At 42.7% G+C, this 57,671-nt stretch carries 34 protein-coding genes and 2 pseudogenes (1 of these 36 running past the window's edge); 30 read left to right on the top strand and 6 right to left on the bottom strand.

The features are described 5' to 3' along the window. From ACOYVE_RS11385 to ACOYVE_RS11255, 27 genes and pseudogenes are all read left to right on the top strand, one after another. Positions 1-1,677, top strand: partial view of a glycoside hydrolase gene (locus tag ACOYVE_RS11385; RefSeq protein WP_422882022.1) — the 3' portion only. It extends 141 nt beyond the left edge of the window; the window shows 1,677 of its 1,818 coding nt (coding positions 142-1,818); its start codon lies off the left edge, out of view; the stop codon is at positions 1,675-1,677. Positions 1,678-1,700: 23 nt separating this feature from the next. Continuing rightward, positions 1,701-3,233 (top strand): annotated as a pseudogene (locus tag ACOYVE_RS11380) (alpha-N-arabinofuranosidase); the annotation flags it as partial. 45 nt (positions 3,234-3,278) lie between these two features. Beyond that, a complete protein-coding gene (locus ACOYVE_RS11375) occupies positions 3,279-3,707 on the top strand; it encodes a PA14 domain-containing protein (protein WP_408606242.1) in 429 nt (142 codons plus the stop codon). A 16-nt stretch (positions 3,708-3,723) separates the two neighbouring features. Then, complete coding sequence (locus ACOYVE_RS11370) at positions 3,724-5,055, top strand: BNR repeat-containing protein (protein ID WP_422882161.1); 1,332 nt, start codon at positions 3,724-3,726, stop codon at positions 5,053-5,055. A gap of 230 nt (positions 5,056-5,285) precedes the next feature. Further along, positions 5,286-7,721: a glycoside hydrolase family 2 TIM barrel-domain containing protein gene (locus tag ACOYVE_RS11365; protein ID WP_422882021.1), complete on the top strand. Its 2,436-nt coding sequence runs from the start codon at positions 5,286-5,288 to the stop codon at positions 7,719-7,721. A 14-nt stretch (positions 7,722-7,735) separates the two neighbouring features. Then, positions 7,736-10,117: a glycoside hydrolase family 88 protein gene (locus tag ACOYVE_RS11360; RefSeq protein ID WP_422882019.1), complete on the top strand. Its 2,382-nt coding sequence runs from the start codon at positions 7,736-7,738 to the stop codon at positions 10,115-10,117. A gap of 75 nt (positions 10,118-10,192) precedes the next feature. Continuing rightward, positions 10,193-11,488, top strand: a complete 1,296-nt coding sequence (locus tag ACOYVE_RS11355; protein ID WP_014855653.1) for a family 16 glycosylhydrolase — start codon at positions 10,193-10,195, stop codon at positions 11,486-11,488. Between the two features lie 49 nt (positions 11,489-11,537). Next, positions 11,538-13,724, top strand: a complete 2,187-nt coding sequence (locus ACOYVE_RS11350; RefSeq protein ID WP_422882017.1) for a CotH kinase family protein — start codon at positions 11,538-11,540, stop codon at positions 13,722-13,724. A 110-nt stretch (positions 13,725-13,834) separates the two neighbouring features. Further along, positions 13,835-14,491, top strand: coding sequence for a hypothetical protein (locus ACOYVE_RS11345; protein ID WP_014855651.1), 657 nt, complete (start codon positions 13,835-13,837; stop codon positions 14,489-14,491). A 154-nt stretch (positions 14,492-14,645) separates the two neighbouring features. Continuing rightward, positions 14,646-15,656: a WD40/YVTN/BNR-like repeat-containing protein gene (locus tag ACOYVE_RS11340; RefSeq protein WP_014855650.1), complete on the top strand. Its 1,011-nt coding sequence runs from the start codon at positions 14,646-14,648 to the stop codon at positions 15,654-15,656. A 165-nt stretch (positions 15,657-15,821) separates the two neighbouring features. Continuing rightward, positions 15,822-17,696, top strand: a pseudogene (locus tag ACOYVE_RS11335) (S8 family serine peptidase); the annotation flags it as partial. Positions 17,697-17,750: 54 nt separating this feature from the next. Continuing rightward, entirely contained in the window at positions 17,751-18,734 is a 984-nt protein-coding gene (locus ACOYVE_RS11330) for a T9SS type A sorting domain-containing protein (RefSeq protein ID WP_408606241.1), read from the top strand. A 58-nt stretch (positions 18,735-18,792) separates the two neighbouring features. Beyond that, positions 18,793-21,975 carry a glycoside hydrolase family 2 TIM barrel-domain containing protein gene (locus ACOYVE_RS11325; protein WP_014855648.1) on the top strand — a complete coding sequence of 1,061 codons (3,183 nt, stop codon included), beginning with the start codon at positions 18,793-18,795 and terminating at the stop codon, positions 21,973-21,975. Positions 21,976-22,095: 120 nt separating this feature from the next. After that, positions 22,096-24,252 carry a beta-galactosidase gene (locus tag ACOYVE_RS11320; RefSeq protein ID WP_014855647.1) on the top strand — a complete coding sequence of 719 codons (2,157 nt, stop codon included), beginning with the start codon at positions 22,096-22,098 and terminating at the stop codon, positions 24,250-24,252. A gap of 59 nt (positions 24,253-24,311) precedes the next feature. Beyond that, on the top strand, positions 24,312-26,774 hold the full coding sequence (locus ACOYVE_RS11315; RefSeq protein ID WP_014855646.1) for a glycoside hydrolase family 2 TIM barrel-domain containing protein: 2,463 nt from the start codon (positions 24,312-24,314) through the stop codon (positions 26,772-26,774). Positions 26,775-26,800: 26 nt separating this feature from the next. Beyond that, a complete protein-coding gene (locus ACOYVE_RS11310) occupies positions 26,801-27,955 on the top strand; it encodes a glycoside hydrolase family 43 protein (protein WP_157867303.1) in 1,155 nt (384 codons plus the stop codon). Positions 27,956-28,105: 150 nt separating this feature from the next. Then, positions 28,106-30,397 (top strand): beta-galactosidase, encoded by a 2,292-nt coding sequence (locus tag ACOYVE_RS11305; protein ID WP_162098595.1) that lies wholly within the window; start codon positions 28,106-28,108, stop codon positions 30,395-30,397. Positions 30,398-30,539: 142 nt separating this feature from the next. Beyond that, complete coding sequence (locus ACOYVE_RS11300) at positions 30,540-32,189, top strand: peptidylprolyl isomerase (protein WP_014855643.1); 1,650 nt, start codon at positions 30,540-30,542, stop codon at positions 32,187-32,189. Further along, positions 32,186-34,942: a TonB-dependent receptor gene (locus tag ACOYVE_RS11295; RefSeq protein ID WP_422882014.1), complete on the top strand. Its 2,757-nt coding sequence runs from the start codon at positions 32,186-32,188 to the stop codon at positions 34,940-34,942. The genes ACOYVE_RS11300 and ACOYVE_RS11295 overlap by 4 nt, the downstream gene beginning before the upstream one ends. A gap of 21 nt (positions 34,943-34,963) precedes the next feature. Further along, on the top strand, positions 34,964-38,455 hold the full coding sequence (locus ACOYVE_RS11290) for a hypothetical protein (RefSeq protein WP_422882012.1): 3,492 nt from the start codon (positions 34,964-34,966) through the stop codon (positions 38,453-38,455). Between the two features lie 12 nt (positions 38,456-38,467). Beyond that, a complete protein-coding gene (locus ACOYVE_RS11285; RefSeq protein ID WP_014855640.1) occupies positions 38,468-39,493 on the top strand; it encodes a PorV/PorQ family protein in 1,026 nt (341 codons plus the stop codon). 45 nt (positions 39,494-39,538) lie between these two features. After that, positions 39,539-41,593, top strand: coding sequence for a T9SS type A sorting domain-containing protein (locus ACOYVE_RS11280; RefSeq protein WP_422882011.1), 2,055 nt, complete (start codon positions 39,539-39,541; stop codon positions 41,591-41,593). 1 nt (position 41,594) lies between these two features. Continuing rightward, the gene (locus ACOYVE_RS11275) at positions 41,595-43,820 is read left to right on the top strand and encodes a glycosyl hydrolase 53 family protein (protein ID WP_422882009.1); all 2,226 of its coding nucleotides are present in this window, start codon (positions 41,595-41,597) and stop codon (positions 43,818-43,820) included. Further along, positions 43,817-46,360: a hypothetical protein gene (locus ACOYVE_RS11270; RefSeq protein ID WP_422882007.1), complete on the top strand. Its 2,544-nt coding sequence runs from the start codon at positions 43,817-43,819 to the stop codon at positions 46,358-46,360. Before ACOYVE_RS11275 ends, ACOYVE_RS11270 begins: the two co-directional genes overlap by 4 nt. Positions 46,361-46,375: 15 nt before the next feature. Next, complete coding sequence (locus ACOYVE_RS11265) at positions 46,376-47,371, top strand: aldose 1-epimerase (protein WP_014855636.1); 996 nt, start codon at positions 46,376-46,378, stop codon at positions 47,369-47,371. 83 nt (positions 47,372-47,454) lie between these two features. Then, positions 47,455-48,093 (top strand): SagB/ThcOx family dehydrogenase, encoded by a 639-nt coding sequence (locus ACOYVE_RS11260; protein WP_422882005.1) that lies wholly within the window; start codon positions 47,455-47,457, stop codon positions 48,091-48,093. A 31-nt stretch (positions 48,094-48,124) separates the two neighbouring features. Further along, complete coding sequence (locus ACOYVE_RS11255; protein ID WP_014855634.1) at positions 48,125-49,468, top strand: uridine kinase family protein; 1,344 nt, start codon at positions 48,125-48,127, stop codon at positions 49,466-49,468. 44 nt (positions 49,469-49,512) lie between these two features. Here ACOYVE_RS11255 and ACOYVE_RS11250 read toward each other — a convergent pair whose 3' ends face one another. The 5 genes from ACOYVE_RS11250 to nadB all read right to left on the bottom strand — a co-directional run bounded on the left by ACOYVE_RS11250 (position 49,513) and on the right by nadB (position 54,516). After that, positions 49,513-50,547 carry a hypothetical protein gene (locus ACOYVE_RS11250; RefSeq protein WP_422882004.1) on the bottom strand — a complete coding sequence of 345 codons (1,035 nt, stop codon included), beginning with the start codon at positions 50,545-50,547 and terminating at the stop codon, positions 49,513-49,515. Positions 50,548-50,608: 61 nt separating this feature from the next. After that, a complete protein-coding gene (yjjX, locus tag ACOYVE_RS11245) occupies positions 50,609-51,151 on the bottom strand; it encodes an inosine/xanthosine triphosphatase (protein ID WP_014855632.1) in 543 nt (180 codons plus the stop codon). A 4-nt stretch (positions 51,152-51,155) separates the two neighbouring features. Next, positions 51,156-52,091, bottom strand: coding sequence for a quinolinate synthase NadA (nadA, locus tag ACOYVE_RS11240; RefSeq protein ID WP_422882002.1), 936 nt, complete (start codon positions 52,089-52,091; stop codon positions 51,156-51,158). A 2-nt stretch (positions 52,092-52,093) separates the two neighbouring features. Then, on the bottom strand, positions 52,094-52,948 hold the full coding sequence (gene nadC, locus ACOYVE_RS11235; RefSeq protein WP_422882000.1) for a carboxylating nicotinate-nucleotide diphosphorylase: 855 nt from the start codon (positions 52,946-52,948) through the stop codon (positions 52,094-52,096). Between the two features lie 2 nt (positions 52,949-52,950). Next, positions 52,951-54,516 carry an L-aspartate oxidase gene (gene nadB / locus ACOYVE_RS11230; RefSeq protein ID WP_422881998.1) on the bottom strand — a complete coding sequence of 522 codons (1,566 nt, stop codon included), beginning with the start codon at positions 54,514-54,516 and terminating at the stop codon, positions 52,951-52,953. 129 nt (positions 54,517-54,645) lie between these two features. Here nadB and ACOYVE_RS11225 point away from each other — a divergent pair, with 129 nt between their 5' ends. Beyond that, entirely contained in the window at positions 54,646-54,996 is a 351-nt protein-coding gene (locus ACOYVE_RS11225; protein WP_014855628.1) for a thioredoxin family protein, read from the top strand. 22 nt (positions 54,997-55,018) lie between these two features. Next, a complete protein-coding gene (trxB, locus tag ACOYVE_RS11220) occupies positions 55,019-55,957 on the top strand; it encodes a thioredoxin-disulfide reductase (protein ID WP_014855627.1) in 939 nt (312 codons plus the stop codon). Positions 55,958-55,977: 20 nt separating this feature from the next. Here the strand turns inward: trxB and ACOYVE_RS11215 are convergent, their stop codons facing one another. Then, on the bottom strand, positions 55,978-56,574 hold the full coding sequence (locus ACOYVE_RS11215) for a class I SAM-dependent methyltransferase (protein ID WP_014855626.1): 597 nt from the start codon (positions 56,572-56,574) through the stop codon (positions 55,978-55,980). 73 nt (positions 56,575-56,647) lie between these two features. On the opposite strand from ACOYVE_RS11215, the gene ACOYVE_RS11210 reads away from it, so the two are divergent. Next, the gene (locus ACOYVE_RS11210; RefSeq protein WP_014855625.1) at positions 56,648-57,010 is read left to right on the top strand and encodes a co-chaperone GroES; all 363 of its coding nucleotides are present in this window, start codon (positions 56,648-56,650) and stop codon (positions 57,008-57,010) included. The last annotated feature ends 661 nt before the right edge of the window (positions 57,011-57,671 follow it).

The raw sequence follows: 57,671 nt of genomic DNA, 5'->3' as shown, positions 1-57,671 counted from the left end.
GATTGCTGGTCTTTTCAAAATATCGGAGAGTGGAGCGAATCGAAAAAAAACGAGGTTGCCGACCTCCTCTTTTCAACAGATAAAGGGATCGGGCTTTCGGCATGGAGATTTAATTTGGGAGGCGGAAAGGAATATAGCAGAATCAGCCACCCGTGGCGTAGCGTCAATACTTACGAAGTTTCGAAAGGAGTTTATGACTGGAATCGGCAGGCAAAAGAAGCCTGGTTTTTGCAAGCCGCCAAACAACGCGGAGTCGAACAATTTATTGCTTTTGTCAATTCTCCTCCCGGAAGAATGACAAGAAACGGATTTACCAACTGCGACGACGGGGTCGGGTCCACTAATTTGAAAGACGGCTATGAAATTGAGTTTGCAACTTATTTAGCCGATATAATTGAACATTTCCGGGATGAAGAAAATATTGACTTCGGGTTTGTAAGTCCGGTTAACGAACCTTACTGGGAATGGAATAACGGCAATCAGGAAGGAAACAGAGCCAGCAACGAGGATATTAAAAAAATCGTAAAGGCAATTCACTCGGAATTCGAAAAAAGAAACCTAAAGACCGAAATCATAATTCCCGAAGCGGGAAGTCTCGAATCCTGGTTTCGCCGCATCGACGGCATTTCCAATAAATACGGAAAACTTTACGGGAATTATCTCGAAGATTTTTGCGATGATACTACCGTCAATAAAATAATCAGTAAAAATTTGTGCGGTCATTCTTATTGGTCGGAACGATTGAACGAAATTTATTCCGATCGATTTAATCTGAGCCTTTATTTGTCGCCCTATTTTTCAAAAGGATGGAAATACTGGATGACGGAATATTGTCAGCTCGAAGGACCGAATGGCGAGGGAGGAAGCGGACGGGATTTGTCGATTAATACGGCTCTGAACGTTGCCCGTATTATTCATTATGACCTTAACGTTTTAAATGCCAGCGCATGGCAATGGTGGACGGCAGTTTCGCCCGAAAATTTCAAAGACGGATTGCTTTATACCGACTACAAAAATCCGGGCGATTATCCTTCGATTTACAGGTCGAAATTGCTCTGGGCGCTGGGAAATTTTAGCAGGTTTATAAGACCCGGCTCGGTGCGTATCGATTGCAAGGGCGCCTCGGATATCAACAATGTAATGGCTTCGGCTTATTGGAATAAAATGAAGAAGAGGGTTATAGTAGTTGCGATTAATATGTCCAATTCTTCAAAAGATTTATTAATCGATTTCAAAGGTTTTCAAAACCAAATAAAGCTTTCTCCATATATTACTACGAACAAATCGGGCGACGATTTGAAAGAGGGAAAGGATTTTTTTTCCGGCGAAACATTTAATATGCCCTCTCGCTCGATCGTAACTTTTGTCGGCGACTTAAATATTATCACCAATTTAAAAGAAGATCCTCAGTCGAATAATACAATTGAATTAGGTCTCTGGCCAAATCCTTTTAATTCGACCTCAAAAATTTCTTTCAATATCAGAAAGAACGAGCATGTTGTAATAGAAGTCTATGACTTACTAGGAAGAAGGGTAGACAAGTTGTGGAACGGCGAGAAAAAAGCGGGTAATTATACTATAACATATAATCCGGGAAATCTTGTCTCAGGGATTTATATCCTCACTATGCACGCGGGCGATAAAACGTTAAACAAAAAGTTTGTGCTATTGAAATAGTATTAAAAACGAGGAACTCAACCATGAAATTAAAGTTAACTCGAAATTTATTGATATTGCTGGTTCTCGCGTCGGTAAATTATTATCCGCAGCAAAAAGGCAGCAGCCTCTTGCTCGACCTCGAAAAAGCGCATTATAAAATCGACAGAAATATCTACGGTCACTTTACCGAGCATTTGGGCAGATGTATTTACGGAGGAATATGGGTCGGTGAGAATTCTTCAATTCCTAATGTACGGGGCATCAGAAAAGATATTGTCGAGGCAATGAAAAAAATCAAAGTTCCGTTTTTGAGATGGCCCGGAGGATGTTTTGCCGACGAATATCATTGGATGGACGGAATCGGTCCGCGTGATAAACGTCCCACCATGATCAATACAAACTGGGGCGGGGTTACCGAAGACAACGGTTTCGGCACTCATGAATTCCTCGACCTTTGCGAACAGGTGGGCTGCGAACCCTATTTCAGCGGGAATCTCGGCAGCGGAACCGTACGCGAACTTTCACAATGGGTCGAGTACGTCAATTCGGATGACGTCAGTCCAATGACGGAATTGAGAAAGAAAAACGGAAGACCGGAACCGTGGAGCGTTAAATTTTGGGGCATCGGCAACGAATCGTGGGGCTGCGGCGGCGACATGGAACCCGATTACTATTCGGATCTCGCCAAAAGATACGGACGCTTTATGAAAGACTTCGGCGATACAAGACTTAATAAAATCGCCGTCGGTCCGAACGGAAACGACTATAACTGGACGGAAGTAGTGATGAAAGAACTCGGCAATTCAGTCTGGGGATTATCGCTCCACTATTACACATGGAATACGGGCGAACACGCTACCGACGTTACCGAAAAAAGCTGGTATTATTCCCTGCACAATACGTTAATGATGAATGAATTGATAGAAAAGCATTCGAAGATTATGGATAAATACGATCCGGGTAAAAGTGTGGCTCTGGTAGTTGACGAATGGGGTATGTGGCACGCGGTCGAACCCGGTACGAATCCGGGCTTTTTATATCAGCAAAACACGCTTCGCGACGCGCTCGTTGCGGGCATCAATTTGAATATTTTTAACAATCATTGCGACAGAGTAAAAATGGCGGCAATTGCTCAGGCGGTTAATGTTTTGCAGGCAATTATTCTTACCGAAAACGAAAAGATGATACTTACGCCGACTTATCATGTTTTCGATATGTATAAAGTTCATCAGGACGCTATTATGATTCCGTCCGTATTGGAAACAGACAGCATTTCCACCGACCGGGGCAATATTCCGAATTTAAGCGTTTCTTCTTCGTTGGACAAGAACGGAAAAATTCATATCACCGTTTGCAATCTGAGCGCAACAGACGACGAAAATCTGATTTGTAATTTAAATGCTTTTTCAGTGAAATCCTGCGAGGGTCAAATTCTTACTGCGGATAAGTTAAACGCGCACAATACTTTTGATGATCCGGATAAAGTCGTTGTTAATTCATTCAACGATTTTAAGATAGGCAAGAATAAAATAGAAATTAACGTTCCTAAACATTCCGTTGTGGCGCTGGAACTGACCGGAGATTTAAATCTGAAATCCGAAAGTATCGATCCGTCAAAAATGAGACCCGGACTTTTATATAAATATTATGAAGGCGAATTCCGCAGACTTCCGGATTTTTACGAACTGAAACCTGTAAGAAGCGGCGCGGTAAATAATGTAGTATTTCCCGAAGGCACGCCCGAATACAATTACGGACTTGTTTTTGAAGGCTATATAAAAATTGACAGAGACGGCCTGTACGAGTTTTACCTTACCTCCGACGACGGTTCTAAATTGACGATCGACAATAAAGAGATTATTCTTAACGACGGCTTGCACGCTATGATTGAAAAATCGGGCGCGCTTTTTCTCAACAAAGGATTTCATAAGATTAACATTACGTTCTTCCAGTTGGGCGGAGGCAGAGGACTTAATCTGAAAATGAAAGCTCCCGGCGGACAGAAAGAAGTAATCGACGACAGACTTCTCTATCATATCGAAGAGTAAACGAGTTTTTTAAATGATGGAAATAAAAAGAAATATATTTAATACCTTCAAAAAAAGAGCGGTTAACTTAATCCTCCCGGGGGTGTTGCTGGCGGCTTGTTCATCCGGATTAAAAACAAATACGACCGACATTGCCGAAGGATGGTCTGCAAACTCGATCAACACGGTAATCTTCAGACGTAATTCCGTTGTTAGTTCGGACAAAAATCAGTACGCAGCGTTTTATGATACAGCCGGTTATGTTATACTTGCCAGAAGGTCGCTCGGTTCAACTGATTGGGAAATAAGAAAAACGCGGTTCAAAGGAAACGTGCTTGACGCGCACAACAGTATCAGCATTATGATTGACGGAGAGGGATTTTTGCATATGGTCTGGAACGAGCACAATTCCGATCTTCATTACTGCGTAAGCAAAGAACCGGAGAGCCTGGAATTAGTTGAAGTAAATCGCATGACGGGTAAACACGAAAACAGCGTTTCGTATCCTCAATTTTATAAACTTCGGAACGGGGATTTGATTTTTGTTTATCGGGACGGCGAATCGGGCAACGGCAATCTTGTAATTAATTATTACAACACTTTAGAAAAAAACTGGGTTATGTTGCACGATAATTTAATAGACGGCGAAGGCAAACGAAACGCTTACTGGCAGCTTGATATTGACGACAACGACGTAATCCATCTTTCGTGGGTATGGAGAGAGACTCCTGATGTAGCGACAAATCATGATATCTGTTATGCCAGATCAAAAGACGGCGGACGCACATGGGAAAAATCGAACGGCGAAAAATATCTCCTGCCTATAACGCTGAAATCGGCGGAATATGCGGCAACAATACCACAACGCAGCGAACTGATTAATCAAACTTCGATGTGCATTGATAAAGAAGGCCGGCCGTATATCGTTAATTACTGGACGCCCGAAGAAAGTAATGTCCCTCAGTATCATCTCGTTTATAACGACGGAAACAGCTGGCAGATAAAACAAATATCCCAATTAAAAACGCCGTTTAGACTGAGCGGCGCCGGAACAAAAAGAATCCCGATTTCAAGACCTTTAATATTATGCGACAAGAACAATTCATTATACCTGATTTACAGGAGTTCCGAAACGGGAAACAGAATTACGCTTTTCGTCTGCAAAGACGGCGAACGCAGTATATGGAAACCGCGCGACATTACTAATTTCCGCGTCGGAATGTGGGAACCGACATACGATACCGAACTGTGGCGAAACTCCGGCATACTGAATCTCTTTGTGCAAAAAGTGGGTCAGGGCGACGCCGAAACAATTGAAAAAATTCCGCCTCAAACAGTTTCGGTTCTGGAAGTGAATTTAACCGAGTGATTTGATGGTTACTTAACAGCGCCCGAAAATATGGCGGCTTGATTGCTTTGAGTTTTTTATTAACCGAAGATGATAGATGATAATACTTTCCTTTTAATTATGCTTACTGGGAGTGAGGTGGCGGAGCTTTAAATATCAGTCTCACGATAATTTCCATTTGCCAGCTATCCTTACAGGTCGTTGGATTAATAATTAAAACTAGAGCGAAAACAAATTACCGGGATACGGAAATGAAAAAAAGGATGATATTTTTAGCGGCAATGTTTTTTCTGATAAGTCAAAGTTATCCGCAGAACTTTGAGAAATTAGAAAGATGCAATGCGTTCGACAAAAATTGGCGTTTTCACCTCGGTGATATTAAAGGAGCGGAGAATCCCGCTTTTGACGATTCTAATTGGAGAGTTTTGAATTTACCGCACGACTATAGTATTGAAGGGAGTTTCGATTCGACGTATGCAAGCGCAACGGGATATTTACCGGGCGGTATCGGCTGGTACAGAAAAGAATTTAGACTGTCCCCAGACGACAAAAATTATAATTACTATCTGCAGTTCGACGGAGTTTATGAGAGAAGCGAAGTTTGGTTGAACGGTCGATTCCTGGGGCGCCGTCCTTACGGCTTCATCAGTTTTTATTACGATCTCACGCCGTATCTCAACTTCGGGGACAAAAAAAATGTAATTGCCGTGCGCGTGGACAATTCGGATGTCGCCGATTCCAGATGGTATACCGGCAGCGGAATTTTCCGGCACGTCTGGCTTTATAAGAAAAACAGAATTCATGTTGCTAACTGGGGCGCTTTTGTTACCTCGCATTTTGTAAATAAAAAGCGGGCGAATGTAAGAGCGGTAACGGAAGTCGAGAACAATACAAACGACGACAAATTGGTGAAACTTCAGAGCATAATTATCGATTCCGAAGGGAATGTTGTAGGGCAAACAGAATCCGAAATAATTATTCCTGCTGGGGCTAAGCACGAATACGACGCTTCCATTAACATCAAAAACCCGCGTCTCTGGTCGATTGAAGAGCCTTACCTTTATCGGTTGGTCAATAAAGTTTACGACGGTAAACTGCTTGCGGATAACGATACGGTTAATTTTGGCGTCAGGACGATACGATTCGACGCTAACGAAGGATTCTTCTTAAACGATAAACCGGTTACGATAAAAGGAGTGTGTTTGCACAACGATGCAGGCCCGCTCGGCTCGGCTGTGCCTGTGCGGGAATGGGAAAGTAGATTGGAACTTATGAAAGAAATGGGAGCCAATGCAATAAGAACGAGTCACAATCCTCCGCCGCCGGAATTGCTGGACTTATGTGACCGTATGGGTTTCCTGGTTATGGACGAAGCGTTTGATGAATGGAAAATCGGAAAGAAAAAATGGATTAAAGGTTGGAATGTAGGTCAGGAAGCAGGCACCACGGGTCTGAATAAGTATTATTCTCAGAACGGCTACGGAGATTATTTCGAAGAATGGGCAAAAAGGGATCTTCAGGATATGGTAAGAAGAGACAGAAATCATCCGTCCGTTATACTCTGGAGCATCGGCAATGAAATCGATTATCCCAACGATCCTTATACCGATCCAACACGGGACAATTACGAACCGTGGCGTCCGCCCGCATTTGAATTAACCGAAATTGCAAAACGACTTTATGATTATATAAAAGAAATCGATACAACCCGTCCGGTAACTGCTGCTCTTGCCAATATTCCGCTTTCAAATGAAATCGGATACGCCCAGATTCTGGATGTTGTGGGCTACAATTATCAGGAGCAATATTATAAACGCGATCACGCAAGGTTCCCCGAAAGAAAAATTATCGGCAGCGAAAACGGCGATTCATACAGCGCGTGGCTTGCAGTTAAAAATAATCCTTTTGTCTCCGGTCAGTTTTTATGGACGGGAATCGATTATTTGGGAGAAGCCGGCAAGTTCCCCTCGCGCAGTAATACTTCTGGCTTAATAGATTTGTGCGACTTCAAAAAACCGGGATTTTATTACAGAAAAAGTTTGTGGACAGAAGAACCGATGGTCTTCGTCTCGGTGACGCCTCCTTACGATACTTTGAATCGCTTCCGGTTTAATACCGTGGAAAGCTGGAACTGGGATAATTATAAAGAAAAAGAATTACAGGTAGTTGCTTTTACAAACTGCGACAGCGTACGGCTCCTGCTGAATAACCGTATGATCTCTACAAAAAAATTATCCGACGCCGAAGACGCTATGATCTTTTGGAAAGTGAAATATGAACCCGGCGAATTAACCGCACTGGCTTATCGAAACGGCAAAGTAGTTGCCAAACATATTATTAAGACCGCATCGGAACCGGAATCGATCATTCTGAAGTCCGACCGATCTTCAATTGAAGCCGACGGCAAGGACATTGCGAGAATTGAAATAATCGTTGTCGATAAAAACGGAAACAGGGTTCCCTACGCCGATAATATAGTTGAAACCGAAGTCGTGGGCGAAGGCATTAATATCGGCTTCGGAAACGGCGATAGCAAGAATCTCGAATCATTCAAATCAAATGCGCACTCGGTCTATCGGGGAAGAGCCCGGCTGTTTGTTCAATCGAACGGCAATAAAGGTAAAATAATCGTGAGGGCAAAATCAAAAAATTTGAAGCCCGGCGAAATTATAATTAACGCAAATTGATAAAGAGGTTTAATATGATAAGAAAAATGCTTCCGGCGGTTTTCTACTTTATTAGCGTTGTCGTAACGGGACAAAATTTTGCCGGCGTAAAGCATATTGATAAAACGGGAAATCATTCCGAAAGTTACCAATCGTTAACATTCGACGGAGCCTGGTGTTGGTTTTCCGACCCGCGCGCGGTTTACTACGAAGGAAAACATCGACGCACTTATGCGGCATGGGTCGACAGCTACGGCGATATTATTATAAGCTTTTACGACCACGATACGAAAAAAATCACAACTAAAGTTCTTGAAGATAATTTCGAAGCGGACGACCACGATAATCCTTCTCTTCTCTTTATGCCGGACGGCAGATTAATGGTCTTTTTTACGAAACACAGCAGTAAATATCCGATTCTTCTTTTTACAATGAAAAATCCCGAGGATATTTCCGCCTGGGAAAAGAAGGAATTAAATCTGAACGACGAAGAAACTTACAAAGGATTTCACAGCAGTTATACGTATGCTAATCCCGTTATGCTTTCAGCGGAAAATGACAGAATCTATTTATTCTGGAGAGGAATCGATTATAAACCAAATTATTCCTATTCCGACGACATGGGAAAAACCTGGAGGAAAAGCAGAATTTTAATTTTACCCGAAAGAATCTACAATCTTCGCAGACCATATTTGAAAGTAACCTCCAACGGAAAAGACAAAATAGCTTTTGCATTTACCGACGGACATCCTCGCAACGAAAGCGAAAACAGCGTCTACTATATGTATTATAAAAACGGCGCTTTCTACGACGCAGAGAACAATGAAATTGGAAAACTCGACGGCGAGCCCGTTAAACCGCAAAATGCCTCGGTGGTTTATGACGCAAAACTTACAAAACAAAAAGCCTGGGTATGGGATGTAGCCCTCGACAGGGAAGAAAATCCCGTAATTGTTTATTCGAAATTTCCCGACGATTCTAACCACGTTTATTGTTATGCGCGCTTTGACGGAAATACCTGGAAAAATTTCGATTTTGTTAACTCGGGCAAATGGTTTCCCGAAACTCCCGAAGGCGCTATCGAACGAGAACCGAATTACTCCGGCGGGATAAGTATCGATCATGAAAATCCGAACGTAGTTTATTTGTCCGTAAAAAGAGATTCCGTTTTTGAAATAGAAAAATGGACGCTCGAAAAAAACAAAAAATGGATTGCGGAAAATATTACGAAAGGCTCGAGCAAAAATAACGTGCGACCCGTTTCGGTTTTAAATGCCGACGCAAATAATCCCTTGCAGGTTTTGTGGATGCAGAATACGCGTTACGTTCACTATACGGACTTTTTCTCGTCAATAAAAATGAATCTCCCTTCTCCAAAGATTACAAATCCGTTTAATGTAGACGAAATAAAAAATTTGATGCGTCAGGCGGCGGATTGGCAGCTGGCAAATCCGATTAAAGAGTCGAAGCTCGACTGGCATTACGGCGCGTTTTATATCGGGCTCGAAGCATTATACGAAACGGTCAAAGAAGACAGATATTTGAACGAAATGATTAACGTCGGTCAAAAACACAAGTGGCGATTACTGAATCATATTTTTAATGCGGACAGACTAACGATTGCCGATGTTTATGCGTGGCTTTACGAAAGGAAAAAAGACCCGGCGATGATCGATATTGCAAAATGGGTAATGGATATCCACAAAGTCCGAACCGTAAAAGCCGACCCGAGATATGATAAAAACGATTATCGTTTTGAATGGTGGACCTGGTGCGACGCCCTCTTTATGGCTCCGCCTTCTTTTGCGAGAATGTATCGGGTAACGGGAGATTCCAGCTATCTCAAATATGCAATTGATCACTGGTGGATTACTTCGGATTATCTTTACTCGAAAGAAGACAGTCTCTTTTATCGCGACGACAGATTCTTCGATAAAAAATCGGAAAACGGAAAAAAGATTTTCTGGTGCCGAGGAAACGGATGGGTGATTGCCGGTCTCGCAAGAATGTTGAATATAATTCCGAAAGACGATCCGTCGCGACCGGAATTTGAAAATCAATTTAAAGAAATGGCTCATAAATTACTTTCGTTGCAACGGGAACACGGTTTGTGGACGGCAAGCTTGTACGATCCGGAACAGCTTCCGATGGGAGAATCGAGCGGCAGCGCTTTTTATACGTATGCGCTCGCATGGGGAATTAATAACGGACTGCTTGATAAAGCTGTTTTCGAACCCGCCGTTAAAAAAGCATGGAAAGCGCTCTGTGCAAACGTTAATGAATGGGGACGACTGGGCTATGTTCAACAAGTTGCAGGCGACCCTTATCCGTTCTACGAGAATCAATGGCAGGTTTATGCAACCGGAGCTTTTCTCCTTTGCGGTAAGGAAATTATAACTTTAGTGGATAACGAATAAAAAATTAAAGGGCTGTTTTTAATTCAAGAATAACCCCGGTAAAATTTAACAAACAATGATGCGGAGAAACATAAAGTGAAAATCAAATTCATAAGCTTATTAATTGCCTGTTTTTTAATATTCGCTCCGGATCTAAAATCCCAGCAATTGCCTCCTGCCGGATTCGAACTAATATGGAGCGACGAATTCAACGGGGAAAATCTAAATCCCGACGATTGGGGCTCTGGCATGAAACCGTGGGGCGCTAAAGACAATAATCCGTGTTTGATTGTTCCGGAAGACACATACATTGAAGACGGAAATCTTGTGTTGAGAATCAAAGAAGGAAACTACGGTCAATATAAATATTCGTGCGGTTGGGCGTGGACCAAAAAATGGTTTAAGTACGGTTATTTTGAAATGCGCGCCAAATATCCGAAAGGTAAAGGACAATGGCCCGCATGGTGGATGTTGAAAGAGGGTTGGCCTCCAGAGATCGATATCGCCGAGTATCGCGGAGAACCCAAAAGTTATATGACTCAGGCTTTCTATTGGGGCAATTGGAGTACAAATTTGTTAAAAGAAAGCGAGGGCTGGGACTTTACCGAATGGCATACGTACGCTCTTCATTGGGGACCGCAATTTTTGATATGGTATGTCGACGGGAAAATTACAAAATATTTTTATGGCGATGAAGTTCCAACAGATCCGATGTATATGATTTTCAGCGCGGGACTGGACGGCTCCGACGCAGATTCCACTACGGGTTTTCCGAATTACTATGCGATAGATTATGTCCGCGTTTATCAAAGCTCCGATACAAGCGATTGTTTTTCTACTCCGGTTGTGCCGAATGCGCAGGTAAACTTCGGCGCATGGCAAATAACCGATACAATTTATGCGAAGAAAGGTGAATATATCGGGCTGGCTCCTTATCCTTCATCCGGAGGCGAATGGATCTGGAGCGGCTCAGGCTTGTCGGGTTCGTCATATCCTCAATATTTTATTGCTCAACAAAGCGATACGATAGTTGCTAAATTTGTTAATGCTTGCGGAGATACCAGCGCGCTGAATTTTTATCTTTTTGTAAATCTGACCGGAATAGAGGAAGAAAAAATATTGAAAGACGATTATACGCTTTTGCAAAACTATCCGAACCCTTTTAATCCCGTTACTACCATTAAATACCGGACTCCTGCGTATGGGAAAATTGAATTAAAGGTATATGACATTTTCGGACAGGAAATAACAACTCTTGTAGACGGCTTAAAAGCTCCCGGAATCTACGAAGAAAAGTTTGACGGGAATAATTTGCCAAGCGGTATTTACTTTTACAGACTTCAGACCGAAAGCGGATACAGCGAAACGAGGAAATTACTACTTATGAAATAAATAAATTCTATATAAAAATCATATAAATTACTAGCAAGGAAAACAGAACGTGATAATAACACTCATTTTAATTGCTCTGGGATTCGGTTCCGTATTTGCAAATTCAAATTCTGCGGACCACTGGGAAACGGTTGTTTATTCGTCGGATGTATGGAAGTATCGACCGGGCAATTCCAGTCCGGACGCCGATTGGAATCAATTGTATTACGACGACACTTCCTGGATGGAAGGCAGAGGGGGAATCGGTTACGGCGACGGCGACGACAATACCATAATCGAACAAACAATCTCGCTGTTTTTGAGGATTAAATTTAACATAGTCGATACTTCAATAATCGAATCGGCGTTGTTGCATGCCGACTATGACGATGCGTTCGTTGCATACATAAACGGCGTTGAAGTGGCTCGCGCCGGAATATCGGGTAATCCTCCCGAGTACAATAAATTTGCCGATTCCGAACACGAAGCAAAAATGTATGGAGGAGGAGCTCCGGAAGAATTTGAAATTAAAAAGGAAATTCTGAAAAATATTTTGATTCCGGGTGAAAATTTACTTGCCGTTCAAGTGCATAACGCTTCCGCCGCGTCGACCGACCTTTCTTCGAATTTCTTTCTGTCATTTGGAATTGGCGATTCGAGCCGTTCGTATCGCTCCACGCCGGAATGGTTCGACGAGCCGTTCGAATTCAGTTCTTCCGATCTGCCTATAATTGTAATTGATACGGAGGGCGGAACAATTGTCCACGAACCCAAAATTATGGCAAAAATGGGAATCATTTACAACGGTCCCGGCAACAGAAACAACATTACCGATCCGTTTAACGAATACGACGGATGGATTGGAATTGAATACAGGGGAAACGCATCGTTCCGAATCTCGGATAAAAAACCGTATACGATCGAAACCCGCAAAGAGGACGGTTCGAACAGAAATGTAGAATTACTCGGTTTGCCGAAAGAAAATGATTTTGTTCTGAGAGCCGTCTATATCGACAAAACATTAATGAGGGACGCGCTGGCTTATTATATGTACAGGTCGATGGGAAAATGGGCGCCGAGAACCCGTCATGTAGAATTGGTTTTAAACGGAGAATACCAGGGCGTTTATGTGTTGGAAGAAAAAATAAAACCGGATAAAAATCGTCTCGACATTGCTAAAATGGATTCTGCAGACACTTCGGGCGAAGCCTTGACTGGCGGATATATCTGGTGCGTAAACAGAAGGTGGGGAGACGAAGAACACAACGACCTTCTGTTCGATTCTACCGAAGCCGACGGAAATCCGCGTTTTTTGAAATATCCTCAACCCGACGAAGTTATGCCGCAGCAACTCGAGTATATCAGAAATCTGGAACAGGAATTTTGCGACGTTATGGCCGGACCGAATTACAACGTTCCGTTCATCGGTTACGATAAATATATCGAGGTCTCTTCTTTTATTGACGAAATAATAATACAGGAACTTACGGGCAACTCCGATGCATACAGTTACAGCAGCTATTTTTATAAAGACCGCGGGAAAAAAATTTGCGCCGGACCGATATGGGATTTCGACCAGGCGCTTTGTAATTCCACTCATCACAACGGCGATCGCTACGACGAATGGAGAATAAAAATCCCGGACGGAGCGCGTCCTCAGTTCTGGGATAAGCTGTTCGGCGATAAAGAAATTCAAAAGCAGCTTAAAAACAAATGGACGGAATACCGGCAGGAATCCTTGAAAACGGAACGAATAATTGCCTTTATCGATTCGGTTGCAAATTACCTTCAGGAAGCCCAGGAACATAATTTCAAAAAATGGCCGATACTCGGGGTTTCAATCTGGCGCAGTCTGCCCGGCGCCGAAGAACGGGATACTTATCATAAAGAAGTGGACTTCATGAAGGAATGGTTGATTAACCGTCTCGAATGGATGGACGTACAACTTTATCAGACAACGGATGTTGAAAATTTATCAACGGGAAAAATTACGGAATTCAAGTTGTACCCGAACTATCCCAATCCGTTTAATCCGTCAACAGTAATTAAGTACCAGGTACCTAAATACGAAAAAGTTACGCTTAAAATTTATAATACGCTCGGACAGGAAATAACAACTCTGGTAGACGGCTTAAAAGCGCCCGGAATCTACGAAGAAAAGTTTGACGGCAATAATTTGCCAAGCGGTATTTACTTTTACAGACTTCAGACCGAAAGCGGATACAGCGATACGAGGAAATTTTTGTTGTTAAAATAGAAATTCACTCCGGATGTGAAGCTGCAAAGGGTAGAGAAAAATTTACATGAATAGTTCTTGTATTAAAAAGAAACGGAGGCAATAATTTTGAATAAGTAAATGAGGTTAAAATGAAAACAAAAACATATTTGTTCCATTTGGGATATATGTTAGCATTTATAATAGCAATATTGTTTTTGGTAATTAGATGCGAAGAGAATACAACGACAGAGACGGAGCCGGTGATCCCTTGGAGGGAGCCGGGAACGCCGTTTTATACAGGAACGATACGATTTACGCAGTTGCCTGCGAGAGATAATCCTGATCTTGATGTAATAATAGACATGAATGTTACTTTTGAGCCGGATTCAAATGGTTACTGGCCGGCATTGTATAATAGAGAGATAAATGTTGTAACAGTGAAATGGCGTTGGAAGGTATGTTATGAGGATTCGGCTGTATATGATGGTATAGTAAATGAAATGTTATATATTTCCGATTTTCATACTATAGATTCGATAGGACTTACATCTTCAAAGAAGATAGATCGATCTTATAGGTTTACAATCCCTTCATCGTATTATTCAAATTATCCTCAAATATCTGAAAAAGGGTATCTCTATATTATAATTGGAGTTTCTTTTATTGGAAAAATAGTATCATATGATTCATTGAATGGATTAACGTATTCATGTTTTGAGATTATTGATTATGTGCCTGCTACAGGTAGAATTACTCGCAGAACAGGATATACTAACATAAAGTCACCTTTTACAGTAATTCCATAATAAAAGAGTGAGGTAAAAAATGAGAATAAATAATCGGTAATGTGAAAAATTCGTGAACAATTTATTTGACGGACTCTAACTGGATTTCAGAAGTTTTCCCAAACTTCATAATTAAAAATCCAGCTTAAAGTAGATATCATCGGAGGAGGTTGCTATGAAAATACAATCGAAAATATGGTTGACGATTTTAGTAGTTATCATAGGGATACTACAATTTAGTTGTAAAAATAATGGAATTGAACCGGTATTACCAACAGATACTACATGGATATACCTTGGTCTCAAGGGTGAGAGTATCTCTTCAATGGCAATTGATCCAACAAATCCAGACGTAATTTATGTTAGTGGTACGAGTAAATTGTTGAAAACAACAAACGGCGGTAATACATGGGATAGTTTATATCAAGCAGTTTTTTATTCAATGGTAATTGATCCAAGAAATTCTCAAACAATATATGGAGGATTAGTTAAAATAATAAAAAGTACAGATGGAGGGCATTCTTGGAATGACTGTTCGGAAGGAATAATGTATGATGGATTTTCATCAGTGAAATTTTTGGAAATTGATCCTAACAACTCGAATATTTTATATGCTGGTACCGCGGCGCTTTCCGGGGGAGCTTTTTATAAAAGTGTTGACGCGGGGTCAAGCTGGAAGGTAAAGCTGAACAGCAGCGTATTAAGTATGGCTGTAGACCCTAAAAACAGCAGCATTATATATGTAGGTGGTGATGGAGTTTATAAAAGCATAGATACCGGGGAGAATTGGACATTTGTAGGAAGACCGTCCGGATATGTTGCCGCTATAGTTATAGATCCCAAAAATTCAGAGAGAGTAATTGTAGGATGTGGTTGGAAAGACGGTAGTCTTTTCAAAAGCGAAAACGGGGGAGAAAGTTGGGAAGCCTTTGCTGAAGGAATCCCGGATAGAAGTAATGTAATGAAACTTGTTTCCCTGAAAAGTAATGGTGATTTATACGCAGTTGTAGTCAATACTGAAGGAGGAGGAGTATATCGGCGTCGATATTCGGATTCGCAATGGCAAAAAATAGGGATAGATAGTGTGCAAATAGATGATTACTACAACGACTTAATAATAGATCCCGATGAAAGATACCTTTACTTAGGCAGCGCTGGCGGTGTCTATAGGCTGAAATTAAATTAGTTGGGAATGTTATTAAAAAGGGAGAAAAAAATGAATACGATTATCGGAAGAATTTCTTTTTACCTTTTATTTGTAACTTTTTTTATACCAAGCATTCTTTTTTCTCAGGAGAATGTTGGTGGGAAACCGGTCGTATCCGGAGTTTAGAAAGGAAAACCCACAAAGTATATGGCTGGCGGAGTAGGAATAAAGTTAAAAAAGGGAGCAAATGTAAGTGATTTAAGTCCTGTATTAGACAAATTCAATGCAAAAATAATACAAGATTTCGACAAGCAAGGAGTAGGATGGATTGAGTTTCCTGATAGTATTACTGTTATGACAGTAATATCAGAGCTGCAAAAGAGTGAAATAGTTGAGATAGCCGAACCCAACTTTATTGGGAGAGCCCATCTATTACCGAACGACGAATATTTCAATGATTATCAATGGGCTCTTAGGAACACAGGACAAGTACCACCTGGAGGTACTTCCGGTGCAGATATTAGCATTACCGAAGCGTGGGATATTACAACAGGTAATCCAGATGTACTAATTGCTGTGCTTGATGGCGGTATTCCAATGCAAAATGGATCGCTGTCTCATCCTGATCTTGATAATACAAATAAATTTTTACTTGGAGAGGATTGTACCAGTGACCCAGATAATATCGTGAGAGATTATTACGGACACGGAACCCATGTTGCCGGAATCATAGGTGCTGAGGCAAATAACTCCGAGGGTATAGTAGGCGTAGTATGGAACTGTAAATTACTTATAGTCCAGGTTTTCCAAGATAATTATTTTACTACACAGTATTTTTACGATGCTGTACATTCTGCAGTAGATTATGCCCAAAATCATAATTACAGACTTGTTATCAACTTCAGTGGTGGATGGTGGAGCGAACCTGAGTTGATAGATTATGCCATAGAATATGCGGATTCTTATAATGTTACTATTGTAGCTTCGGTTGGAAATAGAGCCCAACCTAATGCTGTAGATTGGCCTGCGGCATACTCTTCATCATACGACAATGTAATTGCCGTTTCGGCTACAGATCATAACGACGAATTTGCTACTATGTATTCTAACGCCGGTCCGGAGGTTAATGTATCGGCTCCCGGTGGTTGGGGGTGGTATGAAGATGAAAATAACGATTGGATATATGACGGACAAAGCAATGATGGAAAGAATATTTATTCTACCTTCCCAAATTATTCTTTCAATTTACAATATGGAACTGATGCCACGCAAGAGTACGGTTATCTTGCCGGTACATCAATGGCAGCTCCACATGTATCTGGGGTTGCTGGATTGATTTTATCAATAAATCCTGATTTAACCCCGTCACAAATTCGTAGTATCCTTCAACAGACTGCAGACAATTTAGGAGATACCGGATTTGATAATTATTATGGTTATGGAAGAATCAATGCCTATAAAGCTCTCAAATATACTCTTGAAAATTATGGAGGTACCTTATCCGGCAACGTAACATTTACCGAAGATTTAACAATTGCAAGCGGTAAACTATTAACGATAGAACCGGGAACAACTGTAAATTTTGCAAGTGGTACACAATTAATAGTACATGGCAGAATAGTTGCTGAAGACGCAACTTTTCAACCAGTTAGTGGCGCTGCTTGGAAGGGCATTTTGATAGACGGTTCTACAGCTTCTTCATTTGACAACTGCACAATAACAGGCTGCACGCAAGATTATAACTCCTATGGTTTAATTTTGGGAGGTTATAATAGTGTCTCACATGAAGTTTATGACTGTTATATAGAAGGCAGTGCTGCGGCTGTTTGGATTAAGGGCGACAGTGATCCAATAATAAATAACTCCTATCTTAAAGCAAGTGGTAGCGCTAACGTTATATTATCAACAGATAATTCTGATGGTAAAATAAATAACTGTAAATTATATAGCTCCGGCAGCAGTGTTGTGCACGGCCACATGAATATGAATTCTGCAACACCTTCTTATAATTATCCATCGGACGGATTAAATATAATAGACGGAAGTAATTTTGCATCAGCCGGATCAAGTATCTATGTAAGCGGAGGCTATCCATACTTTTTATATGGATATAATACAATACCATCACGTCAAATGCTTTATCAGTATTCAAACTATTCGGGATCATCAAGAGACGCACGCTATAACTATTGGGGAGGTAGCGCCCCCGCAGTAGAAGGAACAGTAAATTATACACCCTATCTTACAACACCCCATGCTAATGTTGGTCCCGATTGGACTTTATCTAAAAAGAGTTTCAACAATAAAGCAGTTGATGAGAATAATCCATTGGCAGATGCTTGGAAGGAGTATTTCAACAAAAACTATACTAAATCGAAAGAAATGGCGAAAGCTCTTTTTCAAAGCAGAAACACAGAGGAACAATCTTGTGAAATATTATTCCTTTGGATGAAATCGGCTATGCGTGAAGGAACCTTAAAGGAAGAAGAAAATACCTTGTTGTCTATAAATAAGGATAATTCGATATATGAACTGACAAGATATGAATCTTTAAGATGGCTATCTAAGCTTGCGGTCAGCAGAGGTGAATTTAAGAAGGCCGAGGAATATGCTTTATCGATTCCCAATACATCATTAATGGGACGAGAAATATTGTTTGATGTGGCGAGTGAAATAATGAATAAATGGGGGGATATAGAAAAAGCAGAGAGTATACTCGATAAATTGACGGAAAGATATGATGATAATGAAACATATAAGGAAAAACAATTTGTAATAGGTTTGTATAATAAAAAGAATATATATTCCAGACCGAATAAAAAAGAGGAAAATCAAAATATTGAGAATATTAGTAATTTAGTTAGTTTAAGTGAAGCATATCCTAACCCTTTTAATCCGACAACAGTAATATCCTATTCAATTCCGAACGACAGTAAAGTGACGTTAAAAGTATTTGACATTTTGGGAAGAGAAGTAACAACGCTGGTAAATGAAGTTAAACCGGCGGGAACATACCAAGTAAATTTTAATGGCAACAACCTTTCAAGCGGAATTTATATATACAGTCTGATAACAGATAAACAAATAATAACGAAAAAGATGCTCCTGATAAAATAAATTATTTATAGTCTTCAATTTTATTAATGAACATCCACTAACAAAAAGATAAATCATTATGAAAAAAACATTATTACTAACTGCAGCGCTGCTGATTGCACTCCGGATTCAATCAACGGCTCAATATGCGTTGGGCACATTGCCCGACTGGGAAAATCCCCTCGTTATCGGAATTAATAAGGAACCCGCGCATCTCTCTTTTATTCATTATCCGGATGCGCAGACTGCTCTGTCGGACAAAGGTATGGAAAGCAGCTCGCCTTACTACAAATCGCTCGACGGCAAATGGAAATTCCATTGGTCAAAAAATCCCTCTGAGCGTCCCGTCGACTTTTATAAAGTCGATTACGATATTAGCGGCTGGGCTGACATCAATGTGCCGGCAAGCTGGCAGACGGAGGGGTTCGGCACGGCTATCTATCTTAATGAAAAATATCCGTTTCACCCCGAACGTCCTGTAAATCCTCCGCTTATACCCGACGACTATAATCCCGTCGGTTCGTATAAAACCGTCTTCGAAGTTCCTTCGAATTGGGACGGAAGAAATGTTTATATCCACTTCGGCGGAGTAAAAAGCGCTTTTTATATCTGGATTAACGGCAAAAAAGTAGGCTACAGCCAGGGAAGTATGACTCCAGCCGAGTTCGATATTACGCCTTATATACAAAAGGGAAAGAATCAGCTGGCGGTCGAAGTCTATCGCTGGTCCGACGGCTCTTATCTTGAAGACCAGGATATGTGGCGATTCAGCGGCATCTTCAGGAGCGTTTATCTCTATTCGGCTCCGAAAATTCATCTGCTCGATTTCTTTATTAGAGCGAGTTTGGACGACCGCTATGAAGACGGGCTTCTTCATATTACGGCTAAAGTGCGCAATACAAGCAAAGAAAATATTCCGCCTGTGAAAGTTGAAGCTTTTCTGTACGATAAAAACGGCAAATTGATTAACGACAATCCCGTTGCCGAGGCGTTTACGGAAACCGGAATCCCGTCGGGAATGCTTACGGTCGCAGAATTAAAAACTAAAATTAACAATCCGGAAAAATGGACGGCTGAAACTCCGAATTTATATACCGTCGTTCTGGTTCTGAAAGACAATTCCGGAAAGATTATCGAAACTGCAAAATCGACTACCGGCTTCCGAACGGTTGAAATAAAAGACGGTATGCTTCTCGTAAACGGCGTACCCGTAAAATTAAAAGGCACAAACATTCACGACCACGACCCGTATCATGGCAGAGCGGTCGATTATAAGTGGATTGAAAAAGATATTATTTTAATGAAGCAAAGCAACATGAACGCAGTCAGGTTTTCTCATTATCCTCACGACCCGCGTTATTACGAATTGTGCGACAAATACGGATTGTATGTAATTGACGAAGCCAATCTGGAAACGCACGGCATTTCATTCCGTCGTAATTTACTGCCCGGCAGCGACCCGCTCTGGACAAATGCCGTTCTCGAAAGAGCCAAAAGAATGGTGGAAGCAAATAAAAATCATCCTTCGGTTATTATCTGGTCGCTCGGAAACGAAGCCGGTCACGGAGAAAATTTCGAAATAATGGCTTCTTATATTCGCGCCGTAGATCCTTCCAGACCGATTCATTATCAACACATGAACGAAGTAGCCGATATGGACAGTTATATGTATCCTACGCCGGAACAGCTCGAGCGGATTGCCGTATCGACTACAAGACCCGTCATCATGTGCGAATACGCTCACGCTATGGGTAACTCCGCAGGCAATCTGGAAATCTATTGGGACATCATTAACAGGCACAAAAATATTATCGGCGGTTTTATCTGGGACTGGGTTGACCAGGGCTTATTTAAAAAAGATAAGAACGGAAAAATGTTCTGGGCATACGGCGGCGATATGGGCGATACGGTTAACGACGCAAACTTTTGCATTAACGGTATTATTCAACCCGACAGAAAACCCGAACCCGAATATTTCGAAGTAAAGCATATTTATCAATACGTCGATTTTATTCCTGCGGATTTGAATAAAGGCGAACTGATTATAGTTAACGATTTCAATCATTCCGATTTGAGCAATTACGAATTGAGGTGGGAATTAAAGGAAAACGGCAGAACTCTTCAATCGGGAGTAATCGATACGCTTAAAACGCCGGCGGGTAAATGGACTCGGATTGACTTGCCGCTTCAAAAACCCAAACTTGCCGCCGGATGCGATTATTGGCTGAATCTGAATTTGCATTTGAAAAGCGCGACTATTTGGGCAGCTAAAGGATTTAAAGTTGCCTGGAAACAATTCGAGATGCCGTGGGCTGCGCCTCCTGCTCCGCTAAAAAATATTGCCGCCTCGAAAAAAATTACTTATGACCAATCCGACGATAAGATTATTGTTAAAGGCGGCGAATTCGAATTGTCGGTCGATAAAAAGACCGGCTCTGTAATCGAATATAAAAACAGGGGCGAAGTATTAATAAATTCTCCTTTGGAGCCGAATTTCTGGCGAGCGCTTACCGATAACGACAAAGCGGGATTCAGAGACGAGCTCAACCCATGGAAAGACGCTGCTAAAAATAGAAAGATAAAAGACGTAAAAATTATTCCGTCAGGTGAAAACAAATTGATCATTTCAGTTAATGGCGCTTTGGGTATCGGGGAATCTGTTTGGAGTGCGGATTATACGATTTACGGCGACGGTACGGTCGCAGTTAAACAAAAATTTATTCCCGTCGGGGATGTGCCGGAAAATATTCCTAAAATCGGCGCGGAATTGGGAATTCCTTCAAAATACGGTATAGTGACCTGGTACGGCAGAGGACCGTGGGAAAATTATGTCGACAGGGAAACTGGCGCGAATATCGATGTCTATTCCTGCCCGATCGATTCGTTCCTTACAAATTATGTGCGCCCGCAGGAAAACGGCAATAGAAGCGACGTCCGGTGGGCCGCATTTACGGATGAAAGCGGGAGCGGCGTTCTATTCGTCGGAGCCAAGCCGTTCAGTTTGAGCGCCTGGAACTATTCACTCGAAGACCTTGAAAACGCAAAACATATCAACGATTTGCCAAAGCGCGACTTTATAACCGTAAACGTAGACCACAGGCAAATGGGCGTCGGCGGAATCAACACATGGAGCCGGGTGGCAAGACCGTTAGAGCAATTCTGTATTCCGTCGAATAAAACTTACGAATACGAATTTTATTTTATGCCGTATTCTCAGGGTATGGGCAATTTAGATTCAGTTTCCCGATTCAGACTCGAGTGATAGCGGCGTTATAAATAATTTTTCGGCTTCATATGCCTCCATGCCTTGGTGGTAATCCCTATTAAACCTGCAATTACCACTAAGGCATTAAATATTAATTTTTTTTGCAGGAATAACATCATGAAGTTAAAACATTTTAATACCGCGTTGCTCTTGCTGTTAATAACTGTAAAGTTCGCTTTTTCGAACAGTATTGATTCGAAGAATCGGATACAATTTTTCAGTCTCCCAAAGATTGCGGATAGAAATACGAACTGCGCCTTTATCGAGGGAAATTCCGTTAAGGATGAAAGATATCTTGAAATTAAACCGCTCGAAAATAACGACGGATTAATTATATGGGAAAAAGGAGATTTGCCCGACTGGACAAAAGGCAAATATCTCGTTATTGAAATTACAGGCGATAACGATTATAGCGGAACGATTAATATTGAGTTTTATAAAGAGTCGGGAAAATCCGCCGCGGAAAAGATTATTTTACAGAGCGGCGAAGTGAAATTGAAAGACAAGAACGCGCCGTGGTTTTCTTCTCTAATGGGAATTCTTCCTCGTTTAAGAACAAAAATAGTTTTTCCGTTAAGCTATCTCGACGCTCAAACTCTGTTTGTCGAGCGTTTTCCGCGCCAATTAAAAGGCACAATTAACGGCAACCGCCTCTATCCCGACGATATAACCAAAGTTGTTCTGCGTTTCGGTCCCTGCTTTGAACCTTATTTTAAACCGGTTTATAATCTATTCTCCGTTTATTTGAGCGATGAAAAACCGGAACCGAATACGCCCTTGAATAAACCGGTCATTGATAAATTCGGTCAGTGGACGTTGAAGGATTGGAAAGGCAAAGTTTATGACGAAGAGGAATTAATTCGGAAACAAACCGAACTGAAAAATAATTTGGAGGAAGTCAATCTGCCGGAAAGTTGGAGTAAATACGGCGGGTGGAAAGAAAAAAAACTCAAAGCAACCGGTTTTTTCAGAACTCAATATGACGGCAAGCGATGGTGGTTGGTTGACCCGGAAGGTTATGCTTTCTTAAGCGTAGGAGTGGATTGCATCAGAAAAACTTCAGCCGGTCCCGTAGAAGGCATTGAAGACTTGTTCGAATGGCTTCCGGGAGAAGACGACCCCGAAGCTTCTGCGCTTTTTAATAACCGCGACGGAAAGAAATATATGGATTTTTATGTTTCCAATTTGATTCGCGTTTTCGGCAAAGATTGGGAAAAAGAATGGGAATCTATTACGGCGGGTTTGTTGAAAAAATTCAGGTTCAATACAATCGGCAATTGGTCCGATCTTGAATACGCTAAGAAAATTAAAATTCCTTATGTATTGCCGCTTCGAAACTTTCCGTCTACCGATATATTGCTCTACAGGGATTTTCCCGATGTCTTTTCGAAGGAATATGAAACCAATTCTGAAGAGTTCGCCCGTCAGCTTGTCGATTATAAAAACGACCCGTATTTGATCGGATATTTTTTGCGAAACGAGCCGCACTGGGCGTTCGGATATCATAATCTTGCTTTTGAAATGTTTGCAACTCGACAACAATCTGAAACCAAAGCAGAGTTTGTAAAATGGATAAGAGAAAAATACCGCAATGACATTTCGGCATTTAATAAAAGATGGAATTTGAGTTTGAAAGATTTTTCCGAATTGAAGGAGATGACGTTCAAGGATTATCCTTCGGAAACAGCCGATAAAGATTTTTATCTTTTTTCTGAAATTATGGTAAAAAAATATATCGACGTGCCGTGCGACGCAGTAGAAAAAATCGACGGCAATCATCTGAATCTCGGTATGCGTTACGCTTGGATCAGTTCCGATTTATTGTATAAAGCTGGCGAAAGATTCGATGTTTTCTCCATTAACGGATACGGATTGACGCCTCCTCCGACATCCGAAATAGCCGAACGAAGCGGCAAGCCTGTTATGATAGGCGAATTCCATCACGGGGCAGTCGACAGAGGATTGCCGGCTACCGGAATTGTCGGCGTCTTAAGCCAACAAGACAGAGTGGACGCCTACCGCAATTATGTAGAACAGGGTTTTGCCCGACCCGAACTGGTAGGCATTCATTATTTTCAATGGATCGACCAGCCTTTTTACGGACGGTTCGACGGCGAAAATTATAACATCGGGGTCGTAGATATTGCCAATTATCCGTATGAAGAATTGACAAATGCAATGATTGAAACTAATAAACAAATTTATGAAATAGGCGACGGCGCCATTAAGCCTTTTAAGAAAGATATTGTTAAAATACCGCCGATTCATTATTGACGGATATCGCTAATACTTCACAATTTCTTCGTATCATAAAATAATATTGGGATAAAAAAATGAGAACGCAACTGATTTGTCTGTTGATGTTTGTCTTTCTTTCTTTAATGCCGGAAATAAAAGGACAGTATTACGACGGGGATTTGCATCGCGACGGTAAGCGAATGCTTTTCGACTTCGGTTGGAGGTTTTATTCGGGCGATATTAAAGATGCGGAAAAACCCGATTTCGACGATGCGGATTGGAGAATACTTGATTTGCCTCACGACTGGAGTATAGAAGGAAAGATAGATAAAAACGCTCCTGCCGGAGGCAACGGAGGATACTATCCGACTGGCGTCGGTTGGTATAGAAAGCATTTTGAAGTTTCGGCAAATGACCTCGAAAAAATTATATGGATTGAATTTGACGGCGTTTATATGAACAGCGACGTTTGGGTAAACGGAATTCATTTAGGGAATCGGCCCTACGGCTATTCGAGTTTTTATTATGACATTACAAAATACTTAAAAAAGGGTAATAATGTAATTGCCGTAAGGGTCGACAATTCGAAACAACCGAATTCTCGCTGGTATTCCGGTTCGGGTATCTATAGAAACGTATGGCTAATTAAACAAAATAAACTGCATCTGGCGCACTGGGGAGTTTTTGTAACGACGCCTGAAATATCGTCGGACTCCGCTCTCGTGGATATTAATACACAAATCGACAATGAATACAATTCTTCTATAGAAGCGGAGTTATTTATTGTTATCGAGGATAACGAAGGCAACATTGTCGCTTCAGCCGAAAAGAAATTCGCCGCAAAACCGGGAGAATCTTTGACGATAAATAATAAACTTTGGATACAACGACCAAAGCTCTGGTCGGTCGATTCTCCCGATTTGTATACGCTGAAACAATCAATTTTGAAAGACGGAAAAATATCCGACGGCTTAAATACTGTCTTCGGAATAAGGAAAATTTTTTACGATGCGGATAAAGGATTTTTCCTTAACGATAAGCATATAAAAATGAACGGCGTGTGTCTTCATCACGACGGCGGGGCTGTCGGAGCTGCGGTACCTCTCGGAGTGTGGAAATACCGACTTGAAAAGTTAAAAAAGATGGGATGTAATGCTGTCAGAACAGCGCACAATCCGCCGGCTCCGGAATTTCTCGACCTATGCGATCAAATGGGATTTCTTGTGATGGACGAAGCTTTTGACGAGTGGCGCTCCGGGAAACGTAAATACGGTTACCACGTTTATTTCGATCAATGGTACGAAAAAGATTTGATTTCAATGATTCATAGAGACAGAAATCATCCTTCGATAGTTATCTGGAGCGTCGGCAATGAAGTGCCGGATCAAAAAACCGAGGAAGGAACCGAAATCCTGCAAATGTTAACGAATATATGTCATCGTGAAGACCCAACTAGGCCAGTAACTCAAGCTTGCGATAATATTGCGGCAGACGGAGGTTCAACCGTTTTATCTTTTCTTAATGCGCTTGATATCGTCGGTTATAATTACGTCGACAGATGGCACGAAAGGAGAGAACTGTATTACAGTATCGACAAATTGGATCATCCGGAATGGAAGATGATAGGCACGGAAAATCGATCAAATCACGGCGTCTTCCGCGGGAATTATTCGTTGGGAGACGATCCCGCAACGGTAAATCCCAATTATAATTATGATATGATCGACGCCGAACAATTATGGAAATTTACCAAAATGCACGATTATGTTATCGGCGATTTTATGTGGACTGGAATAGATTACCTCGGCGAAGCGCGATGGCCATTTAGATCGTGGAACTTCGGGGTCCTTGATTTATGCGGGTTTGAAAAAGACGGTTATTATTTCTATCAAAGCCAGTGGACTACAAAACCGATGATACATCTGTTTCCGCATTGGAATTGGGAAGGAAGAGGGGGACAAATAATACCCGTGATTTGCTATACGAATTGTAATGATGTAGAACTTTTTTTGAACGGGAAGTCATACGGAAAAAAGCGTCTCGAATTTCCGCGTCAGGGTAATTCGGGCGGTTGGAATAAATATGCAAATCCGGTTGTAAATCCGACTACGGCAGACCTGCATCTGCAATGGGATATTCCTTATGAACCGGGAGTAATTAAAGCCGTCGGAATGAAGAACGGACAAGTGGTTTGCACACAAGAACTCCGCACAGCCGGCAAACCTTATGCTATTCGACTGATCCCTGATCGGGATACGATTAATGTATCCGAGCGCGGCGTTGCTAATATAAAAGTCGAAGTAGTCGATAAAAATAACAACGTTGTTCCCACTGCCGGAAACCTTATTGAATTTTCGATAATAGGGAAAGGAAAAATTATCGGAGTCGAAAACGGCAATCCGCTCGATCATTCGTCTTCTAAATCGAACAAACGCAAAACTTATAACGGTCTTGCTCTCGTAGTTTTGCAGGCATCGGACGAAGAAGGCGCAATAAGGTTGACCGCAAAATCCGAAGGATTGAAAGAGGCTTCCATAAATATTGTTTCAGTTAAATAGAGAATAACATTTTTGAGAGGAATAATATGGCTTATATAAATGTCATAAGTTTTCTAAAGACCATGTTGCTTTCGGCTTTGTTTGCGCACGGTTTGCTCGCACAGGAAGCAAGGATTTATAATAATTTTAAGCCGGGAGAATTGTGGCTTGATAATAACGGCGTTCATATTAACGCTCACGGCGGAGGAATTTTATTTGAAAACGGGATTTACTATTGGTTTGGCGAGCATAAAGTCGCCGGCAGACAGGGCAACAAAGCTCTCGTAGGCGTCCATTGTTATTCGTCGGCGGATCTCTACAATTGGAAGGACGAGGGCATTGCTCTTTCGGTCGATACAACGAATGAAAATTCGGAAATAACAAGAGGATGCGTTATTGAACGTCCTAAAGTTGTGTTCAATGAAAAGACGCAAAAATATGTGATGTGGTTTCACCTCGAATTGAAAGGACAGGGCTATTCTGCCGCCCGCTGCGGAGTTGCCGTCTCGGATAATGTTACCGGTCCGTATAAATATTTACGTTCGTACAGACCCAATCCGAAAAAGTGGCCTGTTAATGCAACGGAAAAAGATACTACAATTCCCGAAAGCGGGGATACTGCATTGTTAAAACTAAGCGGAAACGAAAGAGCGGCTGCCGGTTACTATCTTAGAAGGGATTATCCTGTCGGACAGATGTCGCGGGATATGACGGTTTTTGTAGACGACGACGGTAAAGCTTATTTGATTTATGCCTCCGAAGAAAACTATACAATGCATATTGCCGAATTGTCTTCGGATTATACTTCGTTTACGGGGAGGTGGTATCGTTTATTTCCAGGCGGGCACCGGGAAGCGCCCGCCATTTTCAAAAGAAGCGGAAGATATTATCTGATTACATCCGGATGCACCGGCTGGGCTCCGAATGCGGCGCGTTATGCCGTTGCCACTTCGCTGTTCGGACCATGGGAAGATAAAGGTAATCCTTGCGTAGGAAAGGATAGCGAGATTACTTTTAATTCTCAAAGTACGTTTGTCCTTCCCGTACAAAATAAAAAAGATGCGTTTGTTTTTATGGCTGATCGCTGGAAACCTGAAAATCCTATCGACGGAAGATATATCTGGCTGCCGGTGAAATTTATCGATAACGGAATTCGAATCCAATGGTTCGACGAATGGAATCTCGATTTTTTTAATAAATAATACAATCGGTATCTGTTCAAATATGGAAACAATAATAAAACTTTTTAAGGAATAGTTAATATGACGCATATTAATACGATCACTGGGTTAAAATGTAATTTCACACCGCTCTTTAAAAACTTATTGTATCTGTTTGCCGTGTTGTCTTTGATGAGCGGATTTATTTATCCGCAGAATAAGAATAATCATAGTTTTAAAATCGGTAAACATGACTTTTTATTGGACGGCAAACCATTCCAGATCAGATGCGGCGAATTGCATTTTGCTCGTATTCCTAAAGAGTACTGGCGTCACAGAATTAAAATGATGAAAGCCATGGGCATGAATACGATTTGCGCATACCTTTTTTGGAATTTTCACGAAAGAACTCCCGGCAATTTCAAGTGGGACGGCGAAGCCGATGTAGCACAATTTTGCAAAATCGCACAGGAGGAAGGATTATGGGTCATCCTGAGACCGGGACCTTATGTGTGCGCCGAATGGGAAATGGGGGGACTTCCCTGGTGGCTCTTGAAAAATGAAAACATTAAACTGCGAACGAAAGACCCTTTGTTTATAAACGCATCTCGTAATTATTTAATGGAAGTGGGGCGTGTGCTTGCGCCGCTTCAAATTACAAACGGCGGGCCCATTATTCTGGTTCAGGTTGAAAACGAGCACGGCTTTTATGCGGACGACCCCGAATATATGGGAATTATAAAAGACGCCATATTAGAGGCGGGTTTTAATGTCCCGTTATTTGCCTGCAATCCTACTTATCATCTGGAGAAAGGTTATCGTAAAGATATATTTCCCGTTGTGAATTTCGGCTCCAATCCGGAAGAAGCCTTTCGCGCCCTTCGGAAAATTCTTCCCGAAGGACCTCTGATGTGCGGCGAGTTTTATTCGGGATGGTTCGATACGTGGGGCAATCCGCATACATTCGGTGAAATCGACCGATACCTCAAAGATATGGAATATATGCTCAAGACCGGAGCTTCTTTCAGTATTTACATGGCGCACGGAGGAACAACTTTCGGTTTCTGGGCCGGCGCCGACAGACCTTTCAAACCGGACGTTTCGAGTTATGATTACGGCGCTCCGGTTACGGAAGCGGGGTGGACGTCGGAAAAATTTTTCGCCACTCGGAATCTGATTTCAAAGTATTTAACGCCGGGCGAAGAACTGCCGGAACCGCCGGAACAAAACCCGGTGATTACAATCCCTTCTTTTAAACTCACGGAGGTTGCTCCGTTATTTGAAAATTTACCCGAACCGAAAATATCTTCCGAACCGAAAACAATGGAATTTTATGACCAATCGAGGGGTAGTATTTTATACCGCGTTGTTTTACCGCCGGGAGAGGAAGCGGTTTTCAAAGCTGAAGGCGTACACGATTTTGCGTGGGTATTTTTAAACAATAAAAAGCTCGGCGTTTTGGATAGACGCAAACAAAATTATGAAATAAGAATACCCGAGAGAGATACCGAAAGCGTGCTCGATATCTTTGTACACGCCATGGGGCGCATTAATTTCGGTCCGGAGGTTCACGACAGGAAGGGTTTGATTGCGCCCGTAGAATTTAAGGATAAACGGAATAAATTAATCGACGTCAAAGAATGGAAGATTTATAATTTCACGTATGATTCTGTAATGCTGAGCAGCTTTAATTACGCTATTGCGAAAGAAAAGTTAAATACTCCCGGAGTATGGCGCGGCGAATTCTCGATTGACAGTAAAGGCGACTCTTTTCTCGATATGAGGAGATGGGGAAAAGGACTCGTTTGGATTAACGGACACTGTCTGGGTAGATTCTGGAATATAGGACCGACTCAAACCATGTACATTCCGGCGCCGTGGTTAAAGACCGGGAAAAACGAAATTTTGGTTCTGGATATCCTCGGTCCGGAAGAACCGGTATTGCAGGGACTTGATGAGCCGATTTTGAATATGTTGATGCCGGGTAAGGATTTTACTCTCTCAAAACGTCCCGATGTCAGTGTCGACATATCAAATAGAATTCCTGTCCGGGCTGGCGCGTTTCAAAACGATAATAATATGGAATCCGTAAGTTTTAATAAACCGATTAAAGGAAGATATTTCTGTATTGAGCTATTAAACGCTCATGGCGGAACTCGTACTACGGGCATAGCGGAACTGGATTTGCTTGATAATAACGGAGAACCGATAAGCCATCAAACCTGGACTATTGCGTATGTAAACAGTGAAGAACTGATTGAAGAAAACGGAGCAGCGGAAAACGCCATCGACGGACAAACATTCAATTGTTGGATAACAAATATGGAGGAAGGCAAAACCGACTTTCCTTATTATTTGGTTATCGATCTTGGAAAGGAAACTGAAATTTCGGGTCTTATATATGTGCCTGTGACGGGTAAAAATAACGCCGGCAAAATAAAAGATTACAAAATATATATCGGCAGCGACATCATTAAAATGTGAAAATCGTAGTCTCTGATTTGAATTTTATTGACATAGAGATGTTAAAAAAATATATTGCAAACGATTGTAATGGGTTTTTGTAGATAATAGGACATGAAATGGTTCTTTATTTTCAATCCGGACATTGGGAATATTACTATTTATGATAAACTTACTTCTTATATATATTGCTTTCGTCTTTTCCGTAAATCAAACTGTTTGCGAAAAAACTACGAAAAACTCTCCGGATACCCTCGCCGTCGTGGACAAGAAAATTATTACTACCGACTTTTATAAAAAACTTTATCAGGAAAAAATTACCCGTTTCGGTCTTCAGGATAATTATGACGTTAGACTTCAGTTCCTCAATAACCTTTTAAATGATGAAATTCTTTTGCGCGAAGCTCTGAATCGCAACTATGATAAAACTCCCGACGCGCTCAACGAGCTCAACAGGATTAAAATCCAGAAATTACTTAACAGGTTCGTGGAGCTTGAAATCAGTCCCGAAATAAATATTACAGAAGAGTATCTGAAAGATCTCTACATAAAATTGAACACAAAAATTCTCGTAAGACATATCTATGCCGACACAAAAGAAAAAGCGGATAAAATTTATAAACAAATTATTTCACGCGAAAAAACATTTGAAGAGGCAGCGCGAGAAAATTTTAAAAACTCCGAACTAAAAAACAACGGCGGATTACTCGGTTATATCGCTATCGACGAAACCGACCCGGAGTTTGAAAAAGCTGCTTTTTCGCTTAAGCCCGGAGAAGTTTCACAACCCGTCAAAACAGTCTACGGCTACAGTATTATCCGCGTCGACGATATTAAAAGAAATCCGCTCATTACCGAAAACGAATATCTGAAATCTCTTCCGAGACTCAAAGCGTTCGCTAGAAAAAGAATTTATGAAGACTCGTTGAAACAATTCGCCCGCAGACTCGGCGACAAGTTAAAAATCGAATTCAATGAACAAGCCCTTGACCGGCTCTACATGTCTTTTAATAACTCAGGTCAAAGGGAAGTCGCAGAAAAAAGCCATGACGAAATTGTGCTTTCTTCGTCAATCGGAAAATGGAAAATGAATGAATTATTGAGCGAATTAAATTCCACGCCTGCCCGTCAATTGAAATGGATTAAATCGAAAGAAAATCTGCGGGATTTTCTAAAAGGCCTGGTCAACAGAAAATATATTATCGACTACGCCAAAAATAAAAAGTACGATCAATCGGATGTTTATAAAAGAGAAGTTCAATATGAATTTGAAACATATCTGATTTCCAGTATTACCGAAGACCTGAAAAAAAATATTGTTATCCCGGAAGACTCGCTGGAGTCATATTATAATAAAAACCGGGAGTACTTTAAGACAAAGCCCCGCGTCAGAATCAGCGTGATTTTAGTTGATAACGAAAACTCGGCATCCAAAATTAAAAATGAATTGAATGCGGGAACTCCTTTCGAAGAATTGGCGCTCAAGTATTCTATACAAAAGGCGACAGCGGTTAAAGGGGGTGACGCCGGCTATTTTGATATTGAAGATCTCGACTACCTTGCGGATACTCTTTGGAATTCGAATTCGGAGCAATGGCTGGGTCCTTTCCGCGATGATTCGAAATTTCTGTTTGTTAAAATAACGGACAAAGTCGAACCGAAGTCGATACCTTTTTACGAATTAAAGGAGGATATCAAAAATATGCTGGTTGAGATGAAGTGGCTTGCCGAGAAGAACAATATAATCGAGTCACTTAAAAGAAACATCAACATACACGTTTACAAAGAAAAATTATTAAAAGTAAAAATATGAAAACGAAACATACGTTTATATTACTCCTGATATTATCAACTATTCCGTTTGTTCTCAATGCCCAGGGAAAAATTGCCGGAAAGGTAATCGACAAGTCAACCGGCGAACCGATAGTAGGAGCCAATATAATAATTGAGGGAACCAATCTCGGAGCCGCAAGCGATATTGAAGGCGAATATGTTATTGTGCGTGTCCCTTCCGGAAGGTACAATGTGGCGGCGTCTTATATCGGATACCAGAAAGTAATTACGCAAAATGTTCAGGTGCTGAACGACCTTACGACGCGCCTCGATTTTGAATTGACGCCGAGCGACGTTAAGATAAGCGAGGATATTGTTGTAGTGGCTCAGGCGCCCCTTGTAAAAAAAGATCTAACCGCTACCGAAGCCCGTGTGACTTCCGAAGAAATTAGGCAGCTCCCGCTCCAGGATCTTAACAGTTTAATTACGTTGCAGGCCGGAGTAAACAGGGACGCAGGCGGCGGAATCCATATACGCGGCGGCAGATCGAGCGAAATTTCATATCTCATTAACGGTATTAGTATAACCGACGACTTTTCGCGCTCTCAGGCGCTTCAGGTGGAAACCGAATCCGTTCAGGAACTTCAGGTTATAAGCGGAACTTTCAACGCCGAATACGGAAACGCAATGAGCGGCGTTGTGAATATTATTACGAAAACCGGAGGCTCAAAATTTCAGAGCAATTTCGAAGTGTGGACAGGAGACTATTTGAGCGATCATACCGACGTCTTCTGGAATGTCGACGATTTTAATCCCTCAGCAAATTTCAATCTTCAGGCTTCGGCCGGCGGTCCCTTATTTAATGACGATGTTCATTATTTCTTTGCAGCCAGAAGATATTACGACGGCGGTTATATTTACGGAAGAAATATCTATTCTCCTCAAGGCAGGTACAAATTCGAAAACGGTCAATTAGTGGAAAATACCGGCGACAGTTCCTATGTGTCGATGAACTCGAGCGACAGATGGAGCGGGCAGGCGTCTTTTAGCTGGCAGATGTTCGATAATCTTAAACTGAAAATCGACGCATTCGGCAGCTCGGAAGAAAATCGATTTTACGACCATGTATACAGGCTTAACCCGTACGGAACGATGGGCGGCAAGTCTGCCGGTTATACTTTCTTTGCAAATTTAACGCACCTGATTTATCAAAACACTTTCCAGGAGTTTACCGTTGCCTATAAATACAACGATTATAAATCGAGACTTTACGAGGACCCGTTTGATCCGCGTTATGTTCATCCCGATTCCTTAAACGTGCCGGGTTATCATTTTCTCCGGGCGGGAACCAATCTGAACAGATTTCAACGCAATACCCGAAGCGTTATTCTTAAATGGGATTTTACAAGCCAGATTGATAAAATCAATCTGGTAAAATTCGGCGTTGAGTATCAAACCGACAAAGTGTTTTATGAAAATATCAATTTAATACCCGCTGTTGACGAAAACGGTCAGCAGCTTCAACCGTTCGTTCCGGCTATTCAAACAATCGATTCGCCGCAACACGACCGTTTCGAAAGAACGCCCGATAAATTCAGCGCTTATATTCAGGATAAAATAGAATTCGAAAGCCTTATTATAAATATCGGATTGAGATTCGACCTCTTTAATCCCAACGGCAGAATTCCCGTCGATCCTTCCGATCCGAACATCTTTAATCCTTTCAAACTCGAGCATATTTATAAGGACGCTAACAACGACGGAAAAATAGGACTCGACGAACAGACCGAATCAAACAAATTTACGCTCGAAGAAAAGGAAAAATTTTGGTATAGAGAAACGACAGTTAAAACTCAATTGAGTCCCAGACTCGGCATCGCATATCCGATTACCGACAAAGGAATTATCAGATTTTCATACGGAATCTTTCAGCAAATTCCGGAATACGGTCAGCTCTATATCGGAGACCAGTACAAACTCACTTCCGCCCAGGGAATCCAGGGGCCGTTTGGAAATCCCGACTTAAAACCTCAGCGTACTACAATATATGAATTGGGGCTTCAGCAACAATTCTTTGAAGATTTTGCGATTGATATTACCGCGTTTTATCGCGACATACGCGACTGGATTTCGTCGAGCCAGCCGATTCCCACTTTTCTTGCAGGCATTTCGTATTCGAAAAGAATCAATCGCGACTTTGCCAATGTCAGAGGCATAACGCTGGCGGTCAATAAAAGATTTGCAAACAATTATTCCTTCGGCGTCGATTATACTTTCCAGATCGCCGAAGGAACCAACTCGTCGCCAGACCAGGAATTCTTTTCGCAATTAAACGGAGCCGAACCGACGAAAATTCTTACTCCTCTCGACTGGGACCAAACCCACACTTTGAACGCAAATGTTTATATAGGCGGCGAGACATGGGGAGCCAGTATTATCTCCTCGCTCCATACCGGTCAGCCGTATACGCCGACATTTATAGCCGGCGCATATACGGGAAGAAACGTTCTGGCGGGACTGGCAAACAACAGTCGCAGAAAGCCTTTGATTGCACGCGTCGACCTGGAAGTAAGAAAAAACATTAAGATTCTTGATTCCGACGTGCAATTCTTTGTTAAAGTTTTTAATCTCTTCGATGCAAAAAATCCCGTGTTGGTTTTCGGAGATACGGGCAAGCCCGATTTTACTATAGAACAGCTTCAGGTGCGCGATTATGATCCTGATTGGTTCGTCTATCCTAATTTCTACAGCGAGCCGCGCAGCGTTTATGTGGGAACTAAAATATCATTATAAAAAATTTATATAGAGTATTGTATGAATAAAGTAAAATATCTTCTGCTGTTAATTTTTGGTTTAGCTTTTATTTCAGAAGGGCAGGTACTACAACACAAACCGTCCGATTTCAGAGCCGATGTGAATTACCGGAGGAATTCAAATGTGGACGGGAATAATATAAGGGCGACCATTTTCAATTCGGGATACAGCGGCGACCCTTCGAATCGTCCCGACTATATCGATTACGAATGGCCCAAGAATACGAACAGAATTTATATTGCTCTGGTTGAAATATTTCTCGGCGGCGAGGTTGTGGGCAATACCGGCGAAAAAATTTATCTTGTCGAAATTCCTACGGGCAGAACAGACCCGGTTACGGGTAATTCATGGAATATTGAGCCGGTTCCCGGTTTTGTGAATCCGCAACAATCCGAAATTGCTCGAAGCGACAATCCCAACTCTTGGCCCACAGGCGTTCAGGGCGGATGGCGCGATAAACGCTCCGATCCGAATGATCCGGGATGGGTCGGCTCGTGGAACGGCTTTTTCGGAAAAAATATTTTTAATGCGGACCAGGAATTTTATTATGTGACCTCGGACGACCTCTACAAACGTCAGCCATATACGCCCGATACTACCGACCCGTCGCGCGGAGGCTTGGGATTGTTGATGGATGTAAGGACTCTTGCCTGGTCGCAGGTGCTTATAAACGACGTTCTCTTTTTCATTCACGATATTAAAAACGACGGCACAAAAACTATCGAAAAAACTTCGTTCTGTCTGTTTGTGGCCGACTGGGTCGGAGGCGACGCTCCCGACGATTATCCTTACGTCGACTTGCAAACGGCTACGACATTTCTAACCGACGCAGACCGAATCGGAACGGAAGCCTTCGGCGCTAATCCGGTGGGTGTTGCCTCTCTTAAATATATCGAAACTCCAGGCAATCAGGTTAACGGTATTGACGACGACGGCGATTCCGATCAGTATCCCGATTTAGTGGCAATGATTACGGACTCCGACAACAGAATTCCTCATTTTACCGCCGAAGATTTTCAAGCGAGGTTTATAAGACCGGGAGATAAAATCGTTCTTATCGAACCGAACACTTATAACAGAATAATTGCGACCTATCCCGCCAACGGAGGAACCGTAACGAGTCTCGGAAAAGAATATTATCTGCCGCCCGAAGGAATTACGGTATCGGAAGATACTCTGGCTAACGGACTCGACGAAGATTTCGACGGATTGATCGACGAGAAAGAAACTCTTCATCTTTATCATATTAACGAAATTACCCAGACTACAAACCCGGTGCGTTACATAAATTACTTGAATTTCAATCCCGGAGACACAGTCAAAAGAGGATTTGCCGTGGCGGGTTTGAATGCAGAATGGAATTATTTTAATGTGGCTCCGATGATCGACGAATCGCGGGACGACGGTTTCGATAACGACAACGACTGGGATTCGTTTCTGGACGATAACGGACTCGACGGAGTCCGGGGCAACGGAGACGAGGGTGAAGGCGACGGAAAACCTTCCAGCGGCGCCGGAACCGAATTCCCCGGCGAGCCGGGCATCGATAAAACTGACGTGAGCGAGACCGATTTAATCGGCATTACTTCGGCGCTTCAAATTCCCGACGGAACTCTCAATTTCAATACCGCGCCGGATAAAGGGATGTGGGACCTGTTGATGACTCCAGGCCGTATTAATCTCGTAAGGCAGGTCGGAGAATTTCAAACTTACGTTTCCTCGGGATATTTCCCGATACTGCCCGGGCAGCGCCAAAGAATGGCGGTCTCGATTGCCATCTCTGGAGGAGGAAATACTAAAGACGCCGACATTGAAAGCGTAATTAAAAAACAACGTCAGGCCACTACCGCATATGCCGCCGATTACCAGTTTGCTCAGGCTCCGCTGCAGGTTACATTGACGGCGGTTGCAGGCGACGGCCAGGTTACTCTCTACTGGGACGACGAAGCCGAGAAATCGTTCGACCGTTATATAAACAAAATAGGCGGCAACGGACATGACTTCGAAGGTTATCGCATTTACAGGGCTACAGATGCGGCTTTCCAGGACGCCAAAGTTATAACCGACGCTTACGGCGTAAAAACTTTATTGCGCCCGATTGCGCAGTTCGATTTGAAAGACGGAATTACGGGGCTTCATCCGATCGATATTAACGGAGTTAAATTCGACCTCGGCAACGATACGGGATTGAGACACGTTTATGTTGACAGAGACGTGGTTAACGGACAAAGATATTTCTATGCGGTAACCGCGTATGATTTCGGGTACGAACCGGCTCGTATTCCTCCGACGGAAACGCCCATTCAGGTAAATGTATATAACGACGGTACTATAACGCACAGTAAAAATGTGGCTATTGTTCGTCCGACCGCTTCAGCCGCGGGCTATCTGCCTCCGGAAGTCGACTATTTCGAACATGCCGCAGGAGGGGCAACCGGAAGCGTTAATATCAATGTAATTGATCCTTTGAGAATTAAAGACGGTCACGAATATGAAATTACGTTTAAGGATACAATTCTTAAAATAGAAAACAGGGATGTTGCCAAGACTTCTTCTTTTTTTCTTAAAGACGTAACGGAAGGAGTTTATTTGCTTTCCGACGATCCCAGAACCGAGTTCGAAGACGAATTGCCTGTTATTGACGGATTTCAACTTTCGTTTAATAATGTCCAGGATATATCGATTAATAATCTCAAAACCGGCTGGAACGACGATGGGATATATCAATTCAATTTCGAGCCGGTACTCTATCTTACCGTAAAGGGAATTCAAAAACCGAGCGATTATAAAATTATTATCGGCGAGCCGGGCTCGGCATTTTCCAAAGACACAACGCTTTTCGGAAAGCATTTCCCGTCGAAGCCGGTTAATTTCAAGGTTATAAATGTTACGGAAAATAAAGAAATAGAATTTGTGTTCAGCGAGCGCGACGGCAACGACGGCAGATTGAGCATTGACCCCGTTAGCGGCAGAGCCGACGCAATCTATTTCTTCGAAACCGACAAATCCGGCAAATCGAGATTCACATGGCAGTTCGTGCTAAATTTGAAAGGGCAGCGGAATCCCGAAGCGGGCGACACGGCAAACATTTTCCTAAACAAACCTTTCTTATCGTATGACGTCTACCGGTTCAGGATGAAAAGCTCTGCTGTTTCGCAAGAAAAAGCGCGCGACGAACTCGACAGAATTAGAGTGGTTCCGAATCCTTACATTGCGGCTGAAACATGGGAGCCGAGAAACACGTACACGAGCGGAAGGGGCCCGAGAGAAATTCATTTCATAAATCTGCCGGCAAAATGCACAATTAGAATTTTTAACGTAAGCGGCGCTCTTGTAAAAACGATAGAACACGAGTCGATTTTTGAAAACGGTACCGAAATATGGGACGTGATGAGCGACGAGAAATTTGAAATCTCTTACGGCATTTATGTCTATCATATTGACGCGCCGGGTATCGGTCAAAAAACAGGAACATTTGCCATCATTAAATAAGAATTTATAATTATGAAAAAGAAGATTATACTTTTTGTATTGATTATATCCGGATTTAGCGCCCTTTCCTATGCGGAAGGCGTCAATAAAATAGGAACGGCAGCCGCCACATTTTTGAGAATTCCCGTCGGCGCGCGAGCCGCGGGATTCGGAAGCGCTTTTGTTTCGATGGCGGGCGACCCCTCGGCTCTCTACTGGAATCCTTCGGTTATCGCTACGCTCGATAAAAACTCGCTCATTATAGACCATTCTCCGTGGCTGCCCGGAATCAATTTCGATTTTGCCGGCATCGTTCTCCCGCTGGGTAATTTCGGAACTCTCGGCCTCAGCGCTACAATCCTTCAAACCGACGAAATGGACGTTACAACTCCGGCGGCTCCAATGGGCACCGGCGAAACTTTTACAGCTTCGAGTTTTGCGGTCGGCGTTACATATAGCAGATATCTAACAGACCGTTTTTCTATCGGCGGCACTTTCAAATATATCCAGGAAACCATTTATAACTCGTCGGCCACTGGAATCGCTTTCGATATCGGCACGATTTACGAAACGCCCTTTGCGGGAATAAGACTTGCCGCCGTCATTTCCAATTTCGGCACTAAGATGAGAATGTTCGGGGAAGATTTAAACGTACGCGTGGATATTGCTCCCGACCAGGAAGGGAATAATCAAAGCATCGTCGGTAAACTGAATACCGACGAGTTCGATTTGCCGTTGATAATGAGAATCGGATTATCCGGAGAAGTTTTTGATACGGAAGATTTCAGATTAACATTGGCTGCCGACGGCGTCAATCCGAATGATAATGCGCAAAGCGTAAACCTCGGAGCTGAAGCCGCATTCCTCAACGAAAAGCTTCAAATACGCGCCGGCTACAGAGATTTGTTCCTCGACAATAATGAATTCGGATTGTCTTTCGGTATTAGCGTTGCAAACATAAATTTATGGGATAGCGTCTTGATTACAACCGATTATGCATATCAGGCGATGAAACATCTCGGAAATACAAACAGGTTTTCCGTAATAATAAAGTTCTAATCTCTAGGAAAAAGGAGAATATTTAACAATAATCATGGAGAGGCTATGAGCAACAAATTTACCAAATCTGTTTCTTTATTTGCGTTTGCGCTGTTGGCGTTTTTGTTCGCCGGAAACATTTATGCGCAAACAGTTAATGTAAAGCTAAGGATAAACACTTCCACATGTCTCGATACACTGGGACCAAATCACATGGTGCTGGTCTGCGGCGAATCGCAGCTCGGCACCGAACCCGCTATTGCGTGGGACAATACAACCGGCATTCAAGCTGTAAACGTAGGCGGGGACTACTGGGAAGCCGAATTTAAGGCAAAGCCCGGCGACGTTATAAAGTATAAATTCGTCACCTATTTCGATCTTGAAAATCCCACTTTTCACTGGTCGGGATGGGAAGGCCCGATTAAAGCCGATATCGACGCCGGCGGCAATAGAGGACTTGTAGTCGGCGCAAGCGATACCACGCTTCCCGTTGAATTCTTTAACGGGTGGGAAGACGAAGTTGATCAATTCTGGCGTCCGTACGAAATAAAAGAAGATTCGATAGCAATCTATTTCCGTGTGAATATGGGCGGGGCTAATTTCGACCCGGAAACACAGGTTGTCGAAGTTAGAGGAGGAGCTCCTCTCGGCACGGATAATCCGTGGATTAAAATTTGTACTTTAAACAGAGAAGTCAATAGCGTAAACGGCGGAAGCTTTTGGTCGGGGACGGCTTATGTAGCAAAGTCCGACGTTGCTCCCGGCACAACTCAACAGTTCAAATTTGTGATTGTCACGCCGGAAACCTGGGAAAGCACGGACAACCGGTGGTTTACTTTTTCCGAAAATTTGATTAATAATTCAAACGATACCACAATCCATTGGTACTACTTCAACGATATTAAACCTCAAGGCGAAAAAGTTACGGCAAATGTCCTCTTCCGGTTAAGACTCGACGCTCTCGAAAGAGCGGGACTTTTCAACAGAGCCTTGGGCGATAAAGTCGGCGTCACGGGTCCGAAAGGATGGGCTGCCGATCCGTTCGATTTCGATACTGATCCGACTGTGTTGAAAATGACTTACAATTCGGACTTGGAAGAGTGGAATTTACTCGAACCGTTCACTCTTTATCCGAATGAAGTGTTGAGCTATAAATATTATATAGCATGGGATTCCTCCAGAGTAGACACGGCAAGTCCTAACTATATTCCGGGTTTAACGTTGGATAACGGTTGGGAGGAGCCCGGCGTTACCGGAGGAGCAGACAGAAAATATACTTACACCGATCAAACCGAACAGATTGTGCCGGGCGATTTCGGAGCCGAATATCAATTCTTCAACAGCATCCATCCCAACGGCGTAATTATGACACCGCTTAAATTAATCTTTAAGATCGATATGACGCCGGCTACCGATGTAAATACGAATCCGACGAACCCGCTCTTCCGTCCTGGAATTGATACGGCTTATATTCAATTTGACGGTTCTCTTATTCCCATTACGCAGGGACTGACTATGTACGGCGCCGACAACCGTATAATGCTCGAAGACACCGACGGCGATATGATTTATACCGGCGAGATTGATTTAACTCCGCCCACGTTTTATCAGGTATGTTATCGAATTGTTTATACTTCGCCGCAGGGGGAAATCTGGAACGGAGGAGGCGTTCAGAAAGGAAGAAGATATTATCAATATATCCTCCCGACAAGCGTCAATCCGGTTGTATGGCCCAGCACATTCGAACTGGCTCAAATGGAATGGATGCCTTCGAATTTAACGGTAGAAGAACATCCCGACCTCGGTCCGGTTACGGATATTAAAGAAACGGAAGAACTTCCCACTTCTTACGAATTATACCAGAATTATCCGAATCCGTTTAATCCGACTACCGTTATTACATATGCGCTTCCGCAACCCGAGCGCGTTAAACTGGAAATCTTCAACATTCTCGGACAAAAAGTCGTTACTTTGTTCGACGGTCAACAAACAGCGGGCAGGCACAGTATTGCCTGGAATTCGAAGAACGAATTCGGACAGAATGTGGCTTCAGGCATCTATTTACTCAAAATATCCGCGGGCAAATTCAATCAGGTTAAGAAGATGATGTTGGTAAGATAATATGAAATTTTTCCTGAAGCTATCTTTTGTGTTCTTTATTTCTGTTATTCTTTTTGCACAAAACGAGAATGAATTTATAAGGGGAGTGGACATTTCGTTCACTCCCCAAATTGAAGATCTCGGCGGGAAATTTAAATTAAACGGCGAGACGAGAGACCTGCTCGATATCCTGAAAGAAAAAGGAGTTAATTACGTTCGACTCAGATTGTGGCATACTCCTTCCGACGGTTACTGCGGACTCGAAAAGACGCTCGAATTTGCCAAAAGAATAAAAGCTGCGGGATTTAAATTTTTGCTCGATTTCCATTACTCTGATTGGTGGGCTGATCCCGGAAAACAGAACAAACCTGCCGCCTGGCAAAATCTGTCTTTTGAAAGTCTGAAAGACAGCGTTTACGAGTATACTAAATTTGTATTGAACTCGCTTAAAAACCAAAATGCTCTGCCCGATATGGTGCAGATTGGAAATGAAATTACGGGCGGAATGCTCTGGCCCGACGGCAAGCTATACGGCGACGGACTTAACGAAGCTGCTCAATGGATTAAATTTACCGACCTTCTGAAAGAAGGAATACGAGCCGTTAAAGACGTCGACTCGTCTCACATTAAAATAATGATTCATATAGATCAAGGCGGAAACAACAGCGCTTCGGTTTATTTCTACAACCAGTTAAACAAACACAATGTGGAATACGACGTAATCGGACTTTCGTTTTATCCCTGGTGGCACGGCTCTCTGGAACAACTTGAGTATAATCTTAACGATCTTGCCGCCAGATTCAAGAAAGAGATTATTGTCGCCGAAACGGCATATCCGTGGACGCTTCAATATCAAAATGACGGACATGGAAATATATTCGGTCCTGATAAAAGTTTGCTGAAGGGCTTCCCTGCCACGCCGAGAGGTCAGAAAGACTTTTTAATTTTCCTCAAGAAAATTATCAAAGAAACTCGCAACGGCAAAGCTACCGGATTTTTTTACTGGGAACCTGCTTATATCTCTGTGCCGCCTATCGGCTCGTCATGGGAAAATCTTACTGTCTTCGGATTTACAAACTCCAACCTGGAAGCCGAAGCTCTTGAGTCGATTAATGCGTTTTTACCCGAGGAAGATTTGCCCGTGGTTAATGTTACCGTTACCGTTAACACATCAACGCTGGCAGATACTTTGAAAACAAACGGAATTGTTCAGTTGCGCGGGGAAGTAAAAGGCAAAAGTTCGAGTCTTCTTCCCGACGGAAAGAGAATTTCGTGGGACAGTCAATCAGAATTGATATTGAAAAACATCGACGGCGACTATTGGCGGACGACTTTCCAGATTTATGAGGACGACACTCTCGAATTCAAAATCTGGACAGGTCACATGCTCGCAAAACCGACGCGTTTGCGCGCAGGCTTTGAAGGACCCGTATCGGCTTACGACGGAAGCGGCAGAAATATAAGGCTTTTTATTGCCGGCGGCAACGACACTGTTTTGCCGGTTCAATATTTTAATTCCACTCCGGAATGGACAGATCAATATTACAATCCCGTGGAGCATATAGAAGATTCCGTCGGAGTGATGTTTCGCGTTAATCTTGCCGGGTTGGTAAAAAACAATCTATTCGATCCGAACAAAAATCAAACTGTCGCGGTAAGGGGCGATTCCGTTCAATCCGGGGGAGTTCTTTCATGGAACGTCAACAAACTCGAGCTTGAACGCGAAATCTACAGCGCGGACGAAGCCCCGTTTTATTCGGGAGTAATTTATTTTCCTAAAGACAAGATTGAAAAGGGCAGAAAAATCAATTATAAATTTTATGTGGATGGAAGTTCTTTCGGCGGCTGGGAATCGGGCGTCGACGACAGATTTTTTTATTTCCCCGAAAACGACACCACGCTCCATTGGAAATTCTTTAACGACAATAAAACGATTACCGGGTTGAATAACGAAAATAACGAAATACCCAAAGATATCGTACTCTATCAAAATTATCCCAATCCGTTCAATCCCTCTACTACGATTGAATATTCGCTTTCGCGCGGCGTCGATGTTAATATAGATATTTACAACGTCTACGGAGAATTAATAAAATCTTTTGAAGAAAATTCGAAACCGCCCGGGCGTTACAGCGTTGTTTGGTACGGCGACGATAATTACGGCAACCGGGTTTCTTCGGGAGTTTATTTTCTAAAACTCACAGCGGACAACAAAACCATTACAAAAAAACTGACGCTTTTAAAATGAAAAAATACATTCTTGTTTTACTTCTGTTGACAGGAGCGTTTAATAGTCACTATTCCCAAGACGGCGGCGTGTATGTTGATGATAAAGGCGCTCTGCGCTGGAACGACAGTCGTTCGGAAGTACGGTTGTTCGGCGTTAACTATACCGCGCCGTTTGCGTTTTCGTATAAAGCGCTTAAAGACCTCGGACTCGATATAAAAAGCGCAATTGATCTCGACGTTAAACACCTTGTGCGTCTGGGCGTCAAGGCTTATCGAATTCATATGTGGGACAGGGAAATTTCCGACAGAGAAGGCAATCTCCTGGAAAACGAGCATATGGAATTGTTCGATTATCTTTTGATGAAATTAAAAGAAAACGGCATTAAAATCATATTGACTCCGATAGCGTGGTGGGGCACAAGGTGGCCGATGCCGGACGTGGAAACGCCGGGTTTTTCTCAAGTCTATTCGAAAGTGGAGTTGTTGACAAATCCAAATGCGAGAGCCGCTCAAAGAAATTATCTTAAACAGGTTATTAATCACATAAACAGATATACCGGAATCTCATATAAAGACGAACCGTCGATAATTGCCGTAGAAATAGTAAACGAACCGCATCATCCCGACGATCCCGAAGTGGTTACTCAATATATCGATGAAATGTATCACGTTCTGAGAAGCGAGGGTTTTGCCAAGCCGATATTTTATAACATTAGCGAAAACTGGAGCGACCTACAGGCTCAGGCTGTATGCAATTCGAAAGCCGAAGGCGTTTCTTTTCAATGGTATCCGACCGGACTTGTTCACAATAAAATGTTAAAAGGGAATTATCTTTTTAACGTAGACGAATATAAAATACCGTCGGAATCAATCGAAGGGTTCGATCGAAAAGCAAAAATGGTTTATGAATTCGACGCCGCTGATATCGGCTATTCGTATATGTACCTTGCCATGGCGCGCAGTTTCAGAGAAGCCGGAATGCAGTTTGCCGCCGTATTCAGTTACGACCCCGCCCAAATCGCATGGAGCAATACCGAATATCAAACGCATTTTATTAATCTTTTGTACACGCCCAATAAAGCCATCGGAATGATGATTGCAGCCAGGGCGTTCGAGTTATTGCCTCATAAAAAATCGTTCGGCAGATATCCGGCAAATAATAAATTCGGCGTCTTCCTGATCGATCGTAAAGCCGACCTTGCATTGATGAATTGCGACACTGCGTTTTATTATTCCAACAGTACTGATATTTATCCCGCGTCGCAGGAAAAATTAAAACATATTGCCGGAGTGGGCAAATCGCCATTGGTTGATTACGAAGGCACGGGAGCTTATTTTCTAGATAAAATTGACAGCGGTTTGTGGAAACTCGAGGTTTATCCCGACGCTGTTTGGATAAAAGACCCCTTCGAACAAACAAGTCTTAATAGAGAAGCGGCGCGGCTCTACTTCAAAAAACACGAAATAAAATTTAATGCCTCTCTGTTCGGAGAAAAAATTAAACTCTATTCATACGACGGAAATTACAAGCTTCCCGACAGCGCGCAAAGCTTTGTCGTTGAACCCGGGGTCTATTTGTTGTCGGATAATTCGATAACGAAAGAAATGCTGTCCGCTCATTTGTCCGGCGCAGACAACTTCCTCGGGGGACTGTTTTTGCCGGAACATGGAAAAGGCAAAGTAGATGTTTATAACCGCACTGAATCCGTATTAAACGCCGCGAACGCTCCCGAATTTATATTTACGGTAGCGTCGGAAAAAAAGATAATAGACGCGGATCTGTATGCGCGCAGACTCTGGTGGCGGGGATTTCAGAAATTCGAGTTGGAAAAAATTTCGGCGTACGAATACCGTCTCTCAAAAAAAGACAATTTATTCCGTCCGGGATTGATTGAATATTGCGTCGTGATTACAACAGACGATGGAAAGAGCGTCTTCCCCGGCGGAGGCGCGCTAACTCCGGAAGATTGGGATTTCGATCCCGCAAATATCTGGAGGCTTGATATTACCGATACGAACATTTCGGTTTTGTTCGACCCTTTGCGGGATCGTAAAGATTTGGTCTTCCCGCATTTTTCCAGAGATATGAGGTACTCGCTCGATTATAAGACCGGAGTTTCATTTACCTCTTTGAACATTAATGTTACCTATACGGATAATCCTTCCGGCGGCTTCGGCTTCCAGAACGGCATCGAACAATATACGAATGATTCGATCGACTATGAATATATGACGCTTTACGGAAGCGCAGGAGACGCTACTGGAGATACAATAAAAGTGAACCTGCTTACAAACGACGGAGCGGTCTATTCAAAAGAAATAGTATTGACTCTCGAAAAGAATGAATATAAAATTCCGCTTTCGGAATTCAAATTATCGGAAGCATTGCTTTTGCCCAATTCGTATCCGCGTTTTTTGCCTCGCAAAAGGAAAAGTATAAACACATCAAAATCCTTAAAAGAGAATCTCAAAAATTTGGCCTTCCTTCAGGTCGTAAACGAACCCGGGTCGGCGGGCGTACGACAATTCAGCATCGGAAAGATATTATTAACAAAATAAATACGGTCTATTGTTATGAGTAAAAACAACTTTAGTATCGGTCGGGAAGAAATTCCTCAGTCTAATTTACCGTCCGGAAGGAAAAACGGAACTTCGTTGTCGATTTGTACGGTTGTTAATAATTCGAGCCGGGAAGGCTTTTCCGTTATCCCCGAATTGGGAGGCAGGTTATATGAACTCTATCTTTCGAACGGTAAAAAAGTTTATCAGGTGTTGCGCCGTTTCAACCCCTCTTCAATCGAAAGCCGCGACGATTTATTCACCAATGCGAAAATGTGTCCTTATGTCGGAAGAGTCGATCGTGGCAAATATGTTTTCAACGGAAACGAATACCAACTGCCCGTCAATTACCCGGAAGAAGGCAACTCTTCGCACGGATTGCTCTTCGATAAACCCTTCAACATTGTAGAGATGAAGAACGGGGAAGATACGGCGGAAATTATTCTCGAATACGAGTACAGGAAAGAAAACGAAGGTTATCCGTTCGATTTCAATATCACGATCGCTCATCGAATCGAAAAGGGAAAAGGGTATTCGTGCGTAACAAAGATTGAAAATTTATCTGATACCGGAATACCTGTGGCGGACGGCTGGCATCCTTATTTCGACCTGAATGAAAAAATCGACAATCTAAAACTCCAGCTTGACTCGGACGAAATGATCTTGACCGACGAAAACAGAATTCCTGCTTCTCGTATTAAGTACGGCGAGTTCAGAGCGCTGAAAAATTTGGGCGATACTTTTTTGGATAATTGTTTTACTTTGATTCCGGAGAACGGCTTTGTGAATACATTCCTTATTAATGAAAATGAGAATTTGCATCTTAAAATCTGGCAAGAAGCGGGAAATGCAAAATATAATTATCTTGTCATTTATACGCCGCCGGACAGAAAAACAATTGCAATCGAACCGATGACTTCCAACGTAAATGCTTTTAATAACGGCGAAGGCTTGATTATTCTGGAGCCGGGGCAATCATTCGATACCTCTTTCGGAATATCCGCTTTTTAATATCGCCAATTTTAGAACCAAAATCATACTTGCTTTTTCCCTGAAGATATATATGTTATATTTGTAAAAAAAACGGGGAAACTATGAAAAGTATGCTTGTGGTTTTTTTGTTATTTTTTGTCGGCATAACAACCGGGCAGGAAAACGGCGCGATTAAACTGCCCGAACCCGACACGAATGGCGGCGCTCCTTTAATGACCGCACTGCAAAAACGCTCGTCCAACAGGAATTTCGACACACTTTCACTTTCGATGCGGCAGGTATCGAATCTCTTATGGGCGGCTTACGGAATTAACCGACCGGAAAGCGGAAAACGCACGGCCCCCTCCGCTATGAACTGGCGGGAATATACAATCTATCTTTTTGACAAAAATGGAGTTTATGCTTACGACCCCGAAACTCATGCATTGATGAAAATATTAAAAGGCGATTATCGCGGTTACTGCGGCGTACAGGATTTCGTATCGGTCGCTCCGCTGAATCTTGTATACGTATCGGATTTTTCCAAAATGAGCCGTATTGAAGACGAAGAAATGAAACTGATGTTTACGTCCGCCGACTGCGGTTTTATAGCTCAGAATGTTTATCTTTATTGCGCTTCGGAAGGCCTCGCCGTTGTGGTAAGGGGACTGATTGAAAGAGATAAATTGAGTTCGCTTTTGAAACTCAAACCGGAACAGAAAATAATTCTTTCGCAGACGGTTGGATATCCGAAGAAATAGTATTTTTGCATTAAAAAGAAATGAGGTTTGCATGAGCAAATTCAAATATGTGATTAAAAGAAGCGGAGCCGTCGTTCCGTTTAATCCCGACAGAATTGCAAATGTAATTTACAGAGCGGCAGTCGCCGTAGGCGGCAGGGATAAAGAAAGAGCTCAATTCCTTGCGAAAGAAGTTGTAAAAGTAATGGAAGAAAAATTCGAAGAAGGCTATAAGCCGCACGTCGAAGAAATCCAGGATATAGTGGAAAAAGTTTTGATTGAAAACGGGCACGCAAAAGTAGCAAAGGAATTTATTTTATACAGGGAAGAAGCGGCAAGAAGACGACGCGCCGACTCCAAGCATTTTTCAAAACCATCCGAGTTTATACCGTGGGCTAAAGTATGGCGCTCGCTCGACTGGGCGGTTTCGCACAATCTTCATACTGTCGAAGCGGCGAACGAAAGAATCCGCAACGGAGAGTTTCCTCATATAGTACACGAAGCTGAAACCGCTTACGAGACCCAGCTCGATACAGCCGCCGAAATGATTAAGGAAAGAAGCGCCGAACTCAAAATGGTTTTTGTAAGCGGACCTTCTTCTTCGGGAAAAACGACTACTACGCTTAAGCTCGAGCAGCGCCTTAACAGAATGGGAATGAAGTTCGTCCCTCTTATTGTCGACAATTATTTCTTTGATCTGGAATTGCATCCGAAAGACGAATTCGGAGACTATGATTTCGAAACTCCCCAGGCGCTCGATCTCGAAATGATCAACGAACATTTAATAAAGCTAGCCGAAGGCCAGGAAGTGAAAATTCCGTATTATGATTTTAAAGAAGGCAAACGATATCTCGACAGAACGCCGATCAAAATTGAAAAAGACGAAGTGCTGTTAATCGACAGTTTGCACGGACTTTATCCGGAATTTGCAAAAGGAATTCCGGCTTCTCAGAAGTTCAAATTGTATCTCGAGCCGCTGCTTCAGATGAAAATGCCCGACGGTAAATATATTCGATGGACAGACCTGAGATTAATAAGAAGAATGCTGAGAGATTCCGTGCATCGCGCTTATAATCCCGAACAAACTCTTTTGCACTGGCATTACGTACGCTCTTCCGAAAAAAGAAACATTTTGCCGTATTGCAATACCGCCGATTATATCGTTAATACGTCAATGCCGTACGAGGTGCCTTTGTATCGTCCCAAACTTCTCGATAATTTCCGGGAATGGGAAAAGAAATACGAGGGAGACCCGTTGCGCGTCGACGCTTACGAACGCGCTTCCCGCGTAAGAAAAATGCTCGAAGCAATCGAACCGGTCGAAGACGATTCTCCAATTCCGGGCGATTCTGTTTTGAGAGAATTTATAGGCGGAAGCGCTCTCAATTACCATTAGATTTTATCAAACCGGAAGCAGACGCAACTGCTTCCGGTTTTTTTTCAGTCGAAATGCATATTAATCAAAGGCAGAACTTTCGTCCAGACCGAATTGTTTTTGGCAATATTGATTAAACCGATCTGCGCGCCGTTTAGATTTTCCGCAACGTTAAAAATGCCGATAGTCAAGCCGTTCTGTCGGTCATAAACTTTGTTGTACGCCGCAATTGAAACCCCCTTGAGATTATTGACGTCGAGCCAGCCCGGCGAAACGTTCAAACCAGTAAACGTTTCGGCTTCGGTTTTATATCCAACTATATTCATTCCCGTTATGTTTTCTTTGCTTACTATTGCCAGGAGCGATTGATTGAGTCCGCAGATAGATCCCTGGCTTACAATAGCCACGCCGCCGAAATTTAATCCCGTAATATTCTCCTGGGAAACGAGAGCCAACGCGGAAACGGAGATTCCTTTAATCGATTCCTGGGATACGAGCGCCAATCCTCCGATATTGAGACCCCGCATCTCTTCCTGCGAGACCATTGCAAGCCCGCCGAAGTTTATGCCCGTTATTTCGCTTTGACTTACGAGCGCAAGCAACGCAAAGTTGAGTCCTTTCAAATTACCGTTGGAAACCGCAGCAAGTCCGCCGATATTGACTCCGGTAATGCTGCCGTTTGCCGCCAGCGCAATTCCGCCGAAATTAATGCCTTCAATATAACCGTTTGACGCTACCGCAATGCCGCTCAAATTAATTCCCCTCAAACCTTCTTCCGCCACCGCGGCGGCAAGTCCGAATGTTATACCGTTTAATTTCGATGCGGCGGGAGCCAATCCTATTGAAATACCGTTGACGGTTCCGGTAATACTCTCGCCGGGTTTCCAGAATGTAAAATTCAATCCGTTAATTGTACCCAAATCGCAGTCCGACGTATTAAATCGTACTCCGTTCCAATGCTTCGAATTTCCGAAGCTGACGCCGCTTTTGCTAAAACCGATGTTGAGAGCTTGATGGTCGCAGTAGCTTGTGTCGTTTTCTTCCTGGGCAAGGACTGTAACGAACGACAAAAGAATAAAAATGAAAATCGACTTTTTCATAATTCTACCGTTAAAAAGTTTTTAGTAAGCGATTGTTTAGACTCGTAAGAGGCGTGAAAAGTTACTTGTTTTGGAAAAAAAGTTCTTCGTGCAAAAAGGGTATAATGGCGGTCTTCAGCCCTTCGACGTATAATTCTTTTCTGTTCATAACTCCCCGGGTGAAAAATCCGATTGCGCCTTCTTTTTGTTTGGTGTTTTCACGCTTCGTCAATTCGTCCATAACAGTTCCGAGCTCGACGCCGTCGAGAAGTTTTTGCGTGATTGAATCCGGCAGTTCGAAAAAAGGAGAGAGTCCGTAAGAATCTCTTTTCTTTGAATCGAGAATACACATACAGCCGAACGCAAACCATTTGTCGTACAGTTTTGTTATTCCGCCTTCGATTCCCACATAAAAATCGGCTTTGCCTGACTTGTCGTTAAACAAACTAAAAAGATGAAACGCGCGGTTGAAAGCGCCGCGAAAAGTTTCGTCGCCTACCGGCTGCGCATTAACGCCCGAAGGAGCGTTGTACGATTCGACTTCCGGGTTGTCGAAGTATATCGAAAAGACTTCGCGCGCCGCTTCGATTTTAACCGGATTTTTTGAGCCTACGATGATTTTCATTTTCTTAAACTATTGATAACATTCTGTCGATTGGTATTCTCGCTTTTTGCGCAATCTCCTCGGGCACTTTGACTTCGTATTTTTCGTGGAGGAGCGACTCGTATAATTTCTCGAGCGTTATCATTTTCATGTATTCGCAAACCGATTCGTCGCTTACGGGGAAGTAATTCGATTGCGGCTTGATTTTTTTCAATCGGTGGAGGATTCCGACTTCGGTTGCGATAACAAACTCGTCGGCGTCGCTTTCTTTAACATAATTAATCATGCCTTCGGTAGAAAATATATGAATGTTTTTACAATCGAAATAGAGTTGGGATTTCAGCATACACGACGTAGAACATCCGCATTCGGGATGAATCAAAAATTCGGCGTTCGGATGTTTGGCGCGCGCGTCGTCGAAATTTATGTCGCCTATTTTTTCATGAACGTGGCAGGCTCCGTTCCAGATTTCCATATTTCTGCCGGTAACTGCGCTTACGTACATTCCCAAAAAACGGTCGGGCAGAAAGAGTATTTTTTTCTCTTTCGGTATCGATTCGACGACCTTGACCGCATTCGACGACGTTACGCAGTAATCGCTCTCGGCTTTGACTTCCGCGGTTGTATTTACATAAGAAACAACGACTGCGCCGGGATGCTCTTTTTTCCAGGCTCTCAACTGTTCTGCGTCGATAGTAGAGGCAAGCGAGCAGCCGGCTTCCGGATCGGGAATCAAAACTTTTTTATCGGGTGATATAATCGAGGCTGTTTCCGCCATAAAGTGAACGCCGCAAAATACGATTACGTCGGCGTCTGTTTTTGCCGCCTGCTGCGACAGCCCGAGTGAATCGCCCACAAAATCCGCTATGTCCTGTATCTCGGGTATTTGATAATTGTGAGCGAGTATTACTGCGTTCTTTTCCTTTTTCAATCTGTTAATTTCATTTATAATATCGTTCATTTTCAAGCCTGTTTTTTGTTTGATATTTTCATACTGAGGTCGAGCGCTTTAACCGAGTGCGTAAGCGATCCGACGGAGATAAAATCGACGCCCGCAGTCGCTATTTTTTTTATACGCTTTAAATCGACATTGCCCGAAGCTTCGGTTTTGCATTTCCCGTTTATCAGTTTAACCGCTTTTTTCATTTGAGAAATTGTCATATTGTCGAGCATTATAATATCGGCTCCGGCGTCGAGAGCTTCCCGCACTTCCATTAAATTAGTCGTTTCTACTTCAACTTTATATTTTTTGCCGTATTTTTTTCTGACGCGGTTAACGGCGTTTTTAATGCCGCCGGCGGCTTCAATATGGTTGTCTTTAATCAGCACCATATCATAAAGTCCGAAACGATGATTTGTTCCTCCGCCCGCATACACTCCGTATTTGTCGAGCAGTCTAAGTCCGGGAACGGTCTTTCTGGTGTCCAGTATCTTTACGTTAGTATCGGCGACGGTTTCAATAAATTTACGCGCAGCGGTAGCGATTCCCGAAATCCGTTGAAGGAAATTCAAAGCCGTTCTCTCGCCCGAAAGCAATGCCCGCAGATTGCCCGTAACCTCGGCAACTTTTTGTCCTTTTTTTACCTCTTCGCCTTCGGCGATTAAATTTTTCCACTTTGAATTTCCGTCGAGTTTTTTGAAAACGTCTTTTGCAACGAACAGACCGGCAATTACCCCGGATTCTTTCGCATAGATAGCCGCCGTGCCTTTTTGATGCGGAGGTATAATGGCGTTTGTTGTTACGTCGCCTTTGCCGATATCCTCATTTAGAGCGGTTTGAATAATCCGATCGACGCTTTTTCTGTCGGGTTTTTTCATTTCTAAAGTTTCCTTAATTCGGGTTCTGATGCTTTTTTATGAACAATTGTAACTTTGAATTTGTCGTTCGGATTCGGAAAATCCGACCTTCTGTGGCAGCCTCTGCTCTCTTCTCTTAATAATGCGGCATTTACAATCATGCCCGCAATATTTAGCAGGCCGGCAATTCTGCTGTTATAATATTCCCGGGGGTCGCTATCGTATTCGTTTCCGATTTTTGAAATTTCTTTTAATGCGGAATTTAATATTGCTCTGGAGCGAAGTATCCCCGCATTATTCCACAACAATTCTGCAATTCTGTTTTTTATGTCGATAAATAAATCGGATTTATTTTCGTCGATCCCAAAGTCGATAATTTCGGGCGGGGGATTATCCGTTGATTCTTTGTCGTTTTGAACCGCGTAATCAACGGCGCGTTTTCCGAAGACGAGGCATTCCAGAAGCGAATTGCTGGCAAGTCTGTTTGCGCCGTGAACTCCGGTCGAAGCTGTTTCGCCGACCGCATAAAGTCGATTTATAGTTGTCCTGCCGTTGACGTCGGTTTTTATTCCGCCGATAGTATAATGCGCCGCCGGCGCTATCGGCACGGGGTCTTTCGTAATGTCTATGCCGTATTTCAAAGCTTCGTTGTAAATGTGCGAAAATCTTTTTTTGATTTTATTTGGGTCGAGATGATTCATCACCAAAAAAACGTTCTTTTTTCTCGATCTTTTTAATTCTTCATAAATTGCTTCGGAAACGACATCTCTGGTGGCGAGTTCGGACTTGTCGACGTCCTGTAAAAAACGAATGCCTTCGTGATTGACAATATAGGCGCCTTCGCCTCTTACCGCTTCGCTTATCAAAAAAGTCTCTTCGCTGCCGGTATAAAACGAAGTGGGATGAAACTGTACGAATTCCATACTTTCGATTTCCGCGCCCGCTTCGAATGCCAGATTGATGCCTTCGCCAGTGGAGGTGTGCGGATTGGTTGAAAACGAATAAGCCGCCGAAAATCCTCCCGTGGCAAGAATTATCGACCTGCCGCCAAGATAAAAATTTTTTTTGTCGAGGTGATTATATGCAAAAACTCCCCGGCATTCGCCGTCGACAATATGAAGTTTATAAACGAGAGCGTTTTCTAGAATCGTAATATTACTGTTATTATAAATAAAGTTGAGTATAAAATTTACCACCTCTTTACCGGTTGCATCGCCCCCGGCGTGGAGAACTCTTTTGCGCGAATGCCCGCCTTCGAGACCGTAGCTGAGTTTTCCGTTTTCCGCGTCGAAGTTCATTCCCATCGAAATCAATTCTTTAACGCGGTCGATGCCTTCGTTGACCAATATTTCAACCGCTTTTTCGTTGCAAAGCCCCGCTCCTGCTTTTAATGTGTCTTCAAAATGAAGTTCGGGCGAGTCGTCTTCGCTTAAAGCCGCCGCAATTCCGCCCTGCGCAAGATAAGAGTTGCTGATTTCGATAGTGGTTTTAGTCAAAATCGCAACCTTGCCGTGTTCGGAGGCTTTTAAAGCGGAATAGAGTCCGGCAAGTCCGGCGCCTACAATTATGAAGTCGTAATTATTTTTCATTTTATGTTAAGATTAAAAAACGGAATACAAATCTATAGATGAATAATTATAAAATCACCGGTTTGAATCCTTTCGAAAAAAAAATCATCAGATTAGCTGTACAAATTAATAAATTATTAGAGGAATATCATGCTTCACACAAATCTCACACATGTTCTTTCGAAAGACGAACATTCGAAATTGTTGCAGGAAAACGAAAACGTTATGATATGCTGCGGACGAATGGGTCCGATGTGTATTCCGGTTTATGAAGCGATGGAAGAACTCGAAAACGAATATCCGCACGTGAAATTTGCCGATATGGAATTCGACCTTCCCGACGCAAGCGTTATAAGAGATTTACCCGAATGCAGAAACTTTGCCGGTCTGCCGTTCGTGGTTTACTATAAAAACGGAAAAGTAGTTAAAGCTACAAGCAGCATACAAACAAGAGATCAAATTACCGCTATACTCGACGAGCATTTCGGTAAAAACAATTAATTAATTCTCCCGGAGCATCAGGATGGAAAATCATTTCGAAGTTATTGTAATAGGCGCGGGTGCGGCGGGACTGACCGCCGGAATTTATTTGTCGAGAGCCAAGGTTAATACTCTCATTCTGAATGAAGGAGCCGTGGGCGGACAAATGGTGTTGACGCACGAGATTGCCAACTATCCGGGCGTCGACTCGATTAGCGGCTATCAACTCGCCAGAAATATGAAAAATCAGGCACTGAAATTCGGCGCCAAAATTAAATCGAACATTAAAATAAAAAGCATTAAACCCGAAGGCGAAATAAAATCCGTCGAACTTACAAACGGAGAAGTTTATACCTCCGACGCGCTGATTATTGCAACGGGAGGACGTTCGAGAACTCTTGGCGTTCCGGGAGAAGATAAATTCAAAGGAATGGGAATTTCGTATTGCGCAACGTGCGACGGCGACTTTTTCCAGGATAAAAAAATTATCGTTGTAGGAGGCGGAAATTCCGCGCTGGAGGAAGCCGTTGCGCTTACAAAGTACGCTTCGTCGGTTACAGTCGTGCATCAATTCGACCATTTCCAGGCATTCGAACATTACGTCGAGGAAGCGCGCAATAATCCCAAAATCAATTTTATAATGGAATCGAAAATCGAAGAATTTATAGGCGACGAAAGGTTAACCGCAGTTAAAATCAGAAATCAACGCACCGGCGAATTAACCGAGATGGAAATTGACGGAGTATTTGTTTTTATCGGTTACGCGCCGAACACGGAAATGTTCAAAGGCATACTCGAATTGAACGATTACGGCGAAATTGTAGTCGATAAAAATATGTCGACAAGTTTAAAAGGCGTATTTGCGGCGGGCGACTCGATTGCCAAAAGATTTCGTCAGGTTACCACAGCCGTAGGCGACGGAACGGTCGCGGCTTTGAGCGCCGCCGAATATGTAAACAACTTGAAAAAGTCAAAAGCGTAACCGGTCAATTCCTGAGCGGTTCAAACTTTGATTCCGGTAAAACGTATTACGGAGGCTTTTCCCCCGTGGCCCTTGCCTTCGTTGAGTTCCACAATTTCTTTGGCGAAATATTCGAAGTCGAGATCGATAAAATCCTCCGCTATGTCTTCCAGAGAATAGAGAAGCGATAAATTTTTCGGACCTCCCGAATCGTATTCCAACTGTTCCTTTTCAAAAGCTTCCATTATCAATCTGCCTCCTTTTTTCAAAGCGTCGATTGCTTTTTTATGAACTTCTTTTCTTAAATCTTCTTCTAGATGAAGGAAAAAGAGTCCGGCGGCGTCGTACGACTCCGGTTCGGGCTGATAATCGCTCAAATCGTGAACGATATAATTTATGGTTACTTTTTTTTCCGCTGCGAGCCGTTCGGCTTTTATTTTTCCTGATTGGCTGAAGTCGACCGCATCTACTTTCCATCCCAATGCTGCGGCATAAACGGCGTTTCTTCCTTCGCCTTCGCCCAGTAATAATAGTCTGCCCGGCGTAAGTTTGTCCAGTTGGCTTTTAAAAAATTCATTCGGCTCTATTCCGTAAATATATTCGTCAGAGGAAAATCTTTTGTCCCACAAATCTTTCATATTAATTCTCCGTAATTGATGAACAGCGGTTTATTTGGTATTTTTGTACGGTTAAAATAAAAAAATATTCGAATTGATTGACACATCGAAAATAATAATTGTCGGGGATCGCGTTTTAATAAAGCCGGAAGAGAGCGCCTCGAAAACCAACAGCGGTCTTTATTTGCCGCCCGGAGTGCACGAAAAAGAAAAAGTGCAGGGCGGATACGTAATTAAAGTCGGTCCGGGTTATCCGATGGGCGTTCCGGTGGAAGACGACGAACCCTGGAAAGAGCGCAAGCCGATAAAATATTTTCCTCTGCAGGCGCGCGAGGGCGACTATGCTGTCTTTCTTAGAAAGGAAGCCGTTGAAGTCGAAATCGACGGCGAAAAGTTAGTCGTGGTTCCTCAGGCGGCTATTTTAATTCTCTACCGGGACGAAGATTTGCTCGCGTAGTTTTGGGGTTCAACGTTCTTGGTTTTGGAGTTCAACGTTCGTTGTGTAATTAGGGAGCAGGGATTGGTGATCAGAAAATCTTTGTTATATGTTGATATACAATAGCCGATAGTTTTGACGTATAATATGCGCCTCTTTTTAAAGAAGAACATTGAACTTCGGCGATTCTAACGCCCGCACTTCCGCACACCCGAACAACACACGCCTCCGTCTTTGCGAGGAGCGAGCAAAGCGAACGACGAAGCAAACTCAAATGAATACAGGTGAGATACTTCCCCCACCTGCGGCGGGGTCTGTATGACAAATTACGGATCGAGTAGGTCTTTGTGGACGAGTGGTATGCGGGAAGTAAACTCAAATTAATGTCAGTAGAGATTACTTCGCCCCGCTGCGAGCGTGGCTCGTAATGACAAATAGCGAAAAGAAATTATGCGGCGCCAGCTACTGAAAAAAACAAACTCTGAAAGCGCCCACGTCTTTGCGACCCCGCAGAACGCGGGGGAAGCAAACTCAATTTAAGCCGTATATCTCGCCAAGTTATTCCGTTAAAAGTCAACAGAGAAAATTGACCTATTGTTATGTCAATTTTGATTTAGAGCCATATAGTTCTTTGACATGTTGAATAAGTTTTCTTAAGTTTCCTCAGGAAAACAGTGAGAGT

The sequence above is a fragment of the Melioribacter sp. genome (genome assembly GCF_049325435.1).
GTDB classification, from domain to species: domain Bacteria; phylum Bacteroidota; class Ignavibacteria; order Ignavibacteriales; family Melioribacteraceae; genus Melioribacter; species Melioribacter roseus.
Note: the sequence above shows the minus strand (reverse complement) of the source record. Positions and strands in the feature narration are given on the sequence as shown.

What these genes read in the sequence shown, in the direction of transcription:
- ACOYVE_RS11275 (WP_422882009.1), top strand. Translation starts at nt 41,595, where the DNA reads ATGAAATTTTTCCTGAAGCTATCTTTTGTGTTCTTTATTTCTGTTATT.
- ACOYVE_RS11260 (WP_422882005.1), top strand. Translation starts at nt 47,455, where the DNA reads ATGAAAAGTATGCTTGTGGTTTTTTTGTTATTTTTTGTCGGCATAACA.
- ACOYVE_RS11250 (WP_422882004.1), bottom strand. Translation starts at nt 50,547, where the DNA reads ATGAAAAAGTCGATTTTCATTTTTATTCTTTTGTCGTTCGTTACAGTC.
- ACOYVE_RS11310 (WP_157867303.1), top strand. Translation starts at nt 26,801, where the DNA reads ATGGCTTATATAAATGTCATAAGTTTTCTAAAGACCATGTTGCTTTCG.
- ACOYVE_RS11265 (WP_014855636.1), top strand. Translation starts at nt 46,376, where the DNA reads ATGAGTAAAAACAACTTTAGTATCGGTCGGGAAGAAATTCCTCAGTCT.
- yjjX (WP_014855632.1), bottom strand. Translation starts at nt 51,151, where the DNA reads ATGAAAATCATCGTAGGCTCAAAAAATCCGGTTAAAATCGAAGCGGCG.
- ACOYVE_RS11255 (WP_014855634.1), top strand. Translation starts at nt 48,125, where the DNA reads ATGAGCAAATTCAAATATGTGATTAAAAGAAGCGGAGCCGTCGTTCCG.
- ACOYVE_RS11270 (WP_422882007.1), top strand. Translation starts at nt 43,817, where the DNA reads ATGAAAAAATACATTCTTGTTTTACTTCTGTTGACAGGAGCGTTTAAT.
- ACOYVE_RS11340 (WP_014855650.1), top strand. Translation starts at nt 14,646, where the DNA reads ATGAAAATACAATCGAAAATATGGTTGACGATTTTAGTAGTTATCATA.
- ACOYVE_RS11280 (WP_422882011.1), top strand. Translation starts at nt 39,539, where the DNA reads ATGAGCAACAAATTTACCAAATCTGTTTCTTTATTTGCGTTTGCGCTG.
- ACOYVE_RS11370 (WP_422882161.1), top strand. Translation starts at nt 3,724, where the DNA reads ATGGAAATAAAAAGAAATATATTTAATACCTTCAAAAAAAGAGCGGTT.
- ACOYVE_RS11305 (WP_162098595.1), top strand. Translation starts at nt 28,106, where the DNA reads ATGAGCGGATTTATTTATCCGCAGAATAAGAATAATCATAGTTTTAAA.
- nadC (WP_422882000.1), bottom strand. Translation starts at nt 52,948, where the DNA reads ATGAAAAAACCCGACAGAAAAAGCGTCGATCGGATTATTCAAACCGCT.
- ACOYVE_RS11330 (WP_408606241.1), top strand. Translation starts at nt 17,751, where the DNA reads ATGCTTTATCAGTATTCAAACTATTCGGGATCATCAAGAGACGCACGC.
- ACOYVE_RS11215 (WP_014855626.1), bottom strand. Translation starts at nt 56,574, where the DNA reads ATGAAAGATTTGTGGGACAAAAGATTTTCCTCTGACGAATATATTTAC.
- ACOYVE_RS11360 (WP_422882019.1), top strand. Translation starts at nt 7,736, where the DNA reads ATGATAAGAAAAATGCTTCCGGCGGTTTTCTACTTTATTAGCGTTGTC.
- trxB (WP_014855627.1), top strand. Translation starts at nt 55,019, where the DNA reads ATGGAAAATCATTTCGAAGTTATTGTAATAGGCGCGGGTGCGGCGGGA.
- ACOYVE_RS11295 (WP_422882014.1), top strand. Translation starts at nt 32,186, where the DNA reads ATGAAAACGAAACATACGTTTATATTACTCCTGATATTATCAACTATT.
- ACOYVE_RS11320 (WP_014855647.1), top strand. Translation starts at nt 22,096, where the DNA reads ATGAAGTTAAAACATTTTAATACCGCGTTGCTCTTGCTGTTAATAACT.
- ACOYVE_RS11290 (WP_422882012.1), top strand. Translation starts at nt 34,964, where the DNA reads ATGAATAAAGTAAAATATCTTCTGCTGTTAATTTTTGGTTTAGCTTTT.
- ACOYVE_RS11345 (WP_014855651.1), top strand. Translation starts at nt 13,835, where the DNA reads ATGAAAACAAAAACATATTTGTTCCATTTGGGATATATGTTAGCATTT.
- ACOYVE_RS11365 (WP_422882021.1), top strand. Translation starts at nt 5,286, where the DNA reads ATGAAAAAAAGGATGATATTTTTAGCGGCAATGTTTTTTCTGATAAGT.
- ACOYVE_RS11375 (WP_408606242.1), top strand. Translation starts at nt 3,279, where the DNA reads ATGAGACCCGGACTTTTATATAAATATTATGAAGGCGAATTCCGCAGA.
- ACOYVE_RS11300 (WP_014855643.1), top strand. Translation starts at nt 30,540, where the DNA reads ATGATAAACTTACTTCTTATATATATTGCTTTCGTCTTTTCCGTAAAT.
- ACOYVE_RS11225 (WP_014855628.1), top strand. Translation starts at nt 54,646, where the DNA reads ATGCTTCACACAAATCTCACACATGTTCTTTCGAAAGACGAACATTCG.
- nadA (WP_422882002.1), bottom strand. Translation starts at nt 52,091, where the DNA reads ATGAACGATATTATAAATGAAATTAACAGATTGAAAAAGGAAAAGAAC.
- ACOYVE_RS11285 (WP_014855640.1), top strand. Translation starts at nt 38,468, where the DNA reads ATGAAAAAGAAGATTATACTTTTTGTATTGATTATATCCGGATTTAGC.
- nadB (WP_422881998.1), bottom strand. Translation starts at nt 54,516, where the DNA reads ATGAAAAATAATTACGACTTCATAATTGTAGGCGCCGGACTTGCCGGA.
- ACOYVE_RS11315 (WP_014855646.1), top strand. Translation starts at nt 24,312, where the DNA reads ATGAGAACGCAACTGATTTGTCTGTTGATGTTTGTCTTTCTTTCTTTA.
- ACOYVE_RS11325 (WP_014855648.1), top strand. Translation starts at nt 18,793, where the DNA reads ATGAAAAAAACATTATTACTAACTGCAGCGCTGCTGATTGCACTCCGG.